Raw genomic sequence first — 55,110 nt, 5'->3', positions numbered from 1 at the left:
GAGGTGAACTCCGACATCACGATGCAGGCCTTGACGGCCTGACCACACGGAGCATCACGCAGCGAACGTCGTACACCACCTCAGTGGACTTGACCCAATGCGGATCTCAGCAAGACCGCGCGATGTCTGACTGATGACCGCGAACCGCAGCGGTCATCAGTCAGTCGGCTCGTTGACGGGGCGGCCGAAGGGACTTGAGGTTCGCAGCCGCTTGAGTGGCGTTGGTGGGGTCGCTGTCATCCAGAAGCTGCCGGGCGATGACCTCGTCCTCGGCGTGGTGGACCAGCGTCCACCAGCGGACGACGGCTGAAGAATCCTGGGCGAGGCGCCTGACAGCCTCTACCGGCAAGTCTTCGGACTCGGCCACGACCGCTCTGACCTCAGAGCGGGAGTCTTGAGACAGCTGCTCCAACACGGTGTCGACCACGGGCAGCAGCGTCGTCTTCTGGAAGAAGCGGGCGGTGCCGGCGTTGGCGGCGGCCGATGCCCGGACGCGAGGGCTGGTGTCTGAGGACAAACGCTGCAGCACGACTGGGTCCAGAGTTGTCTCGGCGAGGTCGGCTCGGAGCACGACCGCCGGGTGGCCGATGATCAGCTCGATCGTCGCTTCGGAGAGCTGATCGCCGAGCTGGGCGACGTTGCGGCCCACGTCGTTGGGGGCATCGTTGATGGCTGCCTGGTGCACTCGTGCGGTGGCAGAGGTGCTGGTGGCGGCCGCGTGGCGCACATCCCAGTTTCGGTCTGCGAGGAGGTTGATGAGGACTGCTTCGGGGCAGGCGGTGTTCTCTGCTAGCGCGCGGCGGACGCTCACGGAACGGTCGTGGCTGAGGTGTTCGGCGATGAGCTGGGGGAGGTCTTTTCGCTGCGCGAGACCGGCACGGATGCGTGGGCTTGGATCATCAGCCCATCGCCTCTGGTCATCGGGGTCGAGAGGGTCTGCCGTGACCTCGTGCATGCGTTGCTGCAGGCTCTTGCCGGAAGGACTCACTGATGCAGGCTGTCATCTCGATCTGGACTTGGAAGGCCGTTCCTGTGACTTCACCGTCACACGCACCGCGGGATGACCGTGAGGTCGGTGAAGACGCAAGACTGCTGAGATGGCAGGTCACCCCGACGTCGAACTGCAGGCGGCCCTGGATGCTGCTGACGCGGCCTCGACCCAGCCCGATGACCAGGCTCCCGCCGATGAGTGGGAGAAGCGGATGGAGCTGCAGGGGGCGGCGAGCACGGTGGCGGGCTGCGTGCAGACCGTCATCGCGGGAGGGCAGCTGGATCGAGATGCCGTCGCTGAGGCCGGGCTCCTGTTCGACGGCCTTCAGCGGATGGGGTGGCGTCCAGAGGAGACCGCAGCGTGGCGTCGGGTGCGGGACCTGCTGCTGTCCAGGTGATCACGCTGATCGCTGGATGACCGTGAGGTCACTCATGGTCTGTCGGCACCTGAGGAAGAGGTGGGTCCTGCCCGCGCACCCTCCGGTGCACAGACGGGTCCCGGTCAGTGAGCAGCCATCACAGACGTGCTCCGTGCTGCTGCTGGACGCGGCTCACACCCGGCCAGCAATCCTGCTTCGGATCCTTCAGCCGGCGCGGAGTTGCGACACGAGCGGACACCGGAACGGGTCGCGGGCGGCCAGACCCACGTCGTTCAGGTAGGTGACGATGTCCTTGAAGGCCTGCGGCAGTGAGGTCTCGGTGTAGTCGATGCCGTGCTCGGTGCAGAAGCGGCGCACGAACGGCTGCACGGCGCGCAGGTTGGGTCGGGGCATCGCGGGGAACAGGTGGTGCTCCACCTGGAAGTTCAGCCCACCCATGAACAGGTCGACGAACCAACCGCCGGAGATGCTGCGCGACATCAGCACCTGACGACGGATGAAGTCGACCTTGGTCTCGCGCGCCACGATCGGCATGCCGACGTGGTTGGGCGCGAAGGCCCCGCCCATCGAGAGGCCGAAGGCGGCCATGTGGACGCCGAAGAACGCGGCACCGCGAGCCGGCCCGAGCAGCAGCACGAGCGCGGCCAGGTGGACGCCCCAGTGGAGGAGGACGAAGGCGGCGTCGATCCAGCGCTTCTTGGCGCGGCGGCCACTGATCAGCGACTTCGTGGAGTCGACGTGCAGGTTGAGCCCGGCGAGCAGCAGCAGCGGGTAGAACCAGTAGCCCTGCTTCGCGGTGGCCCAGCGCAGGACGCCCCGGCGACCGGATGCGGCGTCGGCGTGGAAGGAGACGACCTCGGACTCGATGTCGGTGTCGATCCCGCGGGCGTTGGGGGCCTGGTGGTGCTTGGTGTGCTTGCCCATCCACCAGCCGTAGCTCAGTCCCGTCAGCAGCGCCGCGAAGATCCGGGCCGCCCACTCGTTGCCGCGGTGCGAGGCGAAGATCTGCTTGTGCGCCCCGTCGTGGCCCAGGAAGGCGAACTGGGTGAGGACCAGCGCGAGAGGTGCAGCGACCAGCAGCACCAGCCAGGACTCCCGAAGGAGGAACGCTCCCGCGACGACGGTGAGGAACGCGACGGTCGTGAAGACGATGCGCCACCAGTAGTGCCCGGTCCGGCGCCGCATGAGGCCGGCCTCCTGCACGGCTGCGGTGAGCATCGCGTACGGGGTGCTGCGGCGCGCCCGTACGGGCGGCGGCTGTACCGGGTCGGACACGGACTCGGTCATGGGTGTGGCCGTCGTCAGGGGCATGGTCGTCACTGGTCTCCTCGCGGGCGTTCAGAGGAGCACCGGGCGGCGCGTCCTCGCGCAGTGCCCGGGACGAAGACCCGTGGACAGACACAGCGGTGGTGCTGATCAACTGCTCGTCACGTTGTCGAACGCCGCCCCACCGGATCCTGGGGAAGCACGGATCCGTCCTGCTGAGCGCGAGCACCCGACAACTCGATCGTGCCCGACTCCGGCCCTGTCCGCCTGAGGAGGCAGGTGGTGCGTTCTGGCCGGTACCGGCGGCCAGCCTCGCGGCTCCCGTCGCGAGGCTCAGGAGGGTGGCCCTCGTGCGAGAACTGCTCAGTCCAGTTGCCGGTGACGGTCCAGCACACGATCGAACCAGCAGCTGCGTGACGTGAGGCCGTGGCCACAGGTGACGGGGACGCAGGTGGCGAGGACAGAGGAGGTGGAGACGTGGATGGCGGGTGGGGAAGGTGTCAGTGGACGCGGGTCTGGTGACGGGCGTGGCGTGCCACCCGCAGCCGGACCCGTGCACGGGCATCGTCACGGCCCAGGACCTCGGCCAGTTGAGCGCTGACGGTGTCGGTAGCGGCGACCACGTCGAGGAGGTCGGCGTCCGGTTCGACGGTGGCGTCCAGGGCCACGACCAGACGGCCGCGATCACGCAGCACCCGACCGCGCGCGGAGCGGATGCCGGGGGTCTCGGCCAGGACGTCGGCGGCGACCTCGACGGGTGCGTCGGGGGCGATGCTCAGCCGGCCGGTGCGGGCGGTACCCGGCAGCGGCAGGCTGGGGACTCCACGGCGGGGGATGTGCGCCAGCAGCCACCACACCGCCAGCACCGCCAGCACGACGCCGACCAGGCCCGCGACCCACGGCCACCAGGCGGTGGCGAGCACGTCGGAGGCGGTCTGCAGGTTCAGTCGCTGCGGGGACGCGGCCCACACCCGGTCCAGTTCACCGGCTCCCCAGGCCGCGGTCGCGGCTCCGGCGACGATGAGCAGGAGTGCGGCCAGGACGGCCAGGACGCGGTCCAGGCCCAGGACGGAACGGCTCATCGGTGCTCTCCTCCGAGGGTGGTCCCAGCGCCGGTGTCAGCAGCGGTGTCGGAGCTGCTCCCGGTGCTGGTGCCGGTGGTGCGGGTGCGGACCTTGACCCGCGGGGGGCTGGCCAGCGCACCGACGGCCCGGGCGACGGCCGCCTGGACCTGGTGCGTCATCTGACCGGTGCTGTCGCCGGTTGCGGTGATGGTGACGCTGATGGCGCGGCGGGTGCTGGTGGAGGCAGCGCTCAGGACGCCGTCGACGTCACGGGCGGCTCCAGAAGCCAGCCGGGCCACGTCGCGGGTGTGCAGGAAAACCCCGGTCCGGGACGTCAGCGGCAAGGTGTTGCGGGTACGGGGGCGAAGCGCGGTGACCAGCAGCCACACCCCGATCAAGGCCAACACGATCCCGACGGGGATGAGCCAGGCGGTGGGGGCGAAGCCCCGCAGGGACTGCACCGTCCAGGCCAGCCAGGAGGTGCTGGCGAAGGCGCCGGCGGCCAGCAGTGCTTCGTGGATCAGCACTGCGGCCAGAGCCAGGAGCAGGACGGCCAGCACGGGGCCGATCCAGCCGATGTGCCCGGTGCCGGTCCGCTGGGACGCCGCCGGCATCGGTGCCCGACCCCTGGACGGGGAGTTGGTGGGGGTGGTGGTCACTGGACCCGCCTCCGAGTCGAGGTGCTGGCGGTGGAGCTGGCGCGGACGACTTTCTCGACGCTGACGTGCACGGCGTCGGCGTGCAGGTCGGCCAGCTCCGCGAGCCGGTCCCGCACGTGGTCCCTGACGGCTGCCGCGACCTGGGCGGCGGGGTACGGCCACACGGTGGCGATCTGGACGCTGGCGCGGACCCGGTTGCCGGCGACCTCGCAGTCCACCCGGGGGTAGTCCCGTCCCAGCGCACTGCCCAGGGCGCCCAGGCTGCCGCTGCTGTCGGCGGCGGCGGCGACCCCGTCGACCTCGCGGGCGGCGGCGGTGGTCAGGCGTTGCACGGCGCGTTCGCTCAGGTGCAGCTCACCGCGGGATCCGGCGTCGGCTGGCGCTGCGGGTGCGGACGCGTCGTGTGCGACGGTTTCCCGGGGGGTGGTCTCAGCCACGGCTGCGACCGGGCAGGAGGGCGGTGAGGTCGATCTTGCCCTCGAGGTGGGCCCCGAGGACGTACCCGACGGCGGCGAACAGCAGCGCCAAGACGAACCAGCCGAAACCAGCGGTGCCGGCGATGAGGGCCAGGAACAGGCCGGCGAAGACGCCGGCGGTGGAGGAGGACACGGGAACTCCCTGAGGATGGGGGGACGTCGGGTGGGCGGGGTGGGACCGCGGTGCGGTCGATCACGGCGATCGCGCCACGGTGTCCACGAACCCCGCTGCGCTGCTGCGTCTTGGCCGGCGCAGCACCGCGCGGGTGGACCCGCGGGGTGCTCACGGAGACGACGTGCGGGCTCGGTGCGGGTGCTCGTGGACGGGTGGGGGAGAACCTCGGGGGGTTGCCCTCACGCGGTGGCGAGATCCTCGACGAAGACCTGCACCGGGACCTGCACGACAGCAGCGACCACGGCGTGGATGGCTTGGGCCGCAGCCTGGATGGCTTCGCCGTGGGCCAGGACGACGTGCACCTCGGCCACGTGCTCGTTCAGCTTCACCCCGGCCACCCGTCGGCCGGGCAGGTAGGTGGCGACCTCCCCGAACCGGCCCGGGTGCAGGCTGACCACTCCCGGCACCGCCAGCACCAGCGCCGCCACCTCGTCGGCGGTCGTGGCGGTGTCGTCGCTGCGCGGCGGTACCGGGGTCCGACCCCCTGCTCCATCCGCCCCGGCACCCGCCGCGACGGGTCCCGCGGGGACAGCGGGTCCGGGAGCCGACGTGGTGTCGGTGGCGTCGGTGGCGTCGGTGGCGTCGGTGGCGTCGGTGGTGTCCGTGGCGTCGGTGGTGCGGGGGTCGAGCATCACTGGACGCGGACGGTGCGCGCTGCGGAAGCGTCGCCCCTGCCGTCGTCGTCCCTCTCGTCGTCCTCGGGCAGGTGGATGTCGTCGACGGAGATGTTGACCTCGGTGACCTGCAGGCCGGTCATCCGCTCCACCGAGGCGATGATGTTGCGCCGCACGCTGGAGGCCAGGTCGGCGATGGCCACGCCGTACTCGGCGATGAGGTTGACGTCGACCGCGGCCTGGCTCTCCCCGACCTCCACCGACACGCCCTGGGAGTGGTTGACCCGGCCACCGGGGATGCGTTCGCGCAAGGCGCCGACAGCGCGCGAGGCGCTGCCGCCCAGGGCGTGGACACCGGAGACGTCCTTGGCCGCGATCCCGGCGATCTTGGAGACCACGGTGTCGGCGATGGAGGTGGTGCCCTGGTTGGAGACCAGCGGGCCGGACTTCAACGCCACACCGGTGTTGGTACCCGTGCCCGGGGTGGTGGTCTTGGTGGTTTCGCTCATGATCGCTCCAGAGTTCGTTGAGGGACGGCGAGGTCAGCGCCACGGCGTGGACGTCCCGACCGGATCGCACCGGCCCGTCGGGCCCGACCCGCGGATCCGTCGGCGACGGCTGGCAGGTGCCCGGTGGTCCGGTCGATCTCCGGTGGCTCGGTGCCACCGGGTTCGTCACTCAGGTAGAGCGCTGGAGTGCTGGAACGTCATGCCCATCCGACGTGACCTGCATCACACCGGGGTGCCGAGCCGTGAGCGGACGCCGTAGCCGCCGATGAACGTCGGCATTCGACTGGACCAGCAGAGCTTCGCGCCGCCGAACCCGGTGGGACCGACAGGACCCGACCAGACCCGACAGGATCAGACTGGATCCGCACGTGAGGCGTGTACTCGGGGCTCTGCCCCTGCCGTGGGGTACGGGTACCGCGGTCGTGCGCCCTCGGGGTGGTGGGTGGTGCGTTCTGGGTTGCTGGCGGGTGTCGGTGGTGATCGACTGCGCTGCGTTGGGCCGGTACGGTCCGGCTCGCCGATGAAGGGCAGAGCGTGGAACCGGCCTCCGGGACCGCTGGACCTCAGCAGACCCGTCCGTTCCTACCGCGACCGGTACCGGCCGGTTGCTTCCCCCTCGGGTCGGACTGGGGTCGAGCAGAGCTGCGTGCGGCGTGATGGACCAGTCGGTCGACGTCGCGGAGGGCGAGCAGCTCCCCGATGAGGTGTTGACCCGGCGGGCGCGTCTGGGGGATCGCGACGCGTTCACCGTTTTGATCGTCCGTCATGGTCCGGGGCTCTACCGCTTCGTGCGACGGCTGGTGCACAACAGTGCCGACGCCGACGACTGCACTCAGGAAGTGATCATCTCCGCGTGGCGGGCCATCACCTCTTTTCGCCAGGAAGCCACCTTCCGCACGTGGCTCTACGTCCTGGCCCGTCGGCAGGTCCTGAAGACCGTCGGCGCCAGCACCGCCACCGCCGATCGACCCGGCGCCGCTGCTCCTGCACGTGCCGGTGATCACCACGGTGCGGCCGTGAGCGACGACGCCACGACCCAGGGCCCCGCCGGTGCGCCAGGCTCGACCGCTGCGCCCAGCGCGGCGGGGGGTGCCTCCGAGAGCGCGACGCAGGACTCCCGGGTCCTGGCCTCTCCTGCTCCAGGTAGCCGTCCCCCAGCGGTGGGGCCGATCACGTCGGGCGTGCCTGGGAGGACGAGCTCGTACTCCAGCGCCGACTCCGCCGGACGACGACCGGTGGTCTCGTTGGAGACGGTCGGCGGCGACATCCGCGACGGGCACTCCGGGCCGGAGGCTGAGAACATCGAGGAGGGCTTGCTCGCGGCGTTGGGCGGGGCTCTGGCGTTGTTGCCTGAACGTCAGCGCAGCGTGTGGCTGCTGCGCGAAGTGGAGGGGTTGTCCTATTCCGAGATCGGGATCGTCGTGAACGAGCCCATCAGCACCGTGCGGGGACTGTTGGAACGAGCCCGCACCACCGTCGCCGCCGCGATGCAGACGTGGCGCTGACCGGTGGGGCTCTGGACCGCTCGGGCGTAGCACGAGTCGAGTCCAGGAAAACTCTTCGGCGCAGCCGATGAGGATCAGGTGGAGCACAGGCACGAGTCGGCTCACGGCAGTGCCGAGGTCCGGCGGATCAGGCAGGACCCATGGCGTCGAGCGGTACCCGTGGACGGCGGATGCGGGAGTGAGGGGCACTGGATGAGCGAGCGGACCGTCTCGGTGCTGGTGGCAGGGCCCAGTGGAGCAGAGCGCGCTTCGCGCGCCGCTCAGCTGCTGCGTCTGCACACCGACGCCGGTTGGGTGGCGATGCGCGAGAACGTTCTGGCTCGGGCGTTGCGTACCTTCCGTCCCTCGGCTCCGGTCCGCGGTCGGCACGAATTGGGCGACTTCTTCGTGTCGTCAGCCGTGGTCGTCGATCAGCTGCGCCGAGCCGTCGAGGCCGTACCCTTCGCCGCACCGGACACCATCACGTGTGTGACCGGGGACGGCGAGGAACTGCGCGAGGTGACCATCGAGATCGTCGCCGGGTACGGTCGGCCCCTGCTGAGGCTGGCCGGGCAGGTGCACACTGCTGCGCACGCCTGCTTGCGGCAGCTGCTGGGCGCGCTGGCTCCGGCTGGTGAGCGCGTCCACTCCCACGTGCACATCGGGCACATCACCGCCGACCCTCGACTCCTGTGACAGCAGCGGCGATCGCACCGAGACGTTGGAACGGTGGACCGACATCGCGGTGCGAGGCCGCGACACTGACCCGCCCGCTTCGAACAGGCAGCGGTCGGACCACAGCTCGCTGGGACGATCGAGCAGCAGGGGCCGCTGTGCGGCCCAGCGGTGACGGTCCAGCGGTGACGATCGTCGTACCCTGGTTCGGGGCTGGCGACTCAGGTCAGCCCGGGTGGTCCGGCCTCGACCGGGCGGGGACGGTCCTCCGGGTGGGCCCGCACGGCCAGGATCGCGCAGTCGTCCTCCGGTGAGTCCCCGACCAGCTCGACCACGACGCGGTCCAGCAGTTCCTGCACCGTGTGGTCCCGGCACGCGCTCAGTACCCGCCGCAGGTCGTTGACGCCGTCCTCGAGGCTGCGGCCGCGGTGCTCGATGAGGCCGTCGGTGTACAGCAGCAACGTCGATGCCGGCGGCAGCGCGACGAGGTGGTCGCTGCGTACCGCGTCGGGCAGCAACCCGATGAGGATCTCCGGTTCGCTGGTGAGCACCTGCGTGGACCCGTCGGCCAGCAGCAGCAGCGGCGGCGGGTGCCCGGCGTTGGTCCACCGCAACCGCCGCACGCCCGCCCCGCCGGCGGCACCGGCTTGCGCGGTGTCGGCGGGAACCTGCTCGATCCGGGCCACGATGAGCGTGGCCAGCCCCTCGATGCCCAGACCCGCCAGAGTCCGGTCCAAGCGGGTCACGACCTGGGTGGGCGGTTCGTTGCGGTCGTAAGCGAAGGCCCGCAGCAGCCCGCGCATCTGACCCATGTGCGCGGCGGCGGCCATGTCGTGACCGGTGACGTCACCGATGACCAGCATCGTGGCCCCGTCCGGCTGCAGGACGGCGTCGTACCAGTCCCCACCCACGTGCTCCCCGGCGGAAGCGGGGACGTAGCGGGACCGCAGCTCCAGGTGGTCCGGTTCGGGCAGCCGCGTCAGCAGCGACCGCTGCAGCACCTCGGCGGCGGTGCGCCGCTCAGCGGCCAGCACCGCACGTTGCACGGCCTGGGCGGTGTAGCGGGCCAGCGCCTGCAGCGCCGCCTGCTGCTGGGCGTTGAGGTCCTGGGGCCGGTCCCAGAACAGGAACACCGCCCCGATGACCTCTCCGGCACTGACCAACGGCAGGTTCGCGCTGGCCCCCATGGCCGGGACCTCGGCGTGAGCAACGATCGCGGGATGCGCTGCTCGCAGCGCGGCGTCGTCGCGGTAGAACACCGGGTGCCGCTGCCGTACCGCGAGGGCCAGCGGTGCGTCCTCGTTCCAGCTGATGCGCGACCACGCCGTGTCAGTACCGGCGGGCATGTCGTTCAGGGTCACGAAGTCCAGCCGGGTGCGGGCGGGGTCGGCCAGGAGCAGACCACTGCCGGCGGCACCGAGCTCGACGACGACGACCTCGGCGATCGTGGCGGCGACTTCGGCCACCGTGGTGGTGGCGGTCAACGCCTCGGACAAGGTCAGCAGCAGGTGCCCGAAGCGGCCCGCGTCCTCCGCTGCGGCTTGGGCCTGGCGGGCGGATTCGACCTGCTCACGGGCGGCTCGACGTTCGCGGTCGCGCTCTCGGGCGGCGAGGACCTGGGCGGTGACGTCGCTGTGCACGCTGACGCGGTGGGTGGTGGCACCGTCGTCGTCCAGGACGGGGGAGATGGTCAGGTGGTTGTAGAACGCCGACCCGTCGTGGCGGTAGGCCAGCACCGTCTCGCTGACCGTCTCGTCGGCTGTCACCTCCAGCGGTGGTGCCGCAGGTGACGTCGGGCGCAGTCCGTCCCGCAGCCGGGCCAGGACGTGCGCGTCGGTGTCGGGTCCGGTCCAGAACAGCAGCTCACGACCGACGGCCTCGGTCGGGGTGTAGCCGGTGAGCTGGGTGAAGGTGGGCGAGACCCACACCAGCGGATCGCCCTCGACGGTGGGGTCGGAGACGGTCATGGCCAGTCCGCTGGACAGCACCGAACGGTGAGCGCGTCCGGCCGCTGCAGCGGCTTGCACGTCGGCGACGGCGTCGGGGAAGCGCAGCGGCATCAGCACCAACAGTGAGCGGGTCCGCAGGGGCGGCGGCGCATCGCGCAGCGGTACGCCGATGGCCCACAGCGCCTCGCGCGCCTGGGCTGCGTCCGAGCGCAGGGCGGCGCTGACCTGCCGCCCGGACTCAGGATCCCCGGCGGCCACCTGCGACAGCGGGGTGCTGCTCTGGCCCAGCGGACCGCCGGAGGCGACCTGCAGGCCCGCCGCGCGTGACCAGTCCTCCACGCTCACCGGCAGCGACAGGTCCGGGGCCAGCTGCCGGGCCAGGTCGTTGCCGAAGACGACCTGGTCGGCGGCGATGTCGACGACCAGCACGGCGGCGGGGAAGTCGTGGGCCACGGCGGGCAGGTCCACCTGCCCCACGGATCCTGCGGCTGCACCCGCGACAGCGCCGGTGGGAGCGACCGGTCCAGCGCTTCGTGCGCCATCGACCGCCGCCTCAGCAACCGCGGACGTGCTGGTCACGTCGGTACTGACCGCAGGTTCTTGGTGCACCGACCGAGAGTAACGAACGTGATGCAGCAGCTCGGTTGCTTCCCGTCTCCCGGTCCTCCTACGACGACACCGTCGGGTGGCAGTGATCGGGGGTCGCGGCAGACCGCTGAGGTCTTGAGGTGCTGTCCACGCGTCGATGGCGCAGGCTGAGCACTGAGCCAGACCATCAATCGGACTCGGTAGGTCAGAGCGTGGCCGGTTCGAACATCGTGACCAGCAGGCGTGCGCGCGTCGCAAGAGACGTCGCCAGGAGCACCCGTGACCGATCCAACCGTCACCATCGTCGTCTCCCGTGTCCTGCGGGACCGAGGGTGGACCGAGCATCGAGACCAGGTCAGTGCTGACCTGCACGCTCAGGCCGTCGCCAAAGCCGGGAGAGATGGACTGACGCTGATCGACATCGGTGACGTCGTCGTCCACGTCGGGGCGGATGCTCTGTGGGCGCGACTGACGCGCACCGCCACGGCGCGTCCTCGGCATCTCGAGGACGACGGCGCAGCTCGTGGTCCGGGTTCTCGAGGTCAGCTGGGTTGATGGGGGCAGCGGCGTGCCTGCGAGCTAGTGGCAGCTGGACGCGAGGGCGCATCCGGCCGGTGGCGCCGTCTTCGATGAGGGAGCGGTACGCGTTGGCCAGTGGCCTCACGCACGTCCACCTGACAAGCTCTGCACCGCTTCGGCAGTCTTCCTCGATTCGGCATGCACGGACGTTCCCGGCTGTCCTTGATCGCGCACTGAGCGCGGGATGACCGTGATGTCGCGCGCGCACCGCGGGATGACCGTGAAGTCGCCGAAGCCCGGCGACCTCTCTGAGACGCTGCCCGTATGGAGAGCTCTGGGTGGGTCGCTGTCCGCTGCATCTTCCGCGGCCAGGCCGAGGACCCCGGTGAGTTCGTCTACGAGGAACGCGTGACGCTCTGGCGGGATACCGACGTGGATCGGGCCATCGAGAAGGCCGAAGCGGAGGCAGAGACCTACGCGAGCGAGACGACCTGGCCGGGGCGGGTGAGTAAGTACCTGGGGCTTGCTCAGGCGTACGCGTTGTCCGACGAGCCCGGGGACGGGGCTGAGGTGTTCAGTCTGATGCGGACGAGTGACCTGCCGCCGGCGGCCTACCTGGACCGGTTCTTCGACTCTGGGCGTGAGCGTCAAGGAGACGTCGGTGGGCCTGCAGAGCTGGCCTGAGACCGTCTTCGCCCGTGTCGCGACGCCACGGACGGCGGCATGACCGTGCGCTTCGCGCACCGCGGGATGACCGTGCGTTTCGCGCCCACCGCGGGATGACCGTGACGTCGGTCGGTTCGTCGAGGACAGGATCTTGGACCGTTCGCCCACGACAGCACGGGCAGCTGTGTCAGCGTGCGCTGGTGGATGAGCATCGAGGCCCTCGCGCGCTGGTCGCAGGACTGCTGGCCGGTATCGCGCTGCTGAGCGCGGCTTGTTCGCACGGCGCCGACAGCCACCTGCCAGTGCAGCCGACGACCGCACCAAGCAGCGTCACGACGGAACCGACCGGTCCCCAAGTCGCTGATCACACCGCGGAGATCGCCGAGTACGAGAAGGCAGCCCAGGCAGCACTGCCCTCCCGCACCGACCTGGTGCTCGCCTCTTCCGACATCGTCACCGGTGCGGACACCCCTGCGGGCTGGCAGGTGCAGAACCAGCGGGGCAGCTCTCTCGGGCAGGACGTGGCGGTCGGTAACCGGCAGGTGGAGGTGGTCTGCGTGGGTCGGGGAGAGGTCAACGTCAGCGTCACTGTGCAGACCGGACAACGGGACGAGGTGAGCACCATCCCGGTCTCGACCACTTGCTCGGCGCAAGGGTCGACGTCGCAGGCGACGTTCGAGGTGGGAACGGGTGACGGGGGCTTCGACGTCGACGTGGTCCCTGCAGAGGGTGCAGTCGCGGTCCTCGGGTGGGTCGTCACCTGACGGCTTGGTCGTCCGCTCAGCTTGTGATCGGAGCTGCGGCATCGCCCGTACTTCGCCATGACCGTGACATCCGTGACCACGAGGTTGAGACAGTCCGCGAAGCCCCGTAGTGGCGGCCCCGGTGGTGTGGCTCGCCTCGTCCGCGACCGTCTGCCAGTCGTGCCCCCTGTCACCTCGTCCGCTGCGAGAGCGAGGTCGGTGCGCCGACCGGAGTCCAGGACGCCGTGTTCGACGGTGGGGACCGTCACCGGTGCCCTGCGGCGCACCGCCGGCCGAGGAGCCTTCGTGGGGGTGATCTTCACAGGACCTGCCGGCAACCCGGTGCAACCGCCCGCGGCGCGGCTGCGTCCACTCCTCGCACGAGCCGAGAGGCACGAGACGCACCGCACGCGCGTCCGTGGGGTCACCCGCAGGACGCACCCGCAGCACCAGGAGGTCGGACCGACATGAACCGCCGCACCACGCTCACGCTCACCGCCGTGGCCGCTCCCGCCCTCGCCCTCGCCCTGTCCGCCTCGACGGCGACCGCGGACACCACCCCCGGCCCCGCCGCCGCTCCCGAGACGACCGCCGTCACCCAGGCCGTGCGGACGAGCCCGGCCACCGCCGGCGTCCCGGCGTCGCAGTACACCGTCGGTCACGTCCGGGTCGCCGACGGCTGGGCCGCGGCCGACCTCGAGCCCACCGACACCGACGCGCTCGACCCGGCGACGGCCGTCCTGCAGCTCACCGGCGGCACCTGGACGGTCGTCGACCTCGGGACCGCGCAGGTCGGGTGCGGCACCGTCGCGGCTCCCGTGCTGGACGCCCTTGCCTTGAGCTGCTGACGAACGACGCCCGGTAGCTTCGGGGCGTGCCCTCGCTCCGAACCCCCGGCCGTTGGCGTGCTCGGCTGGCGGAGTTCATCGCGGGGGAGACCCCGGCGCCCGAACCCGACGTCGAAGCCGCCCTGACCCAGGCCGCCGTCCTCGACGCGCTCGACGCCATGGTCCGGATGGCCGAGGCCCTGCTGTCCGCGGGGGCCTCGGCCGCCGACGTCACCGCGCTCACCCTGCGCGCGGCCGCCGGCGCCGGGCTCACCGGCACCCAGATCGACATCAACTACACGGCCGTCACCGCCTCCACCGTGGGGGCCGACGCCGAACCGCTGACGGCCGTGCGCGTCGTCAAGGTCCGCGCCAGCGACTACTCGCGGCTGTCCGCCCTCTACGACCTCGCCCACGAGGCCGCCGACGGGCTGCCGCCGGCCGAGGTCAACACCCGGCTCAAGCGGTTGCTGTCCCAGCGCCGGCCCTACCGGCCCTGGGTCTCGGGGGCCGGCACCGTCGGACTGGCGGCCTCGGTCGCCGTCCTGCTGGGCGGCACCTGGGCCGTCGCGGTCGCCGCCGCGTTCGTGACGTGCCTGCTGCAGCTGGTCCTGGCCGCCCTCAACCAGCGCGGGCTGCCCGCCTTCTTCCAGCAGGTCGCCGGTGCCGGGATCGCCACCGGCTTCGCACTGGCGCTGCTGCTGGCCCAGCCGCACCTGCCCGGCTGGGTGGGGGACCTGCCGCCCTCGCTCGTCGTCGGCTCCGGCATCGTCGTCCTGCTGGCCGGGCTCTCCCTCGTCGGGTCCGCCGAGGACGCCATCTCCGGGTTCTACGTCACGGCCGGGGCCCGGGCCTTCGAGACGGTCCTGCTGACGACGGGCCTGGTCCTGGGCATCGCCGGGGTCCTCGACCTCGGCCAGCGCGCCGGGATCACGCTGAGCCTGAGCTTCTCCGCGGCCCAGCCCTACCCGCTCGTCGTGCAGGTCCTCGCCGGCGCCGTCGCCGCGTTCACCTGGGCGGTCTCGGGGTACGCCGACGGGCGCGCCGTCCTGCTCGCCGCCCTCGCCGGGGCGACGGCCGTCGCCGCCTCCGGCCTGTGCCTGGCCGTGGGCATGGGGCCCGTCGCCGCCGCCGGGGTCGCGGCCCTGCTCGTCGGGTTCCTCGCCGAGGGCACCGCCTGGCGCTGGAACGTGCCCGGCCTGGTCGTCTCCGTGTGCGGCATCACCCCGCTGCTGCCCGGCCTGGCGATCTACCGCGCGATCTTCTCCGTCGTCGGCGGCGGCACGTCCGCCGGGCTGGCCCAGCTCGTCACCGCCTTCGGGACCGCGCTCGCCCTCGCGGCCGGCGTCACGCTGGGGGAGTTCTGCTCGACCCCGCTGCGCCGCGAGTTCGACCGCATCGAGCGCCGCGTCCGGCGCCGGTCCCTCAACCGCCGGTTCTGAGCCGGGCCACCAGCCGCGCCACCCGGGTGTCGTTCTCGGCCTCGGCGTCCTCGGCGAACGGGGTGGCGCTCACCAGGAGCTCGACCGCCCCGGTGCGGTGCACGAGGTCCGCCAGCCGGGCCGCCACCGTCTCCTCGTCCCCGTGGACCGTCTGCGCCAGCGTGCGCTCGACGTCGGCGCGCTCGCGCCCGGTGAGGTCCGCCCGCTGCGCCTCCTGCGGGGGCAGGAGGGGGCCGAACTCGCCGCGGCTGCGGGAACGGGCCAGCGCCACGGCCTGCGGGAGCAGCTCCCGCCGGGCCGCCGCCTCGTCCCGCGCGAGCAGGACGTCCAGGGCCAGGGTCACCCGCGCGTGCCGGGTCCGCTCCCGGTAGCGCTGCAGCGCAGCCGGATCGGCCAGCAGGGACCCGCCCACCACGACGGGCAGCCCGAACCGCGCCGCCGTCGCCAGCCCCGAGCCCGTCGCCAGCAACCACACCGGCGGCGCGGGGACCCGTGGCCGGACGGTGACCGGTCCCCGGCCGTGCAACCAGTCCAGCAGCTCACCGAGCCGGTCCTCGAAGCCGTCGGCGCTCGCGGTCCCCAGCGCGCGCCGTACGGGCGCGGTGAATCCCAGCGAGCGGCCGACCCCCACGTCGACGCGGCCCGGGTGCAGGGCCACCAGCGTCGCGAGCTGCTCGGCGACCACGAACGGTGAGTGGTTGGGCAGCATGACCCCCGCCGTCCCGACCCGGACCCGGGAGGTGGCGGCGGCGACCGCGGCCATCGTCACCGTCGGCGCCGACCCCACGACTCCCGGCACCGCGTGGTGCTCGGCGACCCAGAACCGGTGCAGCCCCAGCTCCTCGGCCCGGCGGGCCCGGCGCACGGTGGCCTGCAGGGCCTCGGCGTCCGAACGCCCCGAGCGGGTCCGCGAGCGGTCCAGCAGCGACAGCAGCACCGGCCCAGCAGACCACGACGACGGTCCTGTCCGAACGGTCGGGTAGACAGGTGCCCGTGCTCCACGTCCACCGCTCCGAGTCCGCCGCGGCGCTCGTCGACGGCCTCGCCGACGTCCTGCGCCTGCCCGCCGCCGGGGCCGACCCGTTCGCCCCGGACGTCCTGGCCGTCGGCGCGCGGGGGACCGAGCGCTGGATCGCCCAACGCCTGTCCCACCACCTCGGGGCCGGCCCCGGCGGGGACGACGGCGTCTGCGCGCGCGTCGACTTCTCCTCCCCGTCCCGGCTCCTGGACCAGGTGGTCGCCGAGGTCGTGGCCCGGACGCGGCCCGAGGCGGGCGCCGCGGTCGAGCGCTGGTCCGCCGACGCCCTGACCTGGGACGTCCTGGAGGTGCTCGAGGACATCGCCCCCGCCACCGGGCCCGCCCCCGACCGCCGGCCCGAGTTCGCCGTCCTGCGCCACCACCTGCGGACCCCCGACGGCGAAGGCGTGCCCCGGGTGCGGCGCACCGCGGTGGCGACCCGGCTCGCGAGGTTGTTCGCGCGGTACGGGGCGGCCCGCCCGGAACTGCTGACGGCCTGGGCCGCAGGAGGTTCGGACGTCCCGGCGGACCTGCGCTGGCAGCCCGAGGTGTTCCGCGCCGTCCGCGAGCACGTGGGGCTGCCGGCCCCGGCCGAACTCCTCGACGACGTCTGCGCCGCCCTGCGCGCCGACCCCGCGCTGACCTCCCTCGGCCCCCGCTGCGCGGTGTTCGTGGTGACCCGCCTGGCCGACGCGCGGCTGCGGGTGCTGGCCGCGCTCGCCGAGCACCGCGAGGTCCACCTGTTCGTGCAGCACCCCAGCCCGGCGCTGTGGGCGAGGGCGGCACCGTCGGCGGGGCTGCGCCGCGCGCAGGCCGTGGCCGACGTGCGTCACCCGCTGCTGCTGTCGCTGTCGCGCGACGTGCGCGAGCTGCAGGCCCGGCTGGCCCTGGCCGTCCCCGGCGCCGCCGACACCCACCACCGGGCCCCGGCCCCGCCGGACACCGTGCTCGGCCGGCTGCAGCGGGCGCTGGCCGCCGACGAGGTGCCCGCGCCGTCGCCGGACCCGGGTGACACCTCGGTGCAGGTGCACTCCTGCCACGGCCGCGCACGCCAGGTCGAGGTGCTGCGCGAGGTGGTCCTCGGGCTCCTCGACGCCGACCGCACGCTGCAGCCGCGCGACGTGCTCGTGCTGTGCCCCGACGTCGAGACGTTCGCCCCGCTCGTCTCGGCCGTCTTCTCCACCGACTCCCACCCCGGCGGCGCGCTGCAGGTCTCGGTCGCCGACCGCTCGGCGCTGCAGACCAACCCGCTGCTCGCCCTCGCCGCCCGGCTGCTCGTGCTCGCCCAGAGCCGGCTGAGCGCCACCGAGGTCCTCGACCTCGCCGGGGCCGCCGCCGTCCGCCAGCGGTTCGCCCTCGACGACGAGGACCTGGAGCAGATCCGCGAGTGGACCGTCGACGCGGGGGTGCACTGGGGCCTGTCGGCGCAGCACCGCGAGACGTGGGCGCTGGGGGCCCTCGCCCAGGGGTCGTGGCGGGCCGGTCTGGACCGCCTGCTCGTCGGGGTCGCCGTCGGCGGTGCCCACGGCGACGACCTCGTGGGGCCCCTGGAGCACGCGGTGGTCCCGCTGGCCGACGTCGAGTCCTCGCGGGTCGACCTCGCCGGCCGGTTCGCCGAGCTCGTCGACCGGCTCGACGCCGCGGTCGCGCGCCTGTCGGGCCGCCACGGCGTCGCGAGCTGGTGCACGGCGCTGCTGGACAGCGTCCTCGACCTCGCCGACGTCACCCCCGACACGACCTGGCAGGTCACGCAGCTGCGCCGCGAACTGGGTGCCGTCGCCGCCGACGCGGCCCGCGCGGGAACGGCCGCGGTGGGGCTGGCCGACGTCGCCGCGCTCGTCGCCGAACGGTTCGCGGGCCGTCCCCAGCGCGCGAACTTCCGCACCGGGGCGCTGACCGTCTGCACCACGACCCCCATGCGGTCCGTGCCCCACCGCGTCGTCTGCCTGCTCGGGATGGACGACGGCGCGTTCCCGCGCGTCACCAACCCCGACGCCGACGACGTCCTGGCCCGCGACCCGCACCTCGGCGACCGCGACCCGCGCAGCGAGGACCGCCAGGTGCTGCTGGACGCGATCTGCTCGGCGGGCGACACCCTCGTCGTGACGTACTCCGGCCGCGACGTGCGCACCGGGGCGACGCTGCCCCCGGCCGTGCCCGTCGGGGAACTGCTCGACAGCCTCGAGGCCGCGCACCCCGGTGCGCGGCAGCGGATCGTGGTCCAACACCCGCTGCAACCGACCGACCCGAAGAACTTCACCCGCGGCGCGCTCGGCACGACGGGACCGTTCAGCTACGACCGCAGCGCCTTCGCGGGGGCCGCGACGGGGGCCGGTGAACCCGCGGCGCCCCCGCCGTTCCTGCCCGCGGGGCTGCCGCCGGCCCCGGCGGCCGACCTCGACCTCGACCAGCTCGTGCAGTTCTTCCAGCACCCGGCCCGGGCCTTCCTGCGCCAGCGCCTCGACGTCGCCACCGCGACGCGCGAGGAGGAACCCGCCGACGCGCTGCCCGTCGAGCTCGACGCCCTGCAGAAGTGGGCCGTGGGCGACCGCGCGCTGACGGCCCGGCTGCGCGGCACCGACCCGGCGGACATCGTGCGGCTCGAGACCGCGCGCGGGGACCTGCCGCCCGGGCCGCTCGGGATCGCGGTGCTGCGCGAGGTCGGGCCCGCCGTGGACCGGATCGCCGCCGTCGCCGCGGAGTTCGACACCGACCCCCCGCGCAGCGTCGACGTCGAGCTCGACCTCGACGTCCCCGGGGTCGGCCGGCTGCGCACCACGGGCAACGTGCGCGGCGTCCGCCCGGTCCGGCCCGGCGGCCGCGCCACCGGGCACGTCGCGGTGACGACGATCTACTCGCGCATCAAGGCCAAGCAGACCGTGCGGGCCTGGATCGAGCTGCTCGCGCTGTCGGCGGCGAACCCGGGCACCGAGTTCCGCGCCGTCGTCGTCGGCCGCGGGTCCCGCGGCAGCGTCGGTCTGCTGACCCTCGGCCCCGTGCCGTCCGGGACCGCCCGCGGTGCGCTGAGCGACCTGCTGGAACTGCGGGCCCACGGCCTGCGCTCGCCGCTGCCGCTGCCCGTGGACACCGCGATGGCCTACGCCACCGCGGCGTGGAACGCCCGCCCCGCCGCCGCGTGCCGGCAGGCCGCGTCCCAGGCGTGGGTGTCGGACTACTCCTTCCCCAAGGAGGACGCCGACGAGGAGAACGTCACCGTCTGGGGCGCCGGCGCGGGCGTCGACACCCTGCTCGACTGGACCCCGCCACCCGGGTGGCCCCCCGCCGCGCCGCAGACGTTCCAGGCTGCGGCGCAACGGTTCTGGGAACCCCTGCTGGGCGTGTACCGGATGGACGAACGGTGAGCGCGGCGGGAGCGGTGAGCGCGGCGGGAGCGGTGAGCGTGGCGGACTTCGACCTGACCGGCCCGGTGCCCACCGGCACCACGGTGCTGGAGGCCAGCGCCGGGACCGGCAAGACCTGGACCATCGCCGGGCTCGTCACGCGGTTCGTCGCCGAGGGGCGCGCCACCGTCGACGAACTGCTCGTCGTGACGTTCGGGCGGGCCGCCACGGCCGAACTGCGCGACCGGGTCCGCGAGCGCCTCGTCAGCACCCGGGAGGCGCTGCGGGACCCGGCCGCCGCGCTGGGTTCGGCGGACCCCGTCGTGCGCCACCTGGCCGCGGCCGACGTCGAGGCCCGCAGCGCCCGGCTCGCCGCGGCGCTCGCGGGGTTCGACGCCGCCACCGTCGCCACCATCCACGAGTTCTGCCGGCAGGTCCTGGCGAGCCTGGGCACGGCCGCCGACGTCGACCCGACCGCCACCCTCGTGGAGGACGTCGACGACCTCGTCGAGGAGGTCTGCGACGACCTGTACCTCCGGTTCGCCGTGCGCCCGGGGGCGGGGGCGCCGCCGTTCAGCCGGGCCGTGGCGCTGCGGATCGCCCGGGAGGCGGTGCACCGCGCGGACGCGCGCCTGGAACCGCAGGGCACGGCCCCGGACACCCCGGAGAACCTGCGGGTGCGGTTCGCCGAGGGGGTCCGGCGCGAGGTCGCCGCCCGCAAGCGGTCGCGCCGTCTGACGGGGTTCGACGACCTGCTGGTCCGGCTGCGGGACGCGCTGACCGACGAGGTCGCCGGGCCGACGGCGTGCGAGCGTCTGCGGCGCAGGTACTCCGTCGTGCTCGTCGACGAGTTCCAGGACACCGACGCCGTCCAGTGGGAGATCCTGCGGACCGCGTTCCACGGACGCTGCGAGCTGATCCTCATCGGCGACCCGAAGCAGGCGATCTACGCGTTCCGCGGTGCGGACGTGAACTCCTACCTGGAGGCCGTGGGGGTCGCGACGACGACGGCGACCCTGGGGACGAACTTCCGCAGCGACCCCGCGGTCCTGGCCGGCACGGCGGCGCTGCTGCGCGGGGCGGCGCTCGGCGACGAGCAGATCGTCGTGCACCCCGTCGCGGCCCACCACCGGCTCCCCGCGCTCGTCGGGCCCGGCGGCGAGGAGGACCCGGCCCCCGTGCGGTTGCGGGTGCTGCGCCGCGACGGCCTGCCCGTGACCGCCCGCACCGGCGTGCCCGCCGTCGCCGACGTCCGCGCGGCGATCGCCCGCGACACCGCCGCGCAGGTCGTGGCCGTCCTCGCCGAGGGGCTGCGCGTGCGGTCCCACCGCGGCGGGGCCGAACGCGATCTCGTGGCCGGGGACGTCGCCGTGCTCGTGCGCACGGGCGCCCAGGCCGTGGCCGTCCAGGAGGAGCTGCGCCGCCGTGGCGTCCCGTGCGTCCTGTCCCGCGGGCCGAGCGTCTTCGCGACGCCCGCGGCCCGGGAGTGGCTGTGGCTGCTCGAGGCGCTGGAGCAGCCGCACCGGACCCCGCGCGTGCGCCGGACGGCCCTGTCGAGCTTCGTGGGGCGCACGGCCGCCGACCTGGACGCCGGCGGCGACCGGGCCACGGACGCGTTGTCGGCGCAGCTGCGCGAGTGGGGCACGGTCCTGGCCGAGCGCGGCGTCTCGGGGACGTTCGCCACCGTCGCCGAGGCGCACGGCCTGGCCCACCGGCTGCTGGCCGTCGACGGCGGCGAACGACGGCTGACGGACCTGCGGCACATCGCCGAGGTCCTGCACACCGAGTCGGCCCGCAACCCCGGCGGCGGGGTCTCCAGCCTGCTGTCCTGGCTGCGCGGGCGCGTCGAGGACGCCGCGGGCGACGTGGACCAGGAACGGTCCCGGCGTCTGGACACCGACCGCGCCGCGGTCCAGATCGCGACCGTCCACACCAGCAAGGGCCTGGAGTTCGAGGTCGTGTGCGTGCCCTTCGGGTGGGACTCCACCGGCGGGGGGTCCAAGGACCGGCTGCCCGTCGCGCACGCCCCCGACGCTCACGGCCGGACCTCGCGCGCGCTGCACGTGGGCGGTCCCGCCGCCCCCGCCTACGACGTGTTCTGCCGCACCGCCGACACCGAGGACCTCGGCGAGGAGCTGCGCCTGCTGTACGTCGCCCTGACGCGCGCGGTGTCCCGGCTGCTCGTCTGGTGGGCGCCCAGCACCAACACCCAGCGCGGTGCGCTGCACCGGCTCCTGCTCACCGACGACCCGCGCCGGATCCCCGAGAGGATCGACCTGCCCGCCGACGACGCCCTCGCCGCGCGGCTGGCCGCGCTGTTCCCCGCCGGGTCGCCCGTCGCCGTCGAGGACGTCCCGCTGCGCGCCCCGCTCGTGCGGCGCACCACCGGGGCGGAGCCGGTGACGGACCTGCAGGTGGCGACCTTCACCGCCGCCCTGGACACCGGGTGGCGCCGGACGTCGTACTCCGGGCTGACCCGCGGCGTCCACGACCACCAGGGGCCCGCCCGGGCCGTCCTGGCCGAACCGGAGGTCGAGGCCACCACCGACGAGCTCGACCTCGACGCGAGCGGACGCACCGACGACGCCGACCCGCTCGGGTGGCGCGCGGTCGCGTCCCCGATGGCCGACCTGCCCGCCGGGACGGGGTTCGGCACCCTCGTGCACGCCGTGCTGGAGCACTTCGACCCCGCCGCCGGGGACCGCCCCGCCCACCTGGCGGCCCTGGCGCGCGCGGAGTTCTCCCCGCAGCTGGCCGGACCGCTCGCCGCCGGGCTGGACCCGGTGCTGCGCACGGGACTGGGACCGCTGGCGGGCGGGCGGGCGCTGCAGGACTTCGCCCTCACCGACCGCCTCGCCGAGCTCGACTTCGAGCTGCCCCTCGCCGGGGGCGACGCGGCGGGCCGCGGCGCGGGCTCGACGCTGGGAGCCGTCCCCGCGCTGCTGCGCCGGCACCTGCCCGCGACCGACCCCGTCCACCGCTACGCCGACGCCCTGCAGGACCCGGCGCTGGCCGGCGAGGGGTTGCGCGGGTACCTCACCGGGTCCATCGACGTCGTGCTGCGCCACGGCGACCGGTTCCTCGTCGTGGACTACAAGACGAACCGCCTCGCCGGCCCGGGCGAGCCCCTGACGGCCTGGCACTACCGGCGTGAGGCCCTCGACGACGCCGTGCTCGCCGCCCACTACCCGTTGCAGGCCCTGCTGTACTCCGTCGCGCTGCACCGGTTCCTGCGCTGGCGCCAGCCCGGGTACGACCCGGCCGTGCACCTGGGCGGCACCCTCTACCTCTTCCTGCGGGGCATGTGCGGCCCCGACGTCGCCCCCGGCCCCGACGGGGTGCCACCCGGGGTCTGGTCGTGGAAGCCGCCGGCCGAGCTCGTCGTCGACCTGTCCGAACTGCTCGCCGGGAGGACCGCGTGATGAGCACCCAGCCCGAGACCCCGCCCGGGCCGCTGCCCGGGGACGAGGCCGAGGTCGACCGCTCGGCCACCGTGGCCCGCACCGCCACCGGCCTGCTGCGCGAGGTCAACGACCTCGGCCTGCTGCAGGCCGCCGACGTCCACGTCGCCCGCCGTCTCGGTGCCGTCACGGGGGAGCGGGACGAGTCGGTGCTGCTGGCCGTGGCGCTCGCCGTCCGCGCCGTCCGGCACGGGTCGGTCGTGCTGCGGCTGTCGGCGGTCGACCAGCTCGTCCCCGAGGACGTCGACGACTCCGGCGCCGTGCAGGCCGTCGCGGTGCCCTGGCCGGACCTGCAGGAGTGGCTGGCCGCCCTGCGGCGCAGCCCCCTGACGGTCGAGCACCCGCCGGGGGTCGTCGACGAGGACGCGCGCGCCCCCGTGCACCTGGTGGGCGACGGGGTCTGGCTCGACCGGTACTGGCGCCAGGAACTGGCCGTGGCCCGGGACCTGCGCGAGCGCAGCGGGTCCGTGGCCTCCTTCGACCCCGCCGCCGTGGCGGCGGTCCTGGACCGGCTGTGGCCGGGGGACCCCGCCGACGACCAGCGCGCCGCGGCGGCCGTCTGCCTCTCGCACGGCGTGTCCGTCCTCGCCGGTGGGCCCGGGACCGGCAAGACCACGACCGTGGCGCGGCTGCTGGCCGCCGTCCACGCCCTGTCCGACGGCGCCCCGCGGGTCGCGCTGGCCGCCCCCACGGGCAAGGCCGCGGCCCGGCTCACCGAGGCCGTCGTCTCGGCCGCCGACACCGGCCCGTTCCACGACGACGAGCGCCGGTTCCTGCAGTCCGCGAGCGCCTCGACCCTGCACCGCCTCCTGGGCATCCGGCCCGGTTCGGTGCGGGCCCGCTTCGACGCCGAGCACCGGCTGCCGCACGACGTCGTCATCGTCGACGAGGCCTCGATGGTCGGTCTCGGCGTGATGGCCCGCCTCCTGGCCGCCCTGCGGCCGGGGGCCCGGCTCGTCCTCGTGGGCGACCCGCAGCAGCTGGCCTCCGTCGAGGTGGGCAACGTCCTGGCCGACCTGACGGCCGACCTCGCCGCGGGAGGGCGGGGGACACCCCACGGGGTGTCCGCGCTCACCCGCACCCACCGCTTCGCCGCCGGCGGCGGCATCGCGGCCATCGCCCAGGCCGTGCGCGACGCCCGGTCCGAGGAGGTCGTCGAGAGGCTGCGGGCCGGGGGTCCGGACGTGGAGTTCCTCGAGGTGCCCGACGCCGAGCTCGTCGCGGGGGCGGTGCTCGACGTCGTGCGCGCCGACGTCGTGGAGCGCTCGCGGGCGGTCGTGGAGGCTGCGCGGGCCGGGGACGCCGAGGCCGCGCTGGTCGCCCTGGACACCCACCGGCTGCTGTGCGCGCACCGCCGGGGCGCGCGCGGGGTCTCGCACTGGGCGGCGCTGGCGCACCGGTGGGCGGTGGAGGAGCTGGGGGTCGTGCCGCGGGCCGACGGCCGGTACGTGGGCCTGCCCGTCATCGTCACCGCCAACGACGCCGGGGTCGGGGTCTTCAACGGCGACACGGGGGTGGTGCTGGAGGAGGACGGGACGCTGGTGGCGGCCATCGCCCGCGGCGACGGGCCGCTGCGGGTGCCGCTGGCCCGGTTGGCCGCCGTCGAGCCGGTGCACGCGATGACGGTCCACCGCAGCCAGGGCTCGCAGTTCGAGACCGTGACGGTCCTGGCCGCGCCGGAGAACTCGCCGCTGGCGACGCGGGAGATGTTCTACACGGCGCTGACGAGGGCCAAGAGCCGGGTGCGGGTGGTCGGCTCGGCGCAGGCCGTGGCCGCCGCGGTCAACCGTCCCCTGGCCCGGGCCACGGGGCTGGCGGAGAGGTTGCGAGGGTGAGGACGGCGGGCAGGTCGTCCCGGCCGGCTCGCGTGGCGGCCCGGGCGTAGGCGGCCGGGTCCTTCCGGTCCAGTCCGGACCCGTCGCGGTGCAGCGCGTCCAGGAACGAGGGCCACGAGGCCAGGCAGTGCTCCAGGTCGCCGGGCAGCACGTGGACGCGCACGCGCCCGTCCCGTCCGGCCAGCTCGTCCAGCGCGGCCAGGACGCGCCGGGTGCCGTGCTCGGCGCGGTGGTCGTGCTCGTCGCCGTCGAGGACGACCTCGACCGTGGCCCCGCGGGCCCGGGCCACCGCGACGGCCAGGGGCAGCAGGTGCTTGCCGCCGACCGCGACGACGGGGGTGGCCAGGACGGCGGAGAACACCGCCACGTCGGTGGCGCCCTCGACGAGCACGACGTGCGGGACGCCCACCCGCAGCACGAAGCCCGCCGGCAGCGCGGTGTGCGCCAGCCGGCGGGCTCGGTTCGTGCTGATCGCGAGGAGGGCGGCGACGTGCGCCACCGCCTCCTCGCCGATCACGGGAGGGGTCAGCCGACCTTCGGCTTCTCCGCCGCCTTCGGGTAGATGTCCGTGTTCTGCGCCGGCGTGATGAGCGCGTCCTCCGGACGGGTCTGGTTCAGCGCGACGGCCTGCGGGGGCAGGATCGCGTGCAGCGCCCAGTCGGTGAGCACGCGGATGCGGTTGCTCATGGCCGGCAGGGCGTACAGGTGGTACCCGCGGGCGACGATCTTGGCCGGCAGACCGGTCATCTCGATGCCCAGCGGCTTGGCGACGGCGGTGCCGCCCCCGAGGTCGGCCACCAGGCCGAGGTCCTTGTGGACGTAGTCGGCGGCCTGGCCGATCCCGAAGGACGCGGCGATGTTCTTGCCGGCCTGGGTGCCCTGGCGCTGCGCGTGCTGCGCGGTGGGCGGGGTGATCGGCTGCGGGCCGTCGGCCGGCTTCGGCTTGGCCAGGTCGGGGACGGCGGCGGCGTCACCGGCGGCCCAGACGTCGTCGGCGCCGGCGACGCGGAACTTGGCGTCCACGACGAGGCGACCGCGGTCCAGCGGCAGCCCCAGGGTGCCCATGAGGGGGTTCGCCATGATGCCCGCGCCCCAGATGAGGGTGCGCGAGGGCACCGGGGTGCCGTCGGTGAGGTTGATGACGTTGCCCTCGACGTTGGCCACGGAGACCCCGAGGCGCACGTCGATGCCGCGGCCCTTGAGGGCCGAGAGGGCGTACTGGCCCAGGCGCGGCCCGAGCTCGGGCAGGACGGCCGGGGCGACGTCGATGAGCAGCCACTTCACGTCGCGCACGTCGATGTTCGACCAACGGTCGGCGACGCGGGACAGCCAGCGGTGCGTCTGGGCGACGATCTCGGTGCCGGTGTAGCCGGCGCCGACCGCGACGACCGTCATGCGCTCGGCGCGCTCGGCGTCGAAGCGGGGGTCGTCGGGCAGGCTGTCGGCCTCATCGAGCTGGGACAGCAGGTGGTCGCGCACGAACGCGGCCTCGGTGATCGTCTTGACCCCGCGGGCGCTCTCGGACACGCCCGGGATCGGGAAGCGGCGGGTGACCGCACCGGGGGCCAGGAGCAGCTTGTCGTAGGACAGCACCTGGGTGCCCTCGCCGACGATGCCGCGCTCGCTCTTGGAGATCGTGATGGTCTTGGCCTCGGGGTCGACCGAGGTGGTGTGCCCGATGACGAGCTTGTGGCGGGGCAGGGCCTGCCGCAGGGACACGGCGACGTGCCGCGGCTCGATGACGGACGCGGTCACGTCCGGCAGCAGGGGGCTGTAGGTGAGGTGGTCCGTCGGGCTGACGATCACCAGCTCCGCCGTGGAGGCCGGAAGGAGCTTCTCGAGCTTCTTGCCGGCGTACAGGCCGGTGAAGCCACCCCCGACGATGACGACTCGCTGTCGATCGACCATGTGAACACCTCTTGTCTTCGGCTCGCCGGGACGTGGCTCCCGCTCGGTGGACGATTCTCGCACTCGCGACACCGTTCCTTCACGCGGGTGGGCGCTGCGCGCCCTCACGCTCCGTCCGCGCCCGCGTCCGCTCGGGCGACGACGGGGCGCCGCGCTGCGGGCGCGTCCGGCGTGGCCCGTTGCGCGCGTTCAGGATCGGGGACGGGAGCGCTCACGCCCGGCCGGCCTCCCGCTCGGCGAGCGCCCTGGCCGGGCACCGTCGCAGGTGGTCGTCCACCACGCCGCACGCCTGCATCCCCGCGTAGACCGTCGTGGGACCGACGAAGCGGAACCCCGCCCGCTTCAGCGTCCTCGCCAGCGCGGTCGACTCCGGCGTCAGGGCCGGGACGTCCGCGGGGGACTCGGGGGCCGGGGGACGCGGGTCCGGGGCGGCGGACCAGAAGAGGTCGCTCAGGCTCCCGCCCGCGGCCTGCAGGGCGAGCAGGGCCCGCGCGTTGGCGATCGTGGCCTCGACCTTGAGCCGGTTGCGGACGATGCCGGGGTCGGCCAGCAGCCGGGCCACGTCCTCGGCGCCGTAGGCCGCGACGGCCCGCGGGTCGAACCCGTCGAAGGCGGTGCGGAACGTCTCCCGGCGCCGCAGGACCGTGATCCAGCTCAGGCCGGACTGGAAGGCCTCCAGGCTCACGCGCTCGAACAGCTCGCGGTCGCCGCGCACCGGCCGGCCCCACTCCTCGTCGTGGTAGCGCGAGTACAGGGCGTCGCCGGTGCCGAAGCAGCGGAACGGTTCGGGGGCGGCGTCCGCAGCGGTGTCGGGCGTGGCGTCGGGGGTGGCGGGGGAGGGCACGCACGCACTGTGGCACCGGCGTCGGACACGTGCTCTGTACTGTCCACAGCGTGACGATCCTCGTGCTCAACGGGCCCAACCTCGGCCGCCTCGGCAAGCGCCAGCCCGAGGTCTACGGCACCACCACGCTCGCCGACGTCGACGAGCGCCTGCAGGCGCTCGCCGCGCAGCTGGGGGTCACCGTCGAGCTGCGCCAGACCGACGCCGAGCACGAGATGCTCGGCTGGGTCCACGCCGCGGCCGACGCGGGGGACCCCGTCGTCCTGAACCCCGGCGGCTGGACCCACACGTCGGTGGCGCTGCGCGACGCCTGCGCGGAGCTGCGGGCCGGGCTCGTCGAGCTGCACGTGTCCAACGTGCACGCGCGCGAGGACTTCCGCCGGCACTCCTACGTCACCCCCGTCGCGACCGGCGTCATCGCCGGGCTGGGGGTCGAGGGCTACGAGCTCGCCGTGCGCTTCCTGGCCTCCCGTGTCGGGACGGGCGCGTAGGCTCGCGCCGTCAACGCAGTGCCTCGTGGGTGGGAGTGGGTCTTTCGTGGTCGAGCACATGAAGTGGTGGGGCTGGGGCCAGGAGGGCGTCGCCTTCCACCACGAGGACAAGCCGAACCTGGCGCCGTTCGTCATGAAGGTGGCGGGCATCGACTTCTCCGCCCCGCCCGTGCGGGTCCCGGAGCTGTCCGAGCTGGACGTGCCGGCCTCCCGGGCCCCCGAGTCCCTGCGCGCGGCCTTCGTCGAGGCGCTGGGGGCCGAGCACGTCCACGACGACGACCTCGACCGCGTCGTGCACACCTACGGCAAGTCGATGCGCGACCTGGTCCGCATCCGCCGCGGCGACTTCGGGCGCCTGCCGGACCTGGTGCTCTACCCCGGCACCGAGGCCGAGACGGAGGCCGCGCTGCGGATCGCGCTGGAGGCCGACGCCGTCCTGATCCCCTTCGGCGGCGGCTCCAACATCGTCGGGTCCCTGGAGGCCCCGCGCGAGGAGACCCGCCCGGTCGTGTCCCTCGACATGGGCCGGATGCGCGAGGTCCTGTCCCTGGACGAGACCGCGAAGACCGCCCGCATCCAGGCCGGTGCCCTCGGCCCGGACCTAGAGGAGCAGCTCAACGCGCGCGGCTGGACCATCGGCCACTTCCCGGACAGCTTCAAGCACTCCACGCTCGGGGGATGGATCGCGACGCGGTCCTCCGGCATGCAGTCCGACCGCTTCGGCGACATCGCCGACATCACCCGCGCCGTGCGCGTGGTCACCCCCAAGGGTCTCGTCGCGACCGCCGAGGTGCCGGTGCAGTCCACCGGTCCCAGCGTCCGCGAGATGGTCCTGGGCAGCGAGGGTCGGCTGGGGATCATCACCGAGGCCACCGTGCAGGTGCACCGCCTGGCCGAGGAGCGCGTCATCCAGGCGTACTTCTTCCCCGACTACGGCAGCGGCCTGAAGGCCATGCAGGCCATCGCCGCCTCCGACGCCCAGCCCAGCATCACCCGCGTCTCGGACGCCAACGAGACGCAGTTCACCCTGGCCACCTCCAAGAAGGGCAGCGCCGTGGGGCAGCTGCTCAACAAGGGCGTGCAGCTCTACGCGAGCAGGCGCAAGGGCATGGACCTGTCGCAGATGTGCCTGTCGTTCATCGGCTTCGAGGGTTCGGCGGCCGGTGTGCGGCGCAGCAAGACCATCGTGGGGGAGATCGTCAGGAAGCACGGTGGGTTCGGGGTCGGGTCCGGTCCGGGCACCCTGTACGACCAGAAGAAGTTCGACACCCCCTACATCCGCGACTTCATCCTCGACCGCGGCGCCTACGGCGACGTGTCGGAGACCTCCTCGTCGTGGACGACGCTGAAGTCGGTGCACGACAACGTCGTCGCCGCTGCGGAGAAGGCGTTCGCCGAGGTCGGCGTGAAGGGCTTCATCTTCTGCCACCTGTCGCACAGCTACCACTCCGGTGCGTGCCAGTACTTCACGTTCGCGTTCCAGGCCCCGAGCGACCACGACGGGCTGGAGGTCTACGACACCGTCAAGGGCGCCATCCAGCAGGCGTTCATCGACAACGGCGGGACGCTGTCGCACCACCACGCGGTGGGTCGCGAGCACAAGCGCTGGATCGGGCAGGACATCTCCCCGGCCGGGGCCGAGATCGTCGGCGCGCTGTTCGCCGGGGTGGACCCGGGGCGCAACCTCAACCCCGGGGCGATCGTCGACTGACCGTCGACCGGTCGACCGGTCGGGCTCGTGACCGCGCGGTGAGCACCCGTGCTCACCGCGCGCACGCGGGGGACGCCCCGCTGCGGACGCCCACCGCTGGGGAGCGGCTGCGGTGCACGGCCGAGGGTCCGCTCAGGCGACGAGCAGACCGGCCCAGACGGTCTTGCCGTCGCCGCGCGGAGCCACCCACCAGCGGTCGGCGACCATCTGGACGATGTGCATGCCGCGGCCCCCGGTGGCCTCCTCCCCGCTCTCGCGCGGTTGCGGGTGCTGGGTGGACCCGTCCTCGACGCCGACGCACAGCAGGTGCTCGTCCACGTCGTGCCGCAGGGTCAGCGTGGCGGAGGACCCGGTGTGCAGCACGGCGTTGGTGACGAGCTCGGACACCACGAGCTCGGCCTCGTCGGCGGCGGCGCCCAGGTCCCAGTCGGCGAGGGTCGTCCGCAGGTGGTCGCGGGCCGCGCGGACCGCGAGGACGTCGGCCGGCAGTTCCAGGCGGGTCTCGCGCAGGGCGGGGTCGGGGCCGGAGTAGTCCAGGACGAGGACGGCGGCGTCGTCGTTCTTCGTCCGGTGCGCTGGGACGAGCACGCGGTCGGCGACGGTCTGCGCGGGCGACGCGGCGTGCGCGTCGAGGGCGTTCTCGAGGGCCTGCTCGCCGCCGTCGGCGCTGCGCGGCCACTCCACCACGCCGTCGGTGTACAGCAGCACCCGGGCGCTGCCGCTGAGGCGGTGCCGGGTCATCGGGAACGTCGCCTCGGGGTCGACGCCCAGCGGGGGGCCGGGGTCGACGTCGAGGGTGCGCAGGGGGCCGGGGGCGAACAGCAGGGGCGCGGGGTGCCCGGCGCTGGCGACCTCCACCTCGCCCGTGGCCTCGTCCAGGGAGAGCAGGCAGCAGGTGGCGAACAGGTCGTTGTCGAAGGACTGCATGAGCCGGTTGGTGCGCTCGAGGGCGGCGGACAGGTCGTGCCCCTCGCTGACGTAGGCCCGCACGGCCGTGCGCACCCGGCCCATGAGGGCGGCCGCGGCGGCGTTGTGCCCCTGGACGTCGCCCATGACGACGACGAAGGCGCGCTCGGTGCGGATCCCGTCGAAGAAGTCGCCGCCGATCTGCGCGCCGTCGGTGCCTGGCAGGTACCGGGAGGTGAGGGTGACGCGGTCGGTGCTGGGCAGGGCGTGCGGCAGCAGCGCGGTCTGCAGCGCCCGGGCGGTGTCGGCGTCGGCCCGGGCGTGGACGAGGGCCTCCTCGCGGGCGCTCAGGTGCCGGGCGCGCCGTTCGCGGTCGAAGATCGAGACCACGAGGTCGGCGAGGTCGGCGAGGTCGGCCCGCTGGGTCTCGGTCAGCTCCTGGGGGTGGGTGTCGTCGAAGACGCACAGGGTGCCCAGGGCCAGGTGGTCGGGGGTCAGCAGCGGGGCGGCCGCGTAGCTGCGCACGGTGCCGAGGGTCCCGTCGACCCACGGGTGAGCGGCCCACCGGACGTCCCGCCGGGCGTCGGGGGCGTGCACGAGGCCGCCGAACCCCAGGGCGTAGTAGCACATGGAGTCGCTGCGGGCGCTGATCCCGCGGTCGAAGCCCTCGGCGGCCAGCTGCCGCTGGTACTGCTCGTCGATGATGTTGACGACCGCGTTCGGCAGTCCGGTCAGGCGGGTGGCGAGGCGCACGACGGCCTGCAGCTCGACCGGGGGCGGGCCCGAGACGTCGACGTAGTCGTGCAGGGCGGCGAGGCGGGCCGGGTCGTCCCGGTCGTCGAGTCCGGCCCCGGGGTCCTGGGCCGAGGCGGCAGCAGTCACGTGCTCTACGTTACGCCCTGACTACCCTCCGTGTTCTAGATACGGGCGTTCTCACTGCCCGGACGTGGGGTGGCGGCGCCGGGCCCCCGAGGGCATGCCGTTCCAGACCCGGCTCACGAGTCCGCGCGGCAGCACGTCCAGCACCGTCGAGACGGCCTTCCAGCGCTTGGTCGGCACGCTCACCGGGCGTCCGGCGAACAGGTCGTCCAGCGAGGCGTCCACGACGTCGTCGATGTCCAGCCAGATCCGGCTCGACAGCGACGAGCTGCCCCCGGAGGTCATGCCCGAGCGCGCGTGGAACTCGGTGCGGACGTACCCCGGTTCGACGACCGTCGCCTTCACGCCCGTCCCGCGCAGCTCCCCGGCCAGCGTCTCGGTCAGCACGATGACGTAGGCCTTGGCCGCCGAGTAGTGCCCCCCGCCGGGCACCAGACCGGCCACCGAACCGACGTTGAGGACCCAGCCGCGCCCGCGCGGGACCATGGCGCCCGTCGCGGCGCGCGACAGGACCATCACCGCCCGGCACAGCACGTCGAACATGCGCTCGTGGTCGGCCGGGACGCCGTCGTAGAACCGCTGGCGCAGGCCGAAACCGGCGTTGTTGACCAGCACGTCCACCGGCGCCCGCGTGCTGGCGACCCGCTCCGCGACCCGCTCCAGCGCCGCCCGGTCGGACAGGTCGGCGGCGAGGACCTCGACCTCCACGCCGAACTCCGAGCGCAGGGTCGCCGCCGTCGTCTCCAGCCGGGCGACGTCGCGGGCCACGACCACCAGGTCGAACCCGCGGCCGGCCAGCGAGCGCGCGTACGCGGCCCCCAGACCGGCGGTGGCGCCCGTGACGAGGGCGGTCGGGCGGGACGAGGGTGCGCTGCTCACGAGGGGCGAGCCTAGTGAACGGCGAGCGCCGGGCGGTGTCGTGCCGCCCACGAGCGCTGGGCGACCGCGCAGACCACCGCCGCCGCCAGCACCGCCGAGGCCGCGACCGTCAGCGCCGTGCGCGCCCCGGCCACGTCCAGCAGGACGCCGGCCACCGCGTTGCCGACGGCCGCCCCCGCCGTGATGGCCGTCGACAGCCACGCCTGGGCCTCGCCGAGGCGGTGGTCGGGGGCCAGCAGGTCCACGAGCCCCTGCGCGGCGATGAGGTTGGGGGAGATGAACAGGCCGGTGGCGAACAGGACGACGAGCAGCACCGGCAGCGGCACCCCCTCGCCGGCGCCGGCGGCCACGGCGAACAGCAGCAGCCCGAAGACCGTCAGCGTCACGAGCAGCCGGCGCCGGTCGGGGCTGCGCCAGTCGCGGCTGCCGTAGAGCAGGCCCCCCAGCGCCGACCCGCCCGCGATCGGGGCGAACAGCAGCCCCAGCCGGTCGGCCGACCCCAGCAGGTGCTCGGCGAGCCCGGCCATCGACACGTCGAGGATCCCGAACCCGACGCTCATGACGGCCATCACCGCCATCAGGAGCACGAAACCGCCGCTGCGCAGCAGGGCCGCCCCGGCGTGGGCGTGCTCGGGCACGGGGTGGGGCACGACCCGGCGGGCCCCCTCGGAGCGGCAGTAGGCCAGCGTCCCGCCCACCAGCAGGACGACCGTCACCAGCAGCGGCAGGGGCGCGACACCCAGCAGGAGCAGCACGCTCAGCAGCAGCGGGCCCCCGACGAAGATCGTCTCGACGGCCGCGGCGTCCAGCGCGTACCCGCGCCGCCGCCGCCGTTCCTCGGTGACGACCACCCGCCACGTCGAGCGCATCGCCGGCGACAGCGGCGGGAACGCGGCCCCGGCCAGCAGGGCCAGGACGGGCAGGACGACGCCGGGCACGGCCGTCCACACCGTCGCGCCCGTCAGCAGCAGGAGCAGCAGCCCGCTCACGCTCGCGGCCGGGACGAGGACCCGGGGCTGGCCCAGGCGGTCCATCGCGCGTCCCCACAGGGGCGAGCCCACGGCCAGGCCCACCGCGAACAGCCCGGTGACGATCCCGGCCAGCGTGTAGTTGTCCCGGGCCGAGCGCACCAGCAGGACCAGCCCCAGCGGGGCCGTCGCGATGGGGATGCGGGCCACCACGGACGAGACGAAGGGACGTGCCACGACCGGATCGCGCAGCAGCGCGAAGTACCCCGACATCTCCACCAGTTCCTCGTTCGCGACCGCGTCCGTGCGATCGTTCCCAGCCCTGGCCTGCAGCTTGTCAGACGGGCCAGATCCGCGCGCAGTGACCTCCGGCACCGCGTGCCGATTCCAGGGCGGCGACCGCCTGGCGGTGCGCCTCGACGCCCGTCGCGGCCCGGTCCGGCGCCAGGCTCGCCCCGATGCTCACCGACAGCGACGGGTGGTCGTCGACGGCGAGCTCGACGGCCATCAGCAGCGCGTCCGCGACCCGCTCCACGACCCCCTCGCTGCCCGCGCGCGGCAGCCCGGTCAGCAGCACGGCGAACTGGTCGGCGCCCAGCGGGATCCACCGGTCCACCGAGCGCACCGCGCGCCGCATCCTGCGCACGACGTCCTCACGCCCCCCGCGCCGGCTCGTGCCGTCGACCCCGACGAGCAGCAGACCCGTGCCGGTGCCCGTGCGCCGGTCGGCCTCCAGGGCCTGCGAGACCACCTCGGCCAGCGGCGGGGCCGGCGACGGCGGCCGCACGGCGACGACCGGGTCGGCCGGCGCCGGCGCCCGGTCGCTGCTCAGCGCCTCCGCCACCAGGGCGGTCACGAGGGCGCGGTCGTGGCTGACGGCGAGCTCGCGCCCGCCCGCCGGCCCCCCGGCCGGCCGCGTCACGACGACCGTCGCGACGTGCGGCGCCAGCACCGCCAGACCGTGCCCGTCGAGGTCGGCGTGCGCGCGGACCGCGACGTGCCCCAGGTCGGCCGCCGCCCGGCGCGCCGCGGCACCCCCGAGCGAGACGACGACCGACGGGTCCGGCTCGCGCCGGGCGCGCAGCCGCAGGTGCTCCAGGGACCGTTCGACGACGTCGGCGTTCGCGGGACGGGCCAGCGCGGACAACCGGGCCAGCGCGTCGGGGCTCGCCCCGGGGACCGGGGGACGCGGCGCGTCCGGGCGGGGCAGCGCCTCGGGGGCGCCGGAGGGCAGGGGGCCGGTGGGGGCCACGTCCCAGCCCTGCAGCAGGTCGGCCCCGAAGGACTGGGCCCGTTCGAGGTCGTCGGCGCTCTCGACCGCCTCGGCCAGCACCAGCGCGCCGGTCGCCGCGGCGTAGGCCCCGACGAGGGCGGCGAAGCCGGCGACCTCGTCGCGCGTGCGGCGGGCCAGCGCCCGCAGGTCCAGCTTGACGACGTCCGGCTCCAGCACCGGCAGCAGGGCCAGGACGTCCAGGTCCGCACCGGCCCCGTCCAGCGCCACCCCCCAGCCGCGCGCCCGGCTGCGGCGGGCCAGCCGCAGCGCCCGGCCGGGCTGGGCCAGCAGCGTCCGGGCGTCGACGTCGACGATGACGTGGGCCGCCACCTCGGGCAGGTCGGGGGCGACACCCTCCACGGAGGAGTTCAGGAACACCGTCCACGGCGCGGGCAGCGCGGCGACGGCCGCCAGGGCGTGCTCGTGCGCGCTGCGGTCCAGGTCGGCGAGCCGGCCCCGCCCCGCTGCGGCGCGCAGCAGCTGCGCGGGCGACGCCAGGGCGGAGTCCTGCGGCCCCCGCACGAAGGCCTCCACCGCCACCGGCCGGCCCGTGCGCGCGTCGTGGACGCACTGGAAGACCGTGCGCACCGCGCCCTCGTCCAGCACCCGGTCGACGTCCCAGACGGGGGCCGGGCCCCCGGCGTCGGCGGCGCCCGGCCCGGGTGCGGTGGCGGCGCGCACGGTCGAGGGCAGCGTCGAGCCCGGAGTCGTCATGGGCACGTCATCGGCACGTCACCCGGACGCCTTGAGCCGTCCGGGTGAACGACCACGGACGGTCACCACCGCCGGGGTGGCCGGGAACGCTCACGGGCCCTCCCGAGGTGCTGCGGACCCGGGCCCCCACCGGCACCGGTACGGATCGTTCGACATCGTCGAACTCCAGTCGTTGACGCCGTCCTCGCACCCTCCTACCTTCACGACGGCGGCACCGATCGCCGCCCGACCAGCCGTGAACGCGCACCACCACCGACTCAACGTGGAGTTCCCATGTCCCACAGCAGTTCCGCGGCCGCCCCTCCTGCACGGGTCGCACCCCGGACCCCCACCCTCACCGGAGAACTCCTCGCCGAGTTCGCCGGGACCGCCATCCTCATCCTGTTCGGCGTCGGTGTCGTCGCCCAGGTCGTCGCAGGCCAGAACGGCGGCGCGGACTCGATCCACTGGGCCTGGGGCCTGGGGGTCACCTTCGGCATCTACGTCGCCGGCCGCACCACCGGCGCCCACCTCAACCCGGCCGTCACCATCGCGCTCGCGGTCTTCCAGGGCTTCTCCTGGAAGAAGGTGCTGCCCTACTCGGTGGCGCAGTTCCTCGGGGCGTTCGTCGCCGCGCTCATCGTCCGCTGGGTCTACAACGACGCGATCATGACGGTCGACCCCGGGACGACCATCAAGACGCAGGGCATCTTCGCGACCCTGCCCGGCACCGGCGTCAGCGTCGGCACCGCGTTCCTCGACCAGGTCGTCGGCACCGCCATCCTGGTGTTCCTCATCTTCGCGATCTCCCAGGCCAAGGCCATGCCGCCGGCCGCGAACCTCGCCCCGTTCATCGTCGGCCTCGTCGTCGTCGGCATCGGCATGGCCTGGGGTTCGAACGCCGGCTACGCCATCAACCCGGCCCGCGACTTCGGCCCCCGCGTGGCCGAGCTGCTCACCGGTTACAGCGACGCGCTGAAGACCGGCGACGGCACGCTGTACTTCTGGGTGCCGATCGTGGCCCCGATCCTCGGTGGTCTGCTCGGCGGCGGCCTGTACAAGGTGCTCGTCGAACGCCATCTGCCCGAACCCGAGGCCGCCGAGCCCGAGGGCCGCGTCCTCACCGACTGACCGACAACTCACCGAAGAGAACGGGACGAAACCCATGACTGACAGCACTCCCCAGTACGTCGGCGCGGTCGACCAGGGCACCACCTCCACCCGGTTCATGGTCTTCGACCACGGCGGCAACGAGGTCGCCAAGTACCAGCTCGAGCACACCCAGATCATGACCAAGCCGGGCTGGGTCGAGCACGACCCGATCGAGATCTGGGAGCGCACCAGCTCGGTCATCCAGAGCGGGCTGCGTCAGGCGAACCTGACGTACCGGGACCTCGCGGCGCTGGGCATCACCAACCAGCGCGAGACCGCCGTCGTGTGGAACAAGAACACCGGCCGGCCGTACTACAACGCGATCGTCTGGCAGGACACCCGCACCGACCGGATCGCCTCGGCGCTGGACCGCGACGAGCGCGGCCAGAAGATCCGCCAGAAGACCGGCCTGCCCCCCGCCACGTACTTCTCCGGCGGCAAGATCCAGTGGATCCTCGAGAACGTCGACGGGGTGCGCGAGGCCGCCGAGGCCGGCGAGGCCGTCTTCGGCAACACCGACTCCTGGCTGATCTGGAACCTCACCGGCGGCCCGCGCGGCGGGGCCCACGTCACCGACGTGACCAACGCCAGCCGCACGATGCTCATGGACCTCGAGACCCTCGACTGGGACGACGAGCTCCTGGAGATCTTCGGCATCCCCCGCGCCATGCTCCCCGAGATCAAGCCGAGCTCGTACACCGAGGGCTACGGCGAGACCCTGGAGACCGGTCCGCTGGGCGGGAAGGTCAAGCTGACGGGCATCCTCGGCGACCAGCAGGCCGCCATGGTCGGCCAGGTCTGCTTCGACCCCGGCATGGCCAAGAACACCTACGGCACCGGCAACTTCATGCTGCTGAACACCGGCGAGGAGCTCGTCCGCTCCAAGGCCGGGCTGCTGACCACGGTCTGCTACCAGTTCAACGACGAGAAGCCCGTCTACGCCCTCGAGGGTTCCATCGCCGTGACCGGTTCGGCCGTGCAGTGGCTGCGCGACCAGCTCGGCATCATCTCCGGGGCCGGGGAGTCCGAGTCCCTGGCCCGCCAGGTGCAGGACTCCGGCGGCTGCTACTTCGTGCCGGCGTTCTCGGGGCTGTTCGCCCCGTACTGGCGCTCGGACGCCCGCGGCGCCATCGTCGGGCTCTCGCGCTACAACACCAACGCGCACATCGCCCGCGCGACCCTGGAGTCCATCTGCTACCAGAGCCGCGACGTCACCGAGGCCATGACCGCCGACTCCGGCGTCGAGGTCGAGGTGCTCAAGGTCGACGGCGGCATCACCGCCAACCAGCTCTGCATGCAGCTGCAGGCCGACATCCTCGGCGTCCCCGTCTCCAAGCCCGTCGTGGCCGAGACGACGGCGCTGGGCGCGGCGTACGCGGCCGGCCTGGCCGTCGGGTTCTGGAAGAACCTCGACGAGCTGCGCGAGAACTGGAACGAGGGCGCCCGCTGGGAACCCACGTGGAACGACGAGCAGCGCGCCGACGGCTACAAGGGCTGGAAGAAAGCCGTCGAGCGGACGTTGAACTGGGTGGACGTCGACTGACGTCGCACCCCCTGTGACGGTGCCGGGCGCGCGGGACGCGCGCCCGGCACCCACCATGGAGCAGGACCAAGCGCAGGACCGTTGGGAAAAGGCTGAGGAGCAGGACGTGGAGATCAAGGCACTGTCGCCGCAGGCACGCGCGGACGCGTTGCGGGAGATGGCAGAAGGTGAGCTCGACGTCCTCGTCATCGGTGGCGGGGTCGTCGGGACGGGAGCGGCGCTGGACGCGGTGACCCGCGGGTTGCGCACGGCCATGGTCGAGGCGCGCGACTGGGCCTCGGGAACCTCGAGCCGGTCGAGCAAGCTCGTCCACGGCGGTCTGCGCTACCTGGAGATGCTCGACTTCGCCCTCGTCCACGAGGCGCTGTCCGAGCGCGGCCTGCTGCGCAACAAGCTGGCCCCGCACCTGGTCAAGCCGGTGCCGTTCCTCTACCCGCTGTCCAAGCGGTTCGCCGAGCGCCCCTACGTCGGTTCCGGCATCGCCCTGTACGACGGCATGGCGCTGTCCAGCGGCAACAACAAGGGGTTCCCGCTGCACCGCCACCTGACCCGTCGCGGGGTCGCCAAGGAGGCCCCCGGCATCCGCAAGGACGCCATGGTCGGGGCCATCCAGTACTACGACGGGCAGGTCGACGACGCCCGGCACACCATGACGATCGCCCGCACCGCGGCCACCTACGGCGCGCTGATCGCCAACCGCACGCGCGTGAAGGAGTTCGTCCGCGAGGGCGAGCGCGTCGTCGGCGCGGTCCTGGTGGACCTGGAGTCCGGCACCGAGATCCGCGTCAAGGCCAAGCAGGTCATCAACGCCACGGGCGTGTGGACCGACGAGACCCAGGAGCTCGTCAAGGCCCGTGGGCAGTTCAAGGTCCGCGCGTCCAAGGGCATCCACCTCGTCGTGCCGCGCGACCGGATCCAGTCCAGGACCGGGCTCATCCTGCGCACGGAGAAGTCCGTCCTGTTCATCATCCCGTGGGGCCGGCACTGGATCATCGGGACCACCGACACCGACTGGACGATGGACAAGGCGCACCCGGCGGCCACCAGCGCCGACATCGACTACGTGCTCGAGCACGCCAACTCCGTGCTGAAGTCCCCGCTGACCCGCGAGGACGTCGAAGGCGTCTACGCGGGCCTGCGGCCGCTGCTGTCGGGGGAGAGCGAGTCGACCTCGAAGCTGTCCCGCGAGCACGTCGTCGGCCACCCCGTCCCGGGTCTGGTCGTCGTCGCCGGCGGCAAGTACACGACGTACCGCGTGATGGCCAAGGACGCCGTCGACGTCGCGGTCGACGGCCTGGACGGCAAGGTCCCCGCCTCGACCACCGAGAACGTCCCCATGGTGGGAGCCGAGGGGTACCACGCCCTGTGGAACCAGCGGCACGCGCTGGCGGCGAAGGCGGGCATCCACGTCGACCACGTCGAGCACCTGCTGAACCGCTACGGCTCGGCGATCGACGAGGTCCTGGCGCTCATCGCCGAGGACCCCACCCTCGGTGAAGTCGTCCCGCACGCCGACGACTACCTCAAGGCGGAGTTCGTCTACGCGGCGACCCACGAGGGTGCTCTGCACCTCGACGACGTCCTGGCCCGCCGCACCCGCATCTCGATCGAGACGTACGACCGCGGGACGGAGTCGGCCGAACTCGCCGCCGACCTGGTCGCCGGGCCGTTGGGCTGGGACGCCGACCGCAAGGCCAAGGAGGTCGCGACGTACCTGCAGCGGGTCGCCGCCGAACGCGCCTCCCAGGAGCAGCCGACGGACGCCGCGGCCGACGCGGTGCGCCTGCAGGCCCCGGAGATCGTCCCCATCGGCGGCTGATCCAGGAGATCCGGGACGCGTCCCCGCAGATCGGGTGGAAACTCACCCGTTCGGACCAGCCGCGGACTACGGTGTGCTGTGCGCGATGGGGGTCGCGCACAGCACCGGCCGAACCACTCGGGCGGGCGACGACGTCCTGGGGGGACGAGATGAAGCACGTCAAGGCTGTCCGCGCGCTGGCAGCAGCAGGTGTCGTGGTGGGGTCGATCGCCGGGGCCGGTGCGGTCAGCGCGGCCACGGCCGCCCCAGACCTGGTGGTGGTGGCTGTCGACCGAACAGCGGGGGCCGTCGCGGGCCAGCAGGTCCGTTTCACCGCCACCATCGAGAACCGGGGCACCGCACCCACCCCGGCGGGCACGATCGCCGGTATCGGGTTCCAGGTCGATGGCAAGCTCGTCTCCTGGGCCGACCAGGTGACGTACTCCCTGCGGCCGGGCGACAGCGTGACGATCAGCGCGGTGGGCGGCCCCCAGGGGTCGGCGACGTGGACGGCCACGGCCGGCGACCACACCCTGCGTGCCTTCGTCGACGACGCCGGTCGCATCAAGGAATCGAACGAGGCCAACAACACCCGGGACGTGACCCTGCCGGTCTCTTCCGGGCTGGCCACCCGTACGCAGGACCGCAGCACCACCACGTCCCTGAGGCCGCTGAACCGGCCCACCGTCATCTCGACGACGGTGACCGGGACGCTGTTCGGCGGCTGCTTCACCGCGGACGGCTTCCTGCTCGACGGGACCGAACGCGCGGTCAGCCGTCACACGGTGGGCAACGAGCGGCCGGCGCTCGGGTCCAAGTGGGGCACCGAAGGGGTGGTCCAGATCCCGGCGAACGCCGTCCGCGCACAGACGCCGGTGCCCTTCTCGGAACTCCTGTGGTCCTACCAGGGGCACTACCCCTTCGAGTGCGCCCCCGGCAGCACACCGCGCTTCTCCCGCTTTCAGGCGGCCAGCGTGAAGACCAACCGCTTCGAGGGCTCGTTCGCCACCACCGTCGGTGCTCAGATCGCGTCCGTCACCACAGCCGTCGACACGGACTTCGACGTCCAGCCCTGACGGACCCCGGCGGGCCCACCCGGTCCGGGTGCGCCCGCCCCGCGGACGGTCCACGATCGGGGCATCGACCCCACCGACGCGCTGCTCGCCGCGGCCACCGGGCACGCCGCCTTCCAGGCCGTCGTGACCGCGGTGGTCTATCCGGCGCTGGCCGCGACCCCCGGAGCCGACTTCGTCCGGGTGCACACCGCGCACTCGCGGCGCATCACGCCCGTCGTCGCGGGGGTGTACGGCGCGTTGCTGGCGGCGTGGGGGTGGGTGCTGGTCTCGGCGCCGCTGACGCCGTGGTTGCTCGCGGCGCTGGTGGGTTCGGCCGGTGCGCTCGGGTCGACGGCGCTCGTCGCCGCCCCGACCCACGCGCGGCTGGGCCGCGACGGCCCGCGTCCACCGCTGCTGCGCAGGCTGCTGCGGGCCGACGCCGTGCGCTGCGCGGGGGCGCTGCTCACCCTGGCGGCCGTGCTGGGCGGGGAACTGACCCGCACGGGCTGAGGCGTACGCACCGGCCCGTCCGGTGGTCCCGGCGGGTGCCGGTCCCGCCGCACCGCCACCCCGCGGGTCGTCCCGGCGGGCTCACGACCCGGACGAGAACTAGGGTGCGCGGGTGAAACCCTTCCTCCTGCTCGCCACCCGCGTCGACGACACGGTGGCCGAGGCGGAGTTCGCCGCGTTCGCGCGGTCCGGCGGCCTCGGTCCCGGCGAGCTGGAACGCGTTCGGCTGGAACGGGACCCGCTGCCCGACCTCGACCTCGACGCGTACTCGGGGATCGTCCTGGGGGGCAGCCCGTACTGCACGTCGGACCCCGAGGAGGAGAAGTCGGACGCCCAGCGGCGCGTCGAGGTCGAGCTCCACGGGTTGCTCGAGGTCGTCGTCGGGCGTGACCTGCCCTTCCTCGGCGCCTGCTACGGCATCGGCACGCTCGGGGTCCACCAGGGCGGGACGGTCGACCGGACGTACGGCGAACCCGTCGGCACCGTGCCGGTGACCCTCACCGCCGCCGGCCGCGACGACCCGGTGTTCGCCGCCCTGCCGGCGACGTTCGACGCGTACGTCGGGCACAAGGAGGCGCTGCACGGCGTGCCGCCGGGGGCGGTGCTGCTCGCCGGGTCCGCGCCCTGCCCGGTCCAGGCGTTCCGGGTGGGCCACAACGTCTACGCCACCCAGTTCCACCCCGAGCTCGACGCCGGGGGTTTCGTCGAGCGGTGCGCGGTGTACCGCGACGAGGGCTACTTCGACCCCGCCGAGTTCGACGACCTCGCCGCGCGGTTGCGGACGACGTCGGCGCCGTTCGCGCCGCTGGTGTGGCGGCGCTTCGTGCAGCGCTACGCGCGGGACTGACCCGGACGCGCCTGCAGCGCCACGTAGTACGGCCGCAGGCTGTCGGCGGTCCCCGCCGCACCCGGCCCCAGGACGAGTTCGTCGAGGTCGTCCGCGACGGTCCGGCCCGGCACGCGGTCGCGGACCCCGAGGTCGGGCAGCGGCCCGGCGGCGCGGTGGAACGTCACGACGTGCGCCCCGAGGTCCTCGAGCGGGTCCGAGGGTCCCGAGGCGGCGTCGGTGATGCGCCGCAGCAGGTCCGCCAGCTCCACCCCGCGCAGCGTGAGGGTCGTGGCCGGTTCGGCGTCGAGCTGCTCGGCGAGGGCGTAGACGACGGCCGCGGCGTGCTTGCAGGGTTCGCCGTCGTCGGGGCAGCTGCAGTCGAAGGCGACCTCGTGGTCGACGGGGAGCAGGTCGACCCCGACACCGGCCAGCAGGTCCACCAGCCCCGGGGGCACGTCGCCCTCGAACAGCGGGGCGAGCAGCAGCGGGTTCTCCACGACGGTCGCGACGACGGCCTCGACCTCCGAGGCCGTCCACCGCCGCACGCTGACCTCGACGAGGTACGGCCGCGGCCGCGACCCCTGGACCCGGGCGCCGACCGCCCCGGGGCGCACGCGCAGTTCCACGACCTGCCCGGCGCGCGCGTACGTGCGCCCGCGCTGCAACCGGCCCGCGTCCCCCGTGCGTTCCAGGGCGTCGACGAACCGCTGGGACCACCAGTGCTGCCCGATCCGGCCCCGTCGGGACCGCAACCGGGCGCCCCCGCCGGGCCGGCGCTTCCCGTACCGCTCGAACGTCATCACTCACCCACCGCGTCGTCGCCGAGCCGGATCAGTTCGCGCAGCGCGTCCGTGTCGAGCTCGGTGATCCACCCCTCGCCGCTGCCGACGACCGACTCGGCGAGCCCGCGCTTGCGGGTGATGACGGCGTCCACGCGTTCCTCCAGGGTGCCCACGCTGACGAGCTTGCGGACCTGCACCTGCCGGTGCTGGCCGATGCGGAACGCGCGGTCGGTGGCCTGGTCCTCCACCGCGGGGTTCCACCAGCGGTCCACGTGGACGACGTGGTTGGCCGCCGTGAGGTTCAGGCCGGTACCGCCGGCCCGCAGCGACAGCAGCATCACCCCGGGACCGTCGGAGGCCGAGAACTCCTCCACCATCGCGTCGCGGCCCCGCCGCGTGACGCCACCGTGCAGGAACGGCACCGGTTCGCCGGTGAGGTCGGACAGGTGGGGTCCGAGCAGGTGCCCGAACTCCGCGAACTGCGTGAAGCACAGCACCTTCTCGCCCTCGGCCCGGGCCGAGGTGACGACGTCGTCGAGCAGTTCCAGCTTCCCGGACCGGTGCCGGCCGCGGTGCAGGACTCCCGAGGAGTCGCCGAGGTAGTGCGCGGGGTGGTTGCAGATCTGCTTCAGCCGGGTGAGGGCGGCCAGGATCAGCCCCCGCCTCGACACGCCGCCGGGGTCGGCGCCGGGGTCCGCCAGGCGTGCGGTGAGGTCGTCGACGACCCGCCGGTACAGCGCGGCCTGCTCGGGGGTGAGGTTCGCCCGGACCGTCATCTCGATCTTCTCCGGCAGGTCGCCGGCGACGGCGGGGTCGGTCTTGACCCGCCGCAGCACGAACGGCCGCGTGACGACGGCGAGCCGGGCCGCCGGCTCGGCCTGGCCGAGCTTCTCGATGGGCACGGCGAACGTGTCGCGGAAGCTCGCGGCGCTGCCCAGCAGCCCGGGGTTCGTCGTGTCCAGGATCGCGCGCAGGTCCTCCAGCCGGTTCTCCACGGGGGTCCCCGTCAGGGCCACGCGGTGCGCGGCGCCGATCGCGCGGACCGCCCGGGCCTGCCGGGTGTTGGCGTTCTTCACGTGCTGGGCCTCGTCGAGGGCGACGCGGTGCCAGGGGACGGCCGCGAGGTCGGTGACGTCGCGGACGACGAGGCCGTACGTGCTGACGACCAGGTCGCGCTCGGCGGCCAGGGCGGCGAGGTCGGCCCCCTTCGGCCGCCCGGGCCCGTGCTGGACGTGCACCCGCAGCCCCGGGACGAACCGGGCGGCCTCCGCGGCCCAGTTCCCGACGACCGACATCGGGCACACGAGGAGCGTCGGGCCCGGCGCGGAGGGTGCCTCGTGGGCCAGCAGCGCCAGCAGTTGCAGGGTCTTGCCCAGGCCCATGTCGTCGGCCAGCACCGCGCCCAGCCCCAGCTGCGACATCGTGGCCAGCCACGTCAGCCCGCGGCGCTGGTAGGGCCGCAGCTCGGCGCGCAGGCCGGGCGGGTCGGGCAGTTCCGGCAGGCGCTGCGCGGCCTGCCCGGACAGCACGTCGCCGAGGACCCCGCGGGCGTCGACGGACGTGACGGGTCCCGGCAGGTCCCGCCCCGAGCCCACCGCCGCGAGCACGTCGACGATCGAGGCCCGGCCGGTGCCGCGCCTGCGCAGGAACGTCGCGCTGCGCCGCAACGTGTCGGCGTCCACCTGCACCCACTCGCCGCGGAAGCGCACCAGCGAGGACTTCGAGGCCGCCAGCGCGAGGAGCTCGGCCTCGGTGATCGGGGAGTCGCCGAGGGCGGCCTGCCAGCGGAAGTCCAGGAGCTCGGCCTGGCGGACCTGCGGGGCGGTGATCGCACCGGGCTGGGCCGCGGAGGCCGTCAGCGAGAAGGACAGCGCCTTCTTCGTCCAGTGCCGGGGCAGCTGCAGGCCGACGCCCGCCGCGGCCAGCTTCGGGCCGCCGACCTCGACGAGGTCGAGCAGTTCGGCGATCGACAGTTCCACGCCGTGCTCGGCGGCGGCGTCGGTGCGCCCGCCGAGGATCCGCTTCAGCGGTGGGTGGGCCGTGCCGGCGCGCGCGGTCCCGGTGAGCAGGACGAGCAGCGGGTCCTCCCCGTCGCGGCCCGAACCCCCCTCGGCCCGCGCCTCGGCGAGGGTGAGGACGAGGCTGGGGTCGTCCAGGGGCCGCAACCGGGTCTGCAGCCGCCAGTTCAGGTCGGCGGGGGCCTCCCCGCCGGTCCCGTCCAGCTTCCCGTCGGCGAGGCCGTCGGGGACGTCCTCCCACGGCTCGGGTTCGACCACGCGCAGCAGGACGTCGTACCCGGCGTCCTCGCCGCTGCGGTGCCAGTCGCGGACCCGGCGGGCCAGGGACGGCAGGGTGCCGTGGCGGTCGGCGTCGTCCGCCAGCGCCTCCCCGCTGCGCAGACCGAGCAGCCAGGCGCGCAGGGACGGGTTCGCCGGCAGGTCGTGCGGCACGACGTCGCGCGTGCGGTCGGCGACCAGGACGTCGACGACGACCGCGCAGACGTCGTCGAGCAGGTCCGGCGCCTGGGCCGGGCCGCTGCGCGAGCGTTCGGCGCGCAGCACCGGCGGGCAGGCCTGCGCGACGACCGTCCGCCAGCGCCCGAACGCGCGGTCGGGCGCGGGGACCCAGCGGGCCCGGAACCGCCCGTCGCAGGCGTGCAGGTCCGGGACGACGTGCCCGGCGTCGACGGCGCGACGGGCCCCGGCCGCGACGTGCGCGAGCCAGCGCAGTCCGTCCGCGACGGGCAGGTCCTGCTCGGCGACCTCCGTGAGGACCTCCAGGGCCCGTGCCCCGCGCAGGTCGACGACCTCCAGCTCGACGGGCAGCAGCCGCAGGTCCGCCCGCGCGCGTCCCGTCGAGGCGGCGGGGCGTCCGGAGGGGGTGCAGGGCAACGACACCGACACGGTCGAGGTGGCCGGGGAGGCCAGGGCGCAGGCCAGGGCCGCGGCCCGGGGGGCCTGACGGGCCAGGTCGGCGAGGTCGGCCGCGCGGGCGGGTCCGGGGCGGCGGCGCGGGGCCTCGACCCACAGGGCGAGGGAGTGCTCCCGGGTCCAGAGGCCGTGGACGACGAGCACCCCGGAAGACTACGACGGCTCGAAGACCTCCGTGCCCAGGACCTGCAGCAGGTCCAGCGCCTCCCGCGAGGCCGTGTCGGCGGGCGTCAGGACGACCAGCCGCTGCCGCTGGTCGGCGCTCAGGAGGGTCTCGCAGTCCAGCACCAGCGGGCCGACCCGGGGGTGCAGGACCGTCTTGCGGTCCGCCCGGCGGACCGCGACCTCGTGCTCGGCCCACAGCGCGGCGAACTCGGGGCTCGTCGACTCCAGCCGGGCGACCAGCCGGGTCACCTCGGGGTCCCCGCGTCGCCGGCCGTGCGCCGCGCGCAGGTCGGCGACGAGTTCGCGGGTGTGCCGGTCCCGCTCGGCCGGGTCGTGCGCGTCCCACCGCCCGGGGTGGGCGAACCAGCGGTGGACCAGGTAGCGGTCGTCGCCCTCGGCGCGCTGGTCACCGACGAGGAGCCGGGACGCCCGGTTCTGCGCCAGCACCTCGCCGAGGTCGGACAGCACCATCGCCGGGACGCGGTCCAGCAGGTCCAGGACCCGCAGCATCCCGGCGCGCGCCAGGGCGTCCACGGGCGGGGGCTGGTGGCCGGCGAGGTGGAAGACGTGGGCCCGCTCGTCGTCGCTCAGGCGCAGCGCGCGGGCCAGCGCGGTCAGCAGCTGCGGCGAGGGCTGGGAACTGCGTCCCTGCTCCAGGCGCACGACGTAGTCGACGGACATCCCGGCCAGCAGCGCGACCTCCTCGCGCCGCAGTCCCGCCGTCCGCCGTCGCGGGCCGTCGGCCAGGCCCACCTCGGCCGGGGACACCGCCTCGCGGCGGCGGCGCAGGAAGTCGGCGAGCGCGTCACGGTCCACCCCGCCATCCTGCGCGCCGCCCGGGACGCCGAGCCAGGGAGCGCCGCTCCCACGACAGGTGCTCCGCTCCCGCGGCCGGGGGAGCGGGCGCAGGGTGGCGCCATGACGAAGCACCTGGGCCTGGGGGCCATGGGCATGTCCGGCGCGTACGGACCGGCCGACCGCGACGAGAGCATCGCCACCGTCCACGCCGCGCTCGACGCGGGCGTCACCCTGATCGACACCGGCGACTTCTACGGGGCCGGCCACAACGAGATGCTGCTGGCCGAGGCGCTGCGGGGGGTGGACCGCGACAGCTACCGGCTGAGCGTGAAGTTCGGCGCGCTGCTGACCCCGGCGGGTCTGCCCTCCGGTTTCGACGGCCGCCCCGAGGCGGTGAAGAACTCCCTCGCGTACTCCCTCGTGCGGCTCGGGACCGACCACGTCGACGTCTACCGGCCCGCCCGCCGCGACCCGCGGGTGCCGATCGAGGAGACCGTCGGGGCCATCGCCGACCTCGTCGAGGCCGGCTACGTCCGGCGGGTCGGGTTGTCGGAGGTGGACGCCGAGACGGTGCGCCGCGCGCACGCCGTCCACCCGGTGGCGGACCTGCAGATCGAGTACTCCATCATCTCCCGGGCGGTCGAGGCCGAGGTGCTGCCGACGCTGCGCGAGCTGGGGATCGGGATGACGGCCTACGGCGTCCTGGGCCGTGGGCTCATCTCGGGCCACTGGAGCCGGCAGCGCTCGGCGGACCCGGTGCGCAGCCGCAGCCCGCGGTTCGCCCCCGGCAACGTCGAGCACAACCTGGAGCTGGTCGAGGCGCTGCGCGCGGTGGCGGACGGCAAGGGCTGCACGGTCGCCCAGCTCGTCGTCGCCTGGGTCCTGGCGCAGGGACCGGACGTCGTGCCGCTGGTGGGGGCGAGGACGCGGGAGCGGCTGGCCGAGGCGCTGCCGGCGCTGGACGTGGAGCTGACCCGGGCCGACCTCGACCGGCTCGAGGAGGTGCTGCCGCCCGGTGCGGCGCGCGGCGACCGCTACCCGGCCGCGTTCATGGCCGGGCTCGGCGTGGGCAACTGAGCCCGGCTGCGACCTCCCGGACGACTTCGGCGGTTGTCACCCGTTCGGAGCAACGACTCTGGCACCCTGGTACCGGGCATCCAAGGGGGGCGTGCCCAGGGATGGATCGGTCCGAGGGGGAAGCCGATGTCTCGCAAGTTGCTGGTCATCTACGGTGCCGTGCTGCTGACGGCGCTGCGCAAGGCCTGAGGGCCTGATCACCGGACCCGGCGGGCGGTGCACGTCGACCGCCCGCCGGGTCCGCGCACCTCGGGCGCGAACTGTGGGGCCGCGGGGCCGACGCCGCGCGGTGAACGGCGCCGAACCCGCGTCAGGCTCCCGTCAAGGCGCGTCAGGACGGCGTCAAGGACGCGTCAGGACGGCCGGTGGACCTGCGGTCCGGTGGTGTGGTGGAGACGTTCACCGATCCACCTCCCCCTGGAGTCCTCGTGCTCGACGTCGGGCTGATCGCCCTGACCCTCGCCCTCGCAGCGCTCGGCGGCCTGCTGGTCCGCGCGCTGGAGCGCCGGTGAGCGCCACGGCGGCGGTGGGCCTCGTGCTCGCCGTCGTGACCGCCGGCTACCTGCTGTACGCCCTGCTGCGTCCGGAGAAGTTCTGATGAGCGACGCGACCGCAGGGCTCCTGCAGATCGGGCTGCTCGTCGTCGTCCTGGCGGCGGTGCACGTCCCGCTGGGCGACTTCATGGCCCGCACCTTCACCGGTGCCCGCCACCTGCGCGTCGAGCGCGGCCTGTACCGGGTGCTGCGGGTCGACGGGGACGCCGAGGTCCGCTGGCCCACCTACGCCCTCGGGGTGCTGGGTTTCTCGACCGTCTCGATCCTGTTCCTGTACGCGTTCCTGCGCCTGCAGCACTTCCTGCCGCTGTCGCTGGGCATGGCGGGCATGGAACCCACCCAGGCGTGGAACACGGCCGTCTCCTTCGTGGGCAACACGAACTGGCAGTCCTACTCCGGGGAGTCCGCCGTCGGGCACCTGGTCCAGATGGCCGGCCTGGCCGTGCAGAACTTCCTGTCCGCCGCGGTGGGCCTCGCCGTCGCGGTGGCCCTGGTGCGCGGCCTCGTCTCCCGGGCCGGCGGAACCATCGGCAACTTCTGGGTCGACCTGACCCGCGCCACGCTGCGCATCCTGCTGCCGCTCTCGGTGCTCGGCGCGGTCGCGCTGCTGCTGACGGGCGTGGTGCAGAACTTCTCCGGCGGCACCACGTACACGACGCTGGCGGGCGGCACGCAGACGATCGTCGGCGGTCCGATCGCCTCCCAGGAGGTCATCAAGGAGCTGGGGACCAACGGCGGCGGGTTCTTCAACGCGAACTCCGCGCACCCCTTCGAGAACCCGACCCCCTTCTCGAACCTCTTCGAGATCCTGCTCATCCTCGTCATCCCGTTCAGCCTGCCCCGCACGTACGGGACCATGGTGGGCGACCGCCGCCAGGGCAACGCGATCCTGGCGGTGATGGGCGCCGTCTTCACCGTCTCCCTGGCCGTCACGACGTGGTCGGAGACGCGCGGCTACGGCGCCGTCCCGCAGGCCGTCGGCTCGGCGATGGAGGGCAAGGAGACCCGGTTCGGCGAGTGGGCCTCGACGTTGTTCGCCACGGCGACGACGTCCACCTCGACCGGTGCGGTGAACTCGTTCCACGACAGCTACACCCCGCTCGGCGGCGGCACGGTCATGCTCAACATGATGATGGGCGAGGTCACCCCCGGCGGTGTCGGCTCGGGTCTGTACGGGATGCTCGTGCTGGCGATCATCACGGTGTTCGTCGCCGGGCTGATGGTCGGGCGCACGCCGGAGTACCTGGGCAAGAGCATCCGGCAGAAGGAGATCACCTACGCCGCGCTGTACATCCTCGTCACCCCCGGCGTCCTGCTCACCGGGTCGGCCATCGCGCTGTCGGACGCCGACACCCGCTCTGCGCTGCTGAACTCCGGCCCGCACGGTCTGACGGAGATGCTCTACGCGTTCGCCTCGGCCGCCAACAACAACGGCTCCGCCTTCGCCGGGCTCAGCGCGAACACCCCGTTCTACAACACCGCCCTCGGGCTGGCGATCTACCTCGGCCGCTTCCTGCCGATGGTGTTCGTCCTCGCCCTGGCCGGCGCGTTCGCGGCGCAGAAACCCGCGGCCGCCACCGCCGGGACCCTGCCGACGCGCACCCCGACGTTCGCCGGGATGCACCTGGCCGTCGTGGTGGTCGTGACGGCCCTGACGTTCTTCCCCGCCCTGGCCCTCGGCCCGATCGCCGAGGCCGTCTCTGGAGCCCAGTCGTGACCACCCTCACCCCGATCCCCGACACGCAGGAACCGGCGGCCCCGCGCCGCGTCGCCAGCGGTGCGTTCAGCCCCCGCCAGCTCGTCCAGTCCCTGCCGGACGCGTTCCGCAAGCTCGACCCGCGGCACCTGGTCAAGACCCCCGTCATGTTCGTCGTCGGTCTCGGCGCCGTCCTCACCACGGTCCTGGCCGTCACCGACCCGTCCGTGTTCGCCTGGGTCATCGTCGCCTGGCTGTGGATCACCGTCCTGTTCGCCAACCTCGCCGAGGCCGTCGCCGAGGGGCGCGGCCGGGCGCAGGCCGCCTCGCTGCGCAAGGTCAGCACCGAGACCGTCGCCCGCCGCCTGGACCACGGCCGCGACGAGGTGCGGGTCTCCTCGGCGCAGCTGCGCGTCGGTGACCTCGTCGTCGTCGAGGCGGGGGAGACCGTCCCCGGCGACGGGGACGTCGTCGAGGGCGTCGCCAGCGTCGACGAGTCGGCCATCACCGGCGAGTCCGCCCCCGTCATCCGGGAGTCCGGCGGCGACCGCAGCGCCGTCACCGGCGGCACGACCGTCCTGTCCGACCGCATCGTGGTCCGCATCTCCGCCAAACCCGGCGAGAGCTTCGTCGACCGGATGATCGCGCTCGTCGAGGGGTCCGCCCGCCAGCGCACCCCCAACGAGATCGCGCTGAACATCCTGCTCGCCAGCCTGACCCTGGTGTTCCTGCTGGCCGTGGTCACGCTGCAGCCCATGGCGATCTACTCGGGCAAGCCCCAGAGCCTCGTCGTCCTCGTCGCGCTGCTGGTCTGCCTCATCCCCACCACCATCGGCGCGCTGCTGTCCGCCATCGGCATCGCCGGCATGGACCGGCTCGTCCAGCGCAACGTCCTGGCGATGTCCGGCCGGGCCGTCGAGGCCGCCGGGGACGTCGGGACCCTGCTGCTGGACAAGACCGGGACCATCACCCTCGGGAACCGGCAGGCGCACGAGCTCGTCGCCGCCCCCGGCGTGACGCTGTCGGTCCTGGCCGACGCCGCGCAGCTGTCGAGCCTGGCCGACGCCACCCCCGAGGGGCGGTCCGTGGTCGTCCTCGTCAAGGAGCAGTTCGGGCTGCGGGCCCGCTCCGAGGGTGAACTGCCCGGGGCCGTGTTCGTGCCGTTCACCGCCCAGACCCGGATGTCGGGGGTGGACCTGTCGACCGGTCAGGGCAGCCGCGAGATCCGCAAGGGCGCCGCGGCCGCCGCGACGCACTGGGTGCGCACCCTCGGGGGTGAGGTGCCCGCCGAGGTCGGTCAGGTCGTGGAGGACATCTCCACCGCGGGCGGGACCCCGCTGGTCGTCGCCGAGAACGTCACGGCGAACGGCAGGGACCACGCCCGGGTGCTGGGCGTCATCCACCTCAAGGACGTCGTCAAGGAGGGCATGCGCGAACGGTTCGAGCAGCTGCGCGCCATGGGGATCCGCACCGTCATGGTGACCGGCGACAACGAGCGGACCGCACGCGCCATCGCCGTGGAGGCCGGGGTCGACGACGTGCTCGCCGAGGCCACCCCCGAGGACAAGCTGGAACTCATCCGGCGCGAGCAGTCCGGCGGCCGGCTGGTCGCGATGATGGGCGACGGCACGAACGACGCCCCGGCCCTGGCCCAGGCCGACGTCGGGGTCGCGATGAACACCGGGACGACCGCGGCCAAGGAGGCCGGGAACATGGTCGACCTGGACTCCAACCCGACCAAGCTCATCGAGATCGTCGAGATCGGCAAGCAGCTGCTCATCACCCGCGGGGCGCTGACGACGTTCTCCATCGCCAACGACATCGCCAAGTACTTCGCCATCATCCCGGCGATGTTCGTCACGACGTTCCCCGGCCTCGACGCCCTGAACGTCATGCGGCTGGCGACCCCCGAGAGCGCCATCGTCTCGGCCGTCGTGTTCAACGCCCTCGTCATCGTCGCCCTCATCCCGCTGGCCCTGCGCGGGGTGCGGTACCGGCCCTCCAGCGCCGCGGCCCTGCTGCGGCGCAACCTGTGGGTCTACGGCCTCGGGGGCGTCGTCGTGCCCTTCATCGGCATCAAGCTCATCGACCTGCTCGTCTCCCAGATCCCCGGAATCGGCTGATCAGAATGTCCCTCACCTTCGCCAACCTCGTGCGGCAGGCCCGCACCGGTCTGCTCCTGCTGATCGCCGCCACCGTCGTCCTCGGGGTCCTGTACCCGCTGGCGGTCTTCGGCATCGGCCGGCTCACCCCCGGCCGCGCCGACGGCCAGATCGTCAGCTCCGGCGGGACCGCGGTCGGGTCCCGGATCATCGGCCAGGCCTTCACCGGCGACCAGTGGTTCTGGCCGCGCCCGTCGGCGGCCGGGAAGGACGGCTACGACCCGACCTCCTCGGGTGCCTCGAACCTGGGCCCGAACAACCCGGACCTGCTGAAGGCCGTCGAGGAGCGGCGCGCCGCCGTCGCCGCGGCCGACGGGACGAACCCCGCCGACGTGGCCCCCGACGCCCTGACCGCCTCCGGTTCCGGGCTCGACCCCGACATCTCCCCGGAGTACGCCCGCCAGCAGGTCGCCCGGGTCGCGGGGGCCCGCGGGCTGAGCGAGCAGCAGGTGGCCGACCTCGTCGCGCAGCACACCGCGGGCCGCCAGCTCGGGTTCCTGGGCGAGCCCACCGTGAACGTCCTGGAGCTCAACCTCGCGCTGCAGGCCCTGGCGTCCTGAACGTGCCGCACACTGGGGAGGTGAGCCCTGCGCCGGACCTCGTGCGGCGGGGGCGGCTGCGGGTGTTCCTCGGAGCCGCCCCCGGCGTCGGCAAGACCTTCGCCGCGCTCGACGAGGCCCACCGCCGCCTCGCGCGCGGCACGGACGTCGTCGTCGGGCTCGTCGAGTGCCACCACCGGGAACGGACCGAGGCGCTGCTGGCGGGGCTGGAGGTCCTGCCGCGGCGGATCGTCGAGCACCGCGGGCTGGAGGTCGGTGAGCTCGACGTGGACGCGGTCCTGCGCCGGCGGCCGGAGATCGTGGTCGTCGACGAGCTGGCCCACACGAACGCGCCGGGCTCGGAACGGCCCAAGCGGTGGCAGGACGTCCAGCACCTCCTGGACGCCGGCGTCGACGTCGTCTCGACGGTGAACATCCAGCACCTGGAGTCCCTCAACGACGTCGTCGAGCACATCACCGGCATCGAACAGCGCGAGACGATCCCGGACGCCGTGCTGCGCTCGGCCGACCAGGTGCAGCTCGTCGACATGACCCCCGAGGCGCTGCAGCGCAGGCTGTCTCACGGCAACGTCTACGCCCCCGAACGCGTCGACGCCGCCCTGTCGAACTACTTCCGCACCGGCAACCTCACGGCGCTGCGCGAACTGGCGCTGCTGTGGCTGGCCGACCGCGTCGACGAGGGCCTGGAGCGCTACCGCGCCCAGCAGGGCATCGAGGCGACGTGGCCCGCGCGCGAACGCGTCGTCGTCGCGCTGACCGGGGGAGCGGAGGGCTCGACGCTGGTGCGCCGCGCCGCCCGGCTGGCCGGCCGGGGCGCCGGTGGGGAACTGCACGCCGTCCACGTCGCGCGCGGCGACGGGCTCGTCCGCAGTTCCCCCGCCCGGCTGGCCGAGCAGCGCGCACTCGTCGAGACCCTCGGCGGCACCTACCACCAGGTGGTCGGCGAGGACGTCGCGACGTCCCTGCTGGAGTTCGCCCGCGGCGTCAACGCCTCCCAGATCGTCGTCGGCGCCAGCCGGCACCGGCCCCTCGCGTCGCTGTTCCGGCGCAGCGTCGGGGACGGCGTCGTGCGCGGGGCGGGCGCGATCGACGTCCTCGTCGTCACCCACGACCAGCAGGCCCGCCCCTTCGCGCTGCCCCGGCGCGCGGGCGCGGCGCTGCCCGGTTCCCGGCGGCTGCTGGGGTGGGTCGTGGCCCTGGCCGGGCCCCTGGCGGTCACCGGCCTCCTCGCCGCGCTGCCGCACCAGGACCTGTCGACCGACCTCATGGCCTTCCTCGTGGTCGTCGTCGCGGCCGCCCTCGTCGGCGGGGTGCTGCCCGCGCTGGCCGCGGCCCTGGTCGCGGGCCTGGCCGTGAACTGGTTCTTCACCCAGCCCGTCCACCAGTTCACGATCGCCCAGCCCGCCAACGCCGTCGCCCTCGCGGTGTTCCTGCTCGTGGCCCTGGCGGTGTCCAGCACCGTCGACACCGCGGCCCGGCGCACGCGGGACGCGCACCGGTCCCGGGCCGAGTCCGAGGCCCTGTCCGTGCTGACCCGCACGGCGCTGCTGGCCGCCGACCCGCTGACCGAGGCGCTGCGGCACACCCGCGAGACGTTCGCCGTCGACTCCGTCACGCTGCTCGAGCGCACCGACGTCCGCTCGCCGTGGACGGTGGCCGCCGCCACGGGCGACCCGGTGTGCACCCAGCCCACCGACGCCGACGCCGAGGTGGTCGTCGACGAGCTGACGTGCCTGGTCCTGCGCGGCCGCCTCCTCGTCGCCGACGACCGGCGGGTCCTGGAGGCGTTCGCCGCGCAGGTCGCCGCGATCCGGCAGAAGCAGCGGCTGCGCGCCGAGGCCGCGCAGGTGCGCCGGCTCGAGGAGGGCGACGCCGTCCGCGGGGCGCTGCTGACGGCCGTCTCCCACGACCTGCGGACCCCGCTGGCGACCCTCAAGGCCTCGTTGGACAGCCTGCGGGCCAAGGACATCGAACTGCCCGAGGAGGTGCGCGACGAACTGCTGGCCGAGGTGGGCAACTCCGCCGACCGCCTGCAGGGCCTCATCGACGACCTGCTCGACCTGACCCGCGTGCGCAGCGGCGTCGTCGAACCCCACCTCGTCGTCGTCGACCTCGACGAGGTCGTGCACGCCGCGGTGCGCGACCTGCCCGGGGTGCGCTCGCTCGTCCCGGTGGACCTGCCGCCGGTCTCCACCGACCCGGGCCTGCTGCAGCGGGTCGTGGCCAACCTCGTGCAGAACGCCGTCCGGCACGGCGGGACGGGCGT

General features: G+C 73.9%; 47 protein-coding genes (1 of these 47 running past the window's edge). 27 read left to right on the top strand and 20 right to left on the bottom strand.

The window, feature by feature from the left end; genetic code table 11:
• Positions 1-160 precede the first annotated feature (160 nt).
• Entirely contained in the window at positions 161-811 is a 651-nt protein-coding gene (locus tag CLV37_RS27040; protein ID WP_170127226.1) for a hypothetical protein, read from the bottom strand.
• A 9-nt stretch (positions 812-820) separates the two neighbouring features.
• Between CLV37_RS27040 and CLV37_RS27610 the strand changes: the two genes are divergently transcribed.
• Together CLV37_RS27610 and CLV37_RS12480 are read left to right on the top strand one after the other, a co-directional pair.
• The gene (locus tag CLV37_RS27610) at positions 821-991 is read left to right on the top strand and encodes a hypothetical protein (RefSeq protein WP_170127225.1); all 171 of its coding nucleotides are present in this window, start codon (positions 821-823) and stop codon (positions 989-991) included.
• A 106-nt stretch (positions 992-1,097) separates the two neighbouring features.
• Positions 1,098-1,388 carry a hypothetical protein gene (locus tag CLV37_RS12480; protein WP_106210713.1) on the top strand — a complete coding sequence of 97 codons (291 nt, stop codon included), beginning with the start codon at positions 1,098-1,100 and terminating at the stop codon, positions 1,386-1,388.
• 186 nt (positions 1,389-1,574) lie between these two features.
• Here CLV37_RS12480 and CLV37_RS12475 read toward each other — a convergent pair whose 3' ends face one another.
• The 7 genes from CLV37_RS12475 to CLV37_RS12440 form a co-directional block, all read right to left on the bottom strand.
• On the bottom strand, positions 1,575-2,681 hold the full coding sequence (locus CLV37_RS12475) for a fatty acid desaturase family protein (protein ID WP_245885382.1): 1,107 nt from the start codon (positions 2,679-2,681) through the stop codon (positions 1,575-1,577).
• A 455-nt stretch (positions 2,682-3,136) separates the two neighbouring features.
• Positions 3,137-3,718, bottom strand: a complete 582-nt coding sequence (locus CLV37_RS12470) for a hypothetical protein (protein WP_106210711.1) — start codon at positions 3,716-3,718, stop codon at positions 3,137-3,139.
• The gene (locus CLV37_RS12465; protein WP_106210709.1) at positions 3,715-4,314 is read right to left on the bottom strand and encodes a DUF6286 domain-containing protein; all 600 of its coding nucleotides are present in this window, start codon (positions 4,312-4,314) and stop codon (positions 3,715-3,717) included. The genes CLV37_RS12470 and CLV37_RS12465 overlap by 4 nt, the downstream gene beginning before the upstream one ends.
• 41 nt (positions 4,315-4,355) lie before the next feature.
• Complete coding sequence (locus CLV37_RS27605) at positions 4,356-4,796, bottom strand: Asp23/Gls24 family envelope stress response protein (protein WP_106210707.1); 441 nt, start codon at positions 4,794-4,796, stop codon at positions 4,356-4,358.
• Complete coding sequence (locus tag CLV37_RS12455) at positions 4,789-4,968, bottom strand: DUF2273 domain-containing protein (RefSeq protein WP_106210705.1); 180 nt, start codon at positions 4,966-4,968, stop codon at positions 4,789-4,791. The genes CLV37_RS27605 and CLV37_RS12455 overlap by 8 nt, the downstream gene beginning before the upstream one ends.
• Before the next feature lie 221 nt (positions 4,969-5,189).
• On the bottom strand, positions 5,190-5,645 hold the full coding sequence (locus CLV37_RS28085; RefSeq protein ID WP_211298593.1) for a hypothetical protein: 456 nt from the start codon (positions 5,643-5,645) through the stop codon (positions 5,190-5,192).
• Positions 5,642-6,133 carry an Asp23/Gls24 family envelope stress response protein gene (locus CLV37_RS12440; protein WP_106210699.1) on the bottom strand — a complete coding sequence of 164 codons (492 nt, stop codon included), beginning with the start codon at positions 6,131-6,133 and terminating at the stop codon, positions 5,642-5,644. The genes CLV37_RS28085 and CLV37_RS12440 overlap by 4 nt, the downstream gene beginning before the upstream one ends.
• Before the next feature lie 656 nt (positions 6,134-6,789).
• Between CLV37_RS12440 and CLV37_RS12435 the strand changes: the two genes are divergently transcribed.
• Positions 6,790-7,638, top strand: a complete 849-nt coding sequence (locus CLV37_RS12435; RefSeq protein WP_245885381.1) for an RNA polymerase sigma factor — start codon at positions 6,790-6,792, stop codon at positions 7,636-7,638.
• A gap of 192 nt (positions 7,639-7,830) precedes the next feature.
• The gene (locus tag CLV37_RS12430; RefSeq protein ID WP_146149383.1) at positions 7,831-8,313 is read left to right on the top strand and encodes a hypothetical protein; all 483 of its coding nucleotides are present in this window, start codon (positions 7,831-7,833) and stop codon (positions 8,311-8,313) included.
• Between the two features lie 200 nt (positions 8,314-8,513).
• On the opposite strand, the gene CLV37_RS12425 is transcribed toward CLV37_RS12430, so the two are convergent.
• Positions 8,514-10,718, bottom strand: coding sequence for a PP2C family protein-serine/threonine phosphatase (locus CLV37_RS12425; RefSeq protein WP_170127223.1), 2,205 nt, complete (start codon positions 10,716-10,718; stop codon positions 8,514-8,516).
• A gap of 390 nt (positions 10,719-11,108) precedes the next feature.
• Between CLV37_RS12425 and CLV37_RS27600 the strand changes: the two genes are divergently transcribed.
• The 5 genes from CLV37_RS27600 to CLV37_RS12405 all read left to right on the top strand — a co-directional run bounded on the left by CLV37_RS27600 (position 11,109) and on the right by CLV37_RS12405 (position 15,026).
• Positions 11,109-11,384, top strand: a complete 276-nt coding sequence (locus CLV37_RS27600) for a hypothetical protein (protein WP_170127222.1) — start codon at positions 11,109-11,111, stop codon at positions 11,382-11,384.
• Positions 11,385-11,672: 288 nt separating this feature from the next.
• Positions 11,673-12,032, top strand: coding sequence for a hypothetical protein (locus CLV37_RS12420; protein ID WP_106210690.1), 360 nt, complete (start codon positions 11,673-11,675; stop codon positions 12,030-12,032).
• 182 nt (positions 12,033-12,214) lie between these two features.
• Positions 12,215-12,778 (top strand): hypothetical protein, encoded by a 564-nt coding sequence (locus CLV37_RS12415; RefSeq protein WP_106210688.1) that lies wholly within the window; start codon positions 12,215-12,217, stop codon positions 12,776-12,778.
• Positions 12,779-13,224: 446 nt separating this feature from the next.
• Positions 13,225-13,605, top strand: a complete 381-nt coding sequence (locus CLV37_RS12410; RefSeq protein ID WP_106210687.1) for a hypothetical protein — start codon at positions 13,225-13,227, stop codon at positions 13,603-13,605.
• A gap of 26 nt (positions 13,606-13,631) precedes the next feature.
• Positions 13,632-15,026, top strand: coding sequence for a threonine/serine exporter family protein (locus tag CLV37_RS12405; RefSeq protein WP_211298592.1), 1,395 nt, complete (start codon positions 13,632-13,634; stop codon positions 15,024-15,026).
• On the opposite strand, the gene CLV37_RS12400 is transcribed toward CLV37_RS12405, so the two are convergent.
• Positions 15,010-15,963, bottom strand: coding sequence for an MsnO8 family LLM class oxidoreductase (locus tag CLV37_RS12400; RefSeq protein ID WP_106210685.1), 954 nt, complete (start codon positions 15,961-15,963; stop codon positions 15,010-15,012). The two genes, CLV37_RS12405 and CLV37_RS12400, sit on opposite strands and share 17 nt — an antisense overlap.
• Positions 15,964-16,019: 56 nt before the next feature.
• Here CLV37_RS12400 and recC point away from each other — a divergent pair, with 56 nt between their 5' ends.
• From recC to recD, 3 genes are read left to right on the top strand one after another with little or no spacing between them, the layout of a single operon-like run.
• Positions 16,020-19,406 (top strand): exodeoxyribonuclease V subunit gamma, encoded by a 3,387-nt coding sequence (gene recC / locus CLV37_RS12395; protein WP_106210801.1) that lies wholly within the window; start codon positions 16,020-16,022, stop codon positions 19,404-19,406.
• Positions 19,403-22,807, top strand: coding sequence for a UvrD-helicase domain-containing protein (locus CLV37_RS12390; protein WP_245885377.1), 3,405 nt, complete (start codon positions 19,403-19,405; stop codon positions 22,805-22,807). The genes recC and CLV37_RS12390 overlap by 4 nt, the downstream gene beginning before the upstream one ends.
• Entirely contained in the window at positions 22,807-24,681 is a 1,875-nt protein-coding gene (recD, locus tag CLV37_RS12385) for an exodeoxyribonuclease V subunit alpha (RefSeq protein WP_106210681.1), read from the top strand. The genes CLV37_RS12390 and recD overlap by 1 nt, the downstream gene beginning before the upstream one ends.
• On the opposite strand, the gene CLV37_RS12380 is transcribed toward recD, so the two are convergent.
• The 3 genes from CLV37_RS12380 to CLV37_RS12370 form a co-directional block, all read right to left on the bottom strand.
• The gene (locus CLV37_RS12380; protein WP_106210679.1) at positions 24,629-25,198 is read right to left on the bottom strand and encodes a hypothetical protein; all 570 of its coding nucleotides are present in this window, start codon (positions 25,196-25,198) and stop codon (positions 24,629-24,631) included. The genes recD and CLV37_RS12380 overlap by 53 nt on opposite strands.
• 8 nt (positions 25,199-25,206) lie before the next feature.
• The gene (locus CLV37_RS12375; protein ID WP_106210677.1) at positions 25,207-26,589 is read right to left on the bottom strand and encodes an NAD(P)/FAD-dependent oxidoreductase; all 1,383 of its coding nucleotides are present in this window, start codon (positions 26,587-26,589) and stop codon (positions 25,207-25,209) included.
• A 211-nt stretch (positions 26,590-26,800) separates the two neighbouring features.
• Positions 26,801-27,433 carry a DNA-3-methyladenine glycosylase I gene (locus tag CLV37_RS12370; protein WP_106210675.1) on the bottom strand — a complete coding sequence of 211 codons (633 nt, stop codon included), beginning with the start codon at positions 27,431-27,433 and terminating at the stop codon, positions 26,801-26,803.
• A 50-nt stretch (positions 27,434-27,483) separates the two neighbouring features.
• Here CLV37_RS12370 and aroQ point away from each other — a divergent pair, with 50 nt between their 5' ends.
• Together aroQ and CLV37_RS12360 are read left to right on the top strand one after the other, a co-directional pair.
• Positions 27,484-27,924: a type II 3-dehydroquinate dehydratase gene (gene aroQ / locus CLV37_RS12365; RefSeq protein WP_106210673.1), complete on the top strand. Its 441-nt coding sequence runs from the start codon at positions 27,484-27,486 to the stop codon at positions 27,922-27,924.
• Between the two features lie 46 nt (positions 27,925-27,970).
• On the top strand, positions 27,971-29,635 hold the full coding sequence (locus tag CLV37_RS12360) for an FAD-binding oxidoreductase (RefSeq protein WP_106210671.1): 1,665 nt from the start codon (positions 27,971-27,973) through the stop codon (positions 29,633-29,635).
• A gap of 132 nt (positions 29,636-29,767) precedes the next feature.
• Here CLV37_RS12360 and CLV37_RS12355 read toward each other — a convergent pair whose 3' ends face one another.
• From CLV37_RS12355 to CLV37_RS12340, 4 genes are all read right to left on the bottom strand, one after another.
• Complete coding sequence (locus tag CLV37_RS12355; RefSeq protein WP_106210669.1) at positions 29,768-31,423, bottom strand: ATP-binding SpoIIE family protein phosphatase; 1,656 nt, start codon at positions 31,421-31,423, stop codon at positions 29,768-29,770.
• A gap of 51 nt (positions 31,424-31,474) precedes the next feature.
• Positions 31,475-32,299 (bottom strand): SDR family NAD(P)-dependent oxidoreductase, encoded by an 825-nt coding sequence (locus CLV37_RS12350; RefSeq protein WP_106210667.1) that lies wholly within the window; start codon positions 32,297-32,299, stop codon positions 31,475-31,477.
• An 11-nt stretch (positions 32,300-32,310) separates the two neighbouring features.
• On the bottom strand, positions 32,311-33,540 hold the full coding sequence (locus tag CLV37_RS12345; RefSeq protein ID WP_245885380.1) for an MFS transporter: 1,230 nt from the start codon (positions 33,538-33,540) through the stop codon (positions 32,311-32,313).
• 64 nt (positions 33,541-33,604) lie between these two features.
• Positions 33,605-35,254 carry an EAL domain-containing protein gene (locus tag CLV37_RS12340; protein WP_106210663.1) on the bottom strand — a complete coding sequence of 550 codons (1,650 nt, stop codon included), beginning with the start codon at positions 35,252-35,254 and terminating at the stop codon, positions 33,605-33,607.
• Positions 35,255-35,527: 273 nt separating this feature from the next.
• On the opposite strand from CLV37_RS12340, the gene CLV37_RS12335 reads away from it, so the two are divergent.
• From CLV37_RS12335 to CLV37_RS12310, 6 genes are all read left to right on the top strand, one after another.
• On the top strand, positions 35,528-36,364 hold the full coding sequence (locus CLV37_RS12335; protein ID WP_106210661.1) for an MIP/aquaporin family protein: 837 nt from the start codon (positions 35,528-35,530) through the stop codon (positions 36,362-36,364).
• A 34-nt stretch (positions 36,365-36,398) separates the two neighbouring features.
• Complete coding sequence (gene glpK / locus CLV37_RS12330; protein ID WP_106210659.1) at positions 36,399-37,928, top strand: glycerol kinase GlpK; 1,530 nt, start codon at positions 36,399-36,401, stop codon at positions 37,926-37,928.
• A 106-nt stretch (positions 37,929-38,034) separates the two neighbouring features.
• On the top strand, positions 38,035-39,747 hold the full coding sequence (locus CLV37_RS12325) for a glycerol-3-phosphate dehydrogenase/oxidase (protein WP_211298591.1): 1,713 nt from the start codon (positions 38,035-38,037) through the stop codon (positions 39,745-39,747).
• Positions 39,748-39,896: 149 nt separating this feature from the next.
• Positions 39,897-40,802 carry a CARDB domain-containing protein gene (locus tag CLV37_RS12320; RefSeq protein ID WP_106210657.1) on the top strand — a complete coding sequence of 302 codons (906 nt, stop codon included), beginning with the start codon at positions 39,897-39,899 and terminating at the stop codon, positions 40,800-40,802.
• A 123-nt stretch (positions 40,803-40,925) separates the two neighbouring features.
• Positions 40,926-41,291 (top strand): hypothetical protein, encoded by a 366-nt coding sequence (locus tag CLV37_RS12315; protein WP_245885376.1) that lies wholly within the window; start codon positions 40,926-40,928, stop codon positions 41,289-41,291.
• 112 nt (positions 41,292-41,403) lie between these two features.
• The gene (locus tag CLV37_RS12310) at positions 41,404-42,138 is read left to right on the top strand and encodes a glutamine amidotransferase (protein WP_106210653.1); all 735 of its coding nucleotides are present in this window, start codon (positions 41,404-41,406) and stop codon (positions 42,136-42,138) included.
• On the opposite strand, the gene CLV37_RS12305 is transcribed toward CLV37_RS12310, so the two are convergent.
• Genes CLV37_RS12305 through CLV37_RS12295 form a run of 3 tightly spaced genes read right to left on the bottom strand, consistent with a single transcriptional unit; the run spans position 42,123 to position 46,813 of the window.
• A complete protein-coding gene (locus CLV37_RS12305; protein ID WP_146149382.1) occupies positions 42,123-42,920 on the bottom strand; it encodes an SWIM zinc finger family protein in 798 nt (265 codons plus the stop codon). The two genes, CLV37_RS12310 and CLV37_RS12305, sit on opposite strands and share 16 nt — an antisense overlap.
• The gene (locus tag CLV37_RS12300) at positions 42,920-45,976 is read right to left on the bottom strand and encodes a DEAD/DEAH box helicase (RefSeq protein ID WP_211298590.1); all 3,057 of its coding nucleotides are present in this window, start codon (positions 45,974-45,976) and stop codon (positions 42,920-42,922) included. Before CLV37_RS12300 ends, CLV37_RS12305 begins: the two co-directional genes overlap by 1 nt.
• Before the next feature lie 9 nt (positions 45,977-45,985).
• Positions 45,986-46,813, bottom strand: a complete 828-nt coding sequence (locus CLV37_RS12295; protein WP_106210649.1) for a helix-turn-helix domain-containing protein — start codon at positions 46,811-46,813, stop codon at positions 45,986-45,988.
• A gap of 102 nt (positions 46,814-46,915) precedes the next feature.
• Between CLV37_RS12295 and CLV37_RS12290 the strand changes: the two genes are divergently transcribed.
• From CLV37_RS12290 to CLV37_RS12265, 7 genes are all read left to right on the top strand, one after another.
• The gene (locus tag CLV37_RS12290; RefSeq protein WP_106210647.1) at positions 46,916-47,872 is read left to right on the top strand and encodes an aldo/keto reductase; all 957 of its coding nucleotides are present in this window, start codon (positions 46,916-46,918) and stop codon (positions 47,870-47,872) included.
• Positions 47,873-48,237: 365 nt separating this feature from the next.
• A complete protein-coding gene (locus CLV37_RS27595; protein ID WP_170127221.1) occupies positions 48,238-48,384 on the top strand; it encodes a hypothetical protein in 147 nt (48 codons plus the stop codon).
• Positions 48,381-48,470, top strand: coding sequence for a K(+)-transporting ATPase subunit F (gene kdpF, locus CLV37_RS27590; protein WP_170127220.1), 90 nt, complete (start codon positions 48,381-48,383; stop codon positions 48,468-48,470). The genes CLV37_RS27595 and kdpF overlap by 4 nt, the downstream gene beginning before the upstream one ends.
• Positions 48,470-50,143 carry a potassium-transporting ATPase subunit KdpA gene (kdpA, locus tag CLV37_RS12280; RefSeq protein ID WP_106210643.1) on the top strand — a complete coding sequence of 558 codons (1,674 nt, stop codon included), beginning with the start codon at positions 48,470-48,472 and terminating at the stop codon, positions 50,141-50,143. The genes kdpF and kdpA overlap by 1 nt, the downstream gene beginning before the upstream one ends.
• On the top strand, positions 50,140-52,245 hold the full coding sequence (gene kdpB / locus CLV37_RS12275) for a potassium-transporting ATPase subunit KdpB (RefSeq protein WP_106210641.1): 2,106 nt from the start codon (positions 50,140-50,142) through the stop codon (positions 52,243-52,245). Before kdpA ends, kdpB begins: the two co-directional genes overlap by 4 nt.
• Positions 52,246-52,250: 5 nt before the next feature.
• Positions 52,251-52,844, top strand: coding sequence for a potassium-transporting ATPase subunit KdpC (gene kdpC, locus CLV37_RS12270; RefSeq protein ID WP_106210639.1), 594 nt, complete (start codon positions 52,251-52,253; stop codon positions 52,842-52,844).
• A 41-nt stretch (positions 52,845-52,885) separates the two neighbouring features.
• On the top strand, positions 52,886-55,110 hold the 5' portion of the coding sequence (locus CLV37_RS12265; protein WP_106210637.1) for a DUF4118 domain-containing protein. 298 nt of this gene lie beyond the right edge of the window; the window shows 2,225 of its 2,523 coding nt (coding positions 1-2,225); it begins with the start codon at positions 52,886-52,888; its stop codon lies beyond the right edge, outside the window.

The sequence above is a fragment of the Kineococcus rhizosphaerae genome (assembly GCF_003002055.1).
GTDB classification, from domain to species: Bacteria; Actinomycetota; Actinomycetes; order Actinomycetales; family Kineococcaceae; genus Kineococcus; species Kineococcus rhizosphaerae.
Note: the sequence above shows the minus strand (reverse complement) of the source record. Positions and strands in the feature narration are given on the sequence as shown.

Coding starts and splice junctions, on each gene's coding strand:
- CLV37_RS12480 (WP_106210713.1), top strand. CDS start 1,098: ATGGCAGGTCACCCCGACGTCGAACTGCAGGCGGCCCTGGATGCTGCT.
- CLV37_RS12470 (WP_106210711.1), bottom strand. CDS start 3,718: ATGAGCCGTTCCGTCCTGGGCCTGGACCGCGTCCTGGCCGTCCTGGCC.
- CLV37_RS12475 (WP_245885382.1), bottom strand. CDS start 2,681: ATGCCCCTGACGACGGCCACACCCATGACCGAGTCCGTGTCCGACCCG.
- CLV37_RS12340 (WP_106210663.1), bottom strand. CDS start 35,254: ATGACGACTCCGGGCTCGACGCTGCCCTCGACCGTGCGCGCCGCCACC.
- CLV37_RS12410 (WP_106210687.1), top strand. CDS start 13,225: ATGAACCGCCGCACCACGCTCACGCTCACCGCCGTGGCCGCTCCCGCC.
- CLV37_RS12320 (WP_106210657.1), top strand. CDS start 39,897: ATGAAGCACGTCAAGGCTGTCCGCGCGCTGGCAGCAGCAGGTGTCGTG.
- CLV37_RS12430 (WP_146149383.1), top strand. CDS start 7,831: ATGAGCGAGCGGACCGTCTCGGTGCTGGTGGCAGGGCCCAGTGGAGCA.
- CLV37_RS12465 (WP_106210709.1), bottom strand. CDS start 4,314: ATGCCGGCGGCGTCCCAGCGGACCGGCACCGGGCACATCGGCTGGATC.
- recD (WP_106210681.1), top strand. CDS start 22,807: ATGAGCACCCAGCCCGAGACCCCGCCCGGGCCGCTGCCCGGGGACGAG.
- CLV37_RS12335 (WP_106210661.1), top strand. CDS start 35,528: ATGTCCCACAGCAGTTCCGCGGCCGCCCCTCCTGCACGGGTCGCACCC.
- CLV37_RS12440 (WP_106210699.1), bottom strand. CDS start 6,133: ATGAGCGAAACCACCAAGACCACCACCCCGGGCACGGGTACCAACACC.
- CLV37_RS12435 (WP_245885381.1), top strand. CDS start 6,790: ATGGACCAGTCGGTCGACGTCGCGGAGGGCGAGCAGCTCCCCGATGAG.
- CLV37_RS12305 (WP_146149382.1), bottom strand. CDS start 42,920: ATGACGTTCGAGCGGTACGGGAAGCGCCGGCCCGGCGGGGGCGCCCGG.
- CLV37_RS12375 (WP_106210677.1), bottom strand. CDS start 26,589: ATGGTCGATCGACAGCGAGTCGTCATCGTCGGGGGTGGCTTCACCGGC.
- CLV37_RS12290 (WP_106210647.1), top strand. CDS start 46,916: ATGACGAAGCACCTGGGCCTGGGGGCCATGGGCATGTCCGGCGCGTAC.
- CLV37_RS12345 (WP_245885380.1), bottom strand. CDS start 33,540: ATGTCGGGGTACTTCGCGCTGCTGCGCGATCCGGTCGTGGCACGTCCC.
- kdpC (WP_106210639.1), top strand. CDS start 52,251: ATGTCCCTCACCTTCGCCAACCTCGTGCGGCAGGCCCGCACCGGTCTG.
- kdpA (WP_106210643.1), top strand. CDS start 48,470: ATGAGCGACGCGACCGCAGGGCTCCTGCAGATCGGGCTGCTCGTCGTC.
- CLV37_RS12420 (WP_106210690.1), top strand. CDS start 11,673: ATGGAGAGCTCTGGGTGGGTCGCTGTCCGCTGCATCTTCCGCGGCCAG.
- glpK (WP_106210659.1), top strand. CDS start 36,399: ATGACTGACAGCACTCCCCAGTACGTCGGCGCGGTCGACCAGGGCACC.